Source organism: Agromyces ramosus (assembly GCF_030817175.1).
GTDB lineage: Bacteria > Actinomycetota > Actinomycetes > Actinomycetales > Microbacteriaceae > Agromyces > Agromyces ramosus_A.
The window spans coordinates 1,356,409-1,412,209 of sequence record NZ_JAUSYY010000001.1; the positions used below are offsets into that span (position 1 = coordinate 1,356,409).

Consider the following 55,801-nt stretch of genomic DNA (forward strand, 5'->3'; position numbering starts at 1 on the left):
AACCTAACAGCCGGCGCGGGCGGCGCTCAACGGGGGCATGACGCACGTCCGCCGGGGCGGCCAACACAGGAGAATCGCGGTCATGACCCGCATATGGGCCTCTGACCGCGATTCTCCTGCAAAGCGCGAGTCGGGGTGCTGCGCCGCGATTCAGCCGGCGAGCAGCTCCCGCATCTGCGCGATCTCGGCGGTCTGCGACGCGATGATCGCCTCCGACATCGCGAGCGCACCCTCGTGGGCGCCGTCGTCGAGGTGTTCCTCGGCCATCGCGATCGCACCCTCGTGATGTCCGATCATCTGCTCGAGGAACAGGGTCGACGCGGATGCCGCATCCGCGGCCTCGAGCTCGGCGATCTCGTCTTCGCTCAGGATGCCCTCCATCCCATGCGCCTCGCCGGGCGCCTCGCGCGGGGCATCCCATTCCTCGAGCCAGGCTTCGAGCTGCTGGATCTCGGGGCCCTGGGCCGCCTCGATCTGCTCGGCGAGCGCGGCCACCTCGGGGTCGAGCCCCGCTTTCGCGAGCACGATGCCGCTCATCTCGAGCGCCTGCTCGTGGTGTGGGAGCATCATCTGCGCGAACATGACGTCGGCCTCATTCGCCCCAGCGGTGCTCGCCGCCGAATCGCTCTCGGCCGAGCTCGTGTCGTGCGCGTCGTGCGAACCGCCGGGCGGGTTCGCGGCGCAGCCGGCGAGCGCGAGCACGCCGACGACGAGGCCGAGGCCGACACCCGCGAGCGCGCCGCGACGGCCGCGCCGCGGGCGACGGTCATGCCGCGGATTCATCGCACCACCACCCGGTATCCGGCCTCCGCGACGGCGTCGGCGATCGTCTCGTCGGCGAGCGGGGCCGCACTGCGCACCGTCACGGTAGAGACGCCGCCCGCGACGAGCGCGACGTCGACGGCGTCGACACCCGCGAGGGTCGAGAGCTCTTCGGACACGTGCCGTACGCAGTTGCCACAGGTCATGCCCGCGACGCCAAAGCTGGCCACGGCGGCTTCGGAGGTGTCGACGGCGAGCGCGGAGGCATCCGTCGCCGTACTCGAGGTGTCGACCGCGCAGCACGCGCAGCCGTCGTTCGCGACCGCGAGCTCGAAGCGTCCGTCGGGCGTGAGAGTCATGTCGGAGTCCTTTCGTCGATGCTTCTTCACTATACCCCCCTAGGGTATCCCTCAGGCAAATCGCGACCGCATGGCAGCATGGAGAAAGAAATTCCGCGACCGATGTCGATCCGGCCGACGCCCGTTCGACGCCAGAGTGAGGCGGGCACTTCGGCCCCCTCCCCGCAAAGGAGAGAACGACCATGAAGTACATGCTGATCATGCGGTCCAACGACGCGGCCGTCGAGGCATACGAGGAGCTCGACTTCAACGAGGTCATCGCGGCGATGGGCGCCTACAACGAGTCGCTCGTGAAGGCCGGCGTGCTGCTCGGCGGCGAGGGCCTCACCGACGCGGAGGAGGGCTTCGTCGTCGACTTCGACTCGACCCCGCCGGTCGTCACCGACGGCCCCTACGGCGAGACCAAGGAACTCTTCAACGGCTTCTGGATCATCCAGGCCTCAAGTGCCGAAGAGGCCGCCGAATGGGCCAAGCGCTGCCCCCTCGGTCCGGGCTCGAAGCTCGAGGTGCGCCGGATCAACGAGCTCGAGGACTTCCCGCAGGCCAACGAGTGGATCCAGAAGGAGGCCGGCTGGCGCGAAGAGGCCGCGGGTCGCCTCGCCAGCCCGGCCGAGTGACCGCGACATGACCGAGACGGATGCCCCGGGCACGGTGCGGCCGGCGACGGACGCCGCCGACCGTGCCCGGCGTGCCGTCGCCGCCGTCTGGCGCATCGAATCGGCGCGCATCGTCGCGACGCTCACGCGCTTCGTCGGCGACGTCGGGCAGGCCGAAGACCTCGCGCAGGAGGCGCTCGTCGAGGCGCTGCGGCAGTGGCCGGACGAGGGCGTGCCCGACAACCCGGGCGCGTGGCTGACCGCGGTCGCCAAGCGCCGCGCCATCGACGGCTGGCGTCGGCGCGAGCGGCTCGACGAGCGGTACGCCGCAATGGCCCACGATCTCGAGCGCGACGGGGCCGCGGCATCCGACACCTTCTACGACCCCGACACGATCGACGACGACATCCTGCGGCTGATCTTCGTCTCGTGCCACCCCGTGCTCTCGCGCGAGGCGCAGATCGCGCTGACGCTCCGTATCGTCGGCGGCCTCTCGAGCGACGAGATCGCCCGGGCGTTCCTCGTGCCGACCGCGACGATCCAGCAGCGCATCGTGCGCGCCAAGAAGACGCTCTCGGCGGCGAAGGTGCCGTTCGAGGTTCCCGAGCCGAACGAGTACGCCGAGCGGCTCGGTTCGGTGCTGAGCGTGCTCTACCTGATCTTCAACGAGGGCTACCTTCCCGCGACCGGCGAAGCCTGGGTGCGACCGGATGTCTCGGCCGAGGCCCTCCGCCTCGCCCGCATGGTCGCGGGGCTGATGCCGCGCGAGCCCGAGGCGCAGTCGCTCGTCGCGCTCATGGAGTTCACCGCCTCTCGCTTCGCCGCGCGCACGACGCGCGACGGCACCCCGATCCCCCTCGATGAGCAGGACCGCTCCCGCTGGGACCGCTCGGCGATCGCCCGCGGCCGCGAGGCCCTCGCTCGCGGCGACCAGGTCGGTCGCGGACGTGCCGCGTACGGCCTGCAGGCGGCGATCGCCGAGTGCCATGCGGTCGCGGCATCCGTCGACGACACCGACTGGGCGCGCATCGTGCTGCTCTACGAGGCGCTCGGGCGGCTCGCGCCTTCGCCGGTCGTCGAGCTGAACCGGGCCGTGGCCGTCGCAATGTCGACCGGGCCGGCGTCGGCCCTGCGCATCGTCGACGACCTCGTGGCGGGCGGGCGGCTCGCCGGATATGCGCCGCTCCCCGCCGTGCGGGGCGAGCTCTTGCGGCGGCTTGGCCGCAACGGCGAGGCGCGCGGCGAGCTCGAGACCGCCGCCCGGCTCACGGGCAACGAGCGCGAGCGCGCCGCGCTGCGCGCGAAGATCGCGGCACTTCCGCGCTAGTCGCGCCTCGCTCCCGCGCTCACGGCGACGTGCGCCGACGGGTCGCGATGCCTGCGCCCTGTCGATCCGGCGCTGGTGGCCCTTCGCGAACGAGTCGAGGGCCATCCGCGCCGGTTCGGTGCCGCGCTGCCCCGCTTGACCCCATCCCGGTCGCGAGTGGGCGATGTTGGCGGCAAACATCGGTGGGGTCAGCCGAATTCGCCCACTCGCGCAAGATGGGCACCGGGAGTCGAATGTGCGGCGGCGGCGGCGCTCAACTCGCGGGCTCGGTGCGTCCGCGCTCGGCGGCCTCGGGCTCGGTATCTGCACCAGCCGCCGCCCTCGCCGCACGCTTGGCCGCACGCCGCTCGCGCCCGCCCTCGACGAGGTCGTACAGCACGGGCAGCACCACGAGCGTGAGCGCCGTCGACGAGACGAGCCCGCCGATCACGACGAGTGCGAGCGGCTGCGAGATGAAGCCGCCGTGCCCGGTGAGGCCGATGGCCATGGGGAGCAGCGCGAAGATCGTCGCGAGCGCGGTCATCAGGATCGGGCGGAGTCGTCGCGAGGCACCGTGCACGAGGGCCTCGCGCACGGTCATGCCGCGGTTGCGGTACTGGTTCACGAGGTCGACGAGCACGATCGCGTTCGTGACCACGATGCCCACGAGCATCAGCACGCCGACGAGCGAGGCGACGCCGAGCGGGATGCCGGTGATCACCTGCAGCGCGATGGCGCCGGTCGCGGCGAACGGCACCGACACGAGCAGCAGCAACGGCTGCAGGAGCGAGCGGAACGTCGCCACCATCACGATGTACACGATGAGGATCGCCGCGAGCAGCGCGAGGCCCAGCTGCGAGAACGACTCGCTCTGGTCGGCCGTGACACCGCCGAGGGAGGCCGTCGTGCCCGCGGGAAGCTCCACCGAGTCGACCGCGCCCTGCACCGCGGCGCTCGCCGTGCCGAGGTCGTCGCTCGCGGGCGTCGCCGACACCGTCGCGCTGCGCAGGCCCTGGACGGTGGTCACGGATGCCGGTCCGTCGACGTTCTCGACGGTGGCGAGCGTGTCGAGGCGCACGAGCCCGCCCGGCGTCGGCACCTGCAGCGCCGAGAGCTCCTCGACCGTGGTGGGCGGGTTCTCGGTCGCGAGGTAGATCGTGAGGGTCTTCTCGTCGATCACAACCGAGCCGGCGCTCTGCGGCTGCATCGCGGCCGAGACGTACCCGCCGAGGGCGACCTCGGAGTAGCCGGCGGCCGCGGCATCCGTTCGCGCGACCTCGACGGCGACGTACGGGCGCGACTCAGAGAGGTTCGACGAGACCTGTGCGAGCGAGTCGATGCCGTCGAGCTCCTCGATGACGGCGTCGGTGGCAGCCTGCAGGTCTTCGGCGTTCGACGCCGTGATGTCGACCTCGATGTCGCTCGAGGCGCCGAATCCGCTCGACGCCGTGAGGGTGACCTCGCCGACGTCGTCGAGCTCGGCGATCGACTCCCGCGCCGACGCCTGGAGCGCATCCTGGTCGGCGTCCTCGTCGGTCGTGACCGAGTAGGTGATCGACGAGGCGCCGCCGCCGAACGCCGCGGACAGGCCGCGCCCTCCGCCGATCGAGGTCTGCACGGTCTCCACGCCGTCGGTGCCGCGGATGGCCTGCTCGACCGACTGCGACGCCTCGTCGAGCGCCTCGAGGCTCGTGCCGACCGGCAGCACCTGCGTCACCTGGAAGGTGTTCTGGCCCGACGATCCGAGGAAGTTCGTCTTCATGAACGGAACGAGCGCCACCGTGCCGGCGAGCACGAGCACCGCGAGCAGAATAGTGACCACGCCGTGCTTCAGAGTCCACCCGATGATGGGCAGGTAGCCCCGCTGCAGGCGTGAGGGGTGCTCGAGCTCGTCGACGGATGCCGCGGCCTTCGTCACCGGCGTCGTAACCGTCGCGACCGGTGCGGCGGTCGTCGTGGCCGGTGCGGCGGCCGACACGGCGGGCGCAGGTCGCACCCGCGGCGTGAGCCCCGTGTTGCCGTCGGCATCGCGCAGCTCGGGCGCGAGCCACACGTCGTCGACGAACGCCGCGGCGGCGATCTCCGACTCGTCCTCGTGCTTGTGCAGCTTCGCGGGCTTGAGGAACCAGTAGGCGAGCACCGGCACGATCGTGAGCGAGACGAGCAGCGACGCGAGGAGCGCGATCGTCACGGTCAGCGAGAACGGCCGGAACAGCTCACCTGTGACGCCCTCGACGAGTGCGAGCGGCAGGAACACCGCAACCGTCGTGACCGTCGACGCGGTGATGGCGCCGGCGACCTCGCGCACGGCGTGCACGATCGTCGTGGCCTTGTCGACGCCCTCGACGAGGTGCCGCTTGATGTTCTCGATCACGACGATGGAATCGTCGACGACCCGCCCGATCGCGATCGTGAGCGCGCCGAGCGTGAGGATGTTCAGCGTGTAGTCGGCCGCCTGCAGGCCGATGAAGGTGATCAGCACCGACGTCGGGATCGAGATCGCCGTGACGATGGTCGCCCGCACCGAGAGCAGGAACACGAGGATCACGATCACCGCGAAGAGCAGCCCGAGCAGGCCCTCGGTCGCGAGCGACTCGATCGACTGCTCGATGTAGGGCGCCTGGTCGAACACCACCGTGAACGTCGCACCGGGGTTGGTGGTGTCGAGCGAGGACTCGAGGTCGGGCAGCAGCGCCGTGACCGCGTTCGACACGTCGACGGTGTTCGCGGCCGGCAGTTTCGTGACCGACATCGTGAGCGCGGGTTCGCCGTTCACGCGCGAGATGCTCGACGCGGGGTTGTCGGTGAGCTCAACGGATGCCACGTCGGCGATCGTCACCGCGACGGGCACCGCCGGTGCGGCCGCCGCCGGCAGCTCGAGTGCCTGGTCGGCATCGCCGCCGGGCGTGGTGCCGGGCAGCTCGGTCTCCGCGTCGGGATCACCGGTCGGGGCATCCGTCACCGGCTGCTGCTCGGTGCCGCCGAGCATGGGAAGCCCGGCCACGTCGTCGACGCTGCCGAGGCGAGCGCCCGTCTGCACGGCGAAGGTGCTGTCGCCCTCGGTGATGGTGCCTGCGGGCACGAGGAGGCCGTTCTGCGCCAGCGCGTCCCGGATCGCCTGCTGGGTGAGGCCGAACGCGGCGAGCTTCGCGGGGTCCGGGGTGATGGTGACGCGCTGGCCGACCTCGCCGATGAGCGTCGCCTCACGCACGCCGTCGACGTCGGAGATCTCGCTGAGCGTCGTGCGCTCGATCTCGTCGGAGAGGGCGCTGATGTCGTCGACGCCCGTGACGGCGACCTGCAGCACCGGGAAGTCGTCGAGGCTCAGCGCGAGCACCTGCGGGTCGACGTCGTCGGGCAGCTGGCCCGAGATGCGGTTCACGGCCGAGAGCAGCTTCTGCTCGGCGAACGCGAGATCCGTGCCGTACGTGAAGCTCGCCGCGACCCGCGACAGGCCCGTCGAGCTCGTCGTCGACGTGGTCTCGAGGCCGGTGATGCCCTGGATCGCCGTCTCGATGGGGGTCGAGACATCCGTGTTCACGATGTCGGGCGAAGCCCCCGGATAGCTCGTCACGATCGAGAGCTGCGGGAACTCGATCGACGGAGCGAGCTCCTGCTTCAGGCTCGTGAGCGAGATCCCACCGAAGATCGCGACGACCACGGTGATGAGGGCGATGAGCGCGCGGTTCTTCATGCTGAGCGCGGCAAGCGTGTGCATTGCTCGATTCTCGCAGGGGCATGGGCCGCGAATATGCCGTCCTGCTGGGAATGCATCGGCGGAATACTGGACTCCGGAGGCCGTCGAGAGTACCGTCAGTGCATACCCGGGGGTTTTGCCATGAGGTCTGCGACGGAAGCGCGACAGGTGCCGTGGCTCCGTTATGCCCTCATCGCCACCGCCCTCTCGGTCATGTGGCTTGCGATCTCGCTCTTCTCGAGCGCCCCGAGCGCCTCGGCCGAAGAAGGTGATTCCGGCGGCCTCCTCGGCAGCGCCGGCTCACTGCTCGGCGGCGTGACCGAGGTCACGGTCACCGTCGGCGACACCGTCGACACCGTCGTCGACGCCGTGGTCGCCCCGGTCGACCAGGTCGTCGAACCCGCCGTCGAGGTGGCCCCCGAGCCCGTCGCGGCGGTGGTTCCCGAGGTCACCGACACGGTCACGGAAGCCGCGAACACGGCCATCTCCGGCACGAGCACCGCGGTCGACACCGTCGTCGACACGGTCTCGGGCACCGTCTCCGGCACCGTCTCCGGCATCGCCGGCGGCGACAGCGTCGGAGCGGTCACCGCACCGGTCGCCGGCCTGGTCGATGGCGACAGCGTCGGAGCGGTCACCGCACCGGTCGCCGGCCTGGTCGACGGCGTCGTCGGGTCGCTTCCGATCGTCGGCGACGTGCTCGGATCCGACACCGTCGGCGGCGTGCTCACCCCGGTTGCCGGAGTCGTCGACACGACGCTCGGCACGGTCGTCGGCTCGGCCGGCGAACTGCCGACCGACGGCACGGGCGTCATCCCTCAACTTCCCGGAATCCCGGGCGCCGTGCTGTCCGCTGATCCCGGTGATGCTCCACCCGCCGCTGCCGCTGCCGTCCTCGTTGAGAGCTCGTTCGCCGAGAGCTCCGCCGGCGCGAGCCTCGCGGGCTCTGCCACCGCGGCGGCGCTCTCCGGCACCGTCGCGCCCGCGGGCACCGTCGCGCCCGCCGACGGCGGAGCTCCGCCCGGCGACAGCGCACCCGCGCTCGGCGTGCCGGCCGGCGGAACCGCCGGCTCAGGCGCGGGCGCATCCGGCGGCGCTGGGGCATCCGGCGCCTCTGAAGCGGCCTACGCCGCCCTCGAACTCGACGCACTCGCGTCACTCGTGCTGAACTCGGTCGACGATGAGCTGCCGTCGTCACCGGTCTACGCCACTGATTCAACCCCTGACTGACTGGGGCCGTTCCGCCTGCGATTACGCGGAGAACGGTTGCTCCCTCCATGGGAGCGGAAACACCGACCAGTCAGGAGAAGGATCATGAAGAGATTGGCAATGAGGGCGCTGTACGCGACCCTCTTCGCCGGGGGGCTCACGCTCCTCGGAGCCGGTGTCGCACACGCCTCGGACACGAGCGGCGACGACGGCATTCTGTCGGGAACCCAAGCAGGCATCTCGATCGAACTCCCGGTGACACCCAGCGGCAACGCGGTCTCCGTCATCGGGGATTCGTCATCGTCGGATGCCACCACCGAAGTCTCGAGCGGCGACGACGCCGAGCCGGTCGCCGTCACCTCGGGTGACGACGGCGTCGGCTCCGGCACGCAGGCACTCGTCGACGTGGCGGTTCCGGTGACGGTCAGCGGCAACGCCGTCTCCGTCATCGGCGACTCGTCGAGCGAAGACGCCACCACGGTCGTCGCCCCGGCTGACAGCTCAGCCGACGCGGGCACTGCCGAGACCAGCGGGGACGACTCGCTCCTCGGCGGCACCCAGGGGCTCGTCAACGTGACCGCCCCGGTCACGCTGGGCGGAAACGCGATCTCGGTCATCGGCGACTCGTCGAGCGAGAACGCGACGACCGTCGTCAAGTCGGGCGACTCGGGCGGCGCTGACAGCGCGTCGACCTCGGGCGACGACAGCATCCTGGGCGGCACGCAGCTGCTCGGGAACGTCAACGCGCCGATCACGCTCGGCGGCAACGCGATCTCGATCATCGGCGACAGCGTCAGCAGCGACGCCACCACCGTGGTCGAGTCGGGCAACGGATCGGGCGGGGGTTCCTCGGCCGAGACGAGCGGCGAGCACTCCATCCTCGGCGGCACGCAAGCGGTCATCGTCGGGAACCTCCCGGTCACGGTGGGCGGCAACGCCGTCTCCGGGATCGGTGACTCGTCGACCGACGGCGCCATGACCGGAGTGGTCACAGGCGGCTCGGGTGGCAGTGAAGCGACCACCTCCGGCGAGGACTCGATCCTCGGCGGCACGCAAGTGCTGCCGTCGCTCGGCCTTCCGCTGACGGTCGGGGGCAATGCGATCTCGGGCATCGGTGACAGCACGTCGACCGATGCAGTGAGGGTCGTTCGACCAGGAACCCGGGGGCGGTTCGGCGACGACGGGCGGTGACAGCTCGCTGCTTGGAGGAACACAGCTGGTGCCGGTACTGTCGCTGCCCATCACGATCGGCGGCAACGCCATCTCGATGATCGGAGACAGCAAGACCCACGGGCCGACGACGATCGTCAATCCGCTGGGCGGCCCGAAGGATCCCGACGACCCGAAGGATCCCGACGACCCGAAGGATCCCGACGACCCGACGAACCCCGACGACCCGACGAACCCGACGAATCCGACGAATCCGACGAACCCGACGAACCCGACGACCCCGACGACGCCCACCACTCCGAGTGGCGGCGGATCATCGGCCGGTTCGGGCGAGGACACCACCACCGCGGAGTCGTCCACGCTCGCGGCCACCGGTGTCGACACCTCCGGCCTCGCCCTCGCAGTGCTCGCACTGCTGGCTGGCCTGATGCTCGTCGGCTTCCGCCGGTTCGCGATGCGCCGGTAAGCAACCGGGGCGCACCCGACGCCGCCCTTCCGGCGTCGGGTCGCACGTCCCGCGGCGGGGTTCGCCCTGTCCAGGCAGAGCGACTCTGCCCCACAAGCTCCGTGTCGCAGACCCATGCGGCACGGCAGGCCGGGGTCCCCACAGCCCGGCCGGTAGGGGCGGCGGATGAGCGCAGTCATCCGCCGCCCCGTTTCCCGATGCCCCGGCGCCGCGTGCGCCGGGGTTCACCCGTCTGCGCGAGGCCTCGACACCCGAACGAGGCGGTTCAGACGAACGGGTCGCCCGGATCTGCGCAGATCCGGGCGACCCGACGATTCGCGCGTCAGACGACGGCGGCGAGCAGGCCCTGGTCGGCCACGGGGGCACCGGAGAGCGACCGCCACGCACGCGCGAGCGCCTGCACCGCGGCATCCGTCGTCTCGGCGGGGTAGCAGATCGGCAGGCGCAGGAACCGCTCGAACGCCCCGTCGATGCCGAAGCGCGGGCCCGCGGCGATGATGAGCCCGTGCGATCGGGCCGCGAGCGCGAGCTGGGAGCTCACGGGGGCGCCGAGCCCGATCCACGTGACGATGCCGCCGTCGACGTGCGGCACGTGCCAGCCGGGGAACGCCTCGGCGAGGAGGATCTCGAGCCGGTCGCGACCGGCGCGCAGCTGTTCGCGACGGAGGTCGAGGATGTCGTCCATGCGCTCGAGCAGCCGGGTGACGAGCAGTTGCTCGATGATCGGCGTGCCCAGGTCGCCCGGTGATCTCACCGCCAGCAGGCGACGGATCAGCGGCCGATCGGCCCGGATCCACCCGACGCGCACGCCGCCCCAGACGGTCTTGCCGACCGAGCCGACCATGATCGCCGGTCCATAGGCGGCCATCGGGAGCAGCGATGCCCCACGGTCGATGTCGAGCTCACCGGTCGTCTCGTCGGCGATCACGACGGTGCCCTGGCGCGCGGCCGCATCGAGCATCCGCTCCCGCGCGTCGACCGTGAGGGAGCGCCCCGTGGGGTTCTGGAAGTCGGGCATGAGGTAGGCGGCGACCGGGTTGGAGTGCTGGATGGCGCGGGTCATCGCCGCCGTCTCGTCGCCGTCGCCGGGGAGGCCGGCGTCACGATCGGGGCCGCTGCCGTCGTGCGGCACGACCGCGACCGGCACGAGCCGCGCGCCGGCCGTGCGGAGCGCCTCATACGCGTGCGGGTAGGTGGGTGCCTCGATGATCGCCCGGTCGCCGCGACCGACGAGCGCCCGGGAGAGCAGGGCGATCGCGTGCTGCGCCCCGATCGTCACCATGATCTGCTCGGCCGAGGTGGGCAGGCCCCGGACGGTGTAGCGGTCGGCGATCGCGGCGCGCAGGGCGGGGGTGCCGATCGGGTCGAATCCCGGGTCGCCGAGCTGGGCGGGCAGGTCGTCGATCGCCTGGCGCGCGACCTCGGGAAGCCACGGCAGGGCAGGAGGCGCGGCCTTGGAGAAGTCGATGTGATCGGTTCCGGGCGGCGCGGGCAGCGTCGAGGGAGCGCCGGGCAGTCGCGTCACGCTGCCGGAGCCGCGCAGGCTCTGCACGAGGCCGTGCTCGCGGAGGTGCCCGTAGGCGGCCGTCACCGTGGTGCGGCTGAGGCGCAGCCGTTCGGCGAGGTCGCGTTCGGCGGGCAGCCGGGTGTCGACCGGGATGCGCCCGTCGAGGATGAGGAGCCGCACGCGCTCGGCCAGCGCCTGGTAGGCGCTTCCCTTGCCGCGCCACTCGCCGAGTAACGTCTCGAGTGCACGGGCGCTCAGGGTCGACTCTGCCATGCGAGCCACTTTAGGTGAATTGGCTCTTTGCTGGAAGGCCAATCGTGGCATTGGATTGCAGCATGCGCCGCTCCACCCTGTTCCGATCCGCCGATCCCGCCCCCGTGCTCGTCCGTCGATTCGTGCAACTGTTCGTCGGCCTGTTCCTCTACGGCATCGGCATCGCGCTCATCGTGCGCGGCGAACTGGGCGTCGGCCCGTGGGACGTGCTGACGCAGGGCATCGCGAAGCACACCGGCCTCGGCTTCGGCCTCATCACCGTGATCATGAGCGGCGTGGTGCTGCTCCTCTGGATCCCGATCCGCCAGCGACTCGGCTTTGGCACCGTCATGAACGCGCTGCTCGTCGGCCCCTCCGCCGACGTCGGCCTCTGGCTCATCCCCTCGGGGCTCGATCTCTGGGTGCGCATCATCCTGCTCGCCTCGGGCATCGTGGTGCTCGCCGCCGCCACCGGCCTGTACATCGGCGCCCACTTCGGACCCGGCCCGCGCGACGGGCTCATGACGGGGCTGCACCGGGTCACCGGCTGGAAGATCTGGATCGTGCGCACCGGCATCGAGCTCGTGGTGCTCGCCGCAGGCTGGCTGCTCGGCGGCGACGTCGGCATCGGAACCGTCGCGTTCGCGCTCCTGATCGGCCCGCTGTGCGGGTACACGATCCCGCTCTTCGCGATCAAGCGCGGGCGAGGCCAAGGCGACGGGCGAGGGCGAGCGGATGCCGCGACGACCGCATCCGCCGACGAGTCCGGCGTCGCGGCATCCGTCGGCGCCCCCTGATCACCGAGACGGCAGTCGCCCCCGAGACTGGGACACCTCGGGGGCGACTGCACCCCGTGCGCGACTGAGGCGCTACAGGTTGCGCTCGGCGTACACGGTCATCGCGTCTCGCACGAACTCGGCGCCGGCCTGGCCGCCGTAGTTCGCGCCGAAGCGCTCATCGGCCACGTACATCTCGGCGAGGCCGAGGAAGTACTGCTTCGTCGGGCCGCTCGCGCCGCCGCCCGGCGTGCCCGGGATGCCGCGGAGCCAGTCGAAGTGCCGCTGTGCGAGCGCCTGCGCCTCGTCGCCCGCGGGGTCGATGCCCCGTTCGAACGCCGCGATCCAGTCGCTGCCGAGCTGCGCGACGCGCTGCTGCCACGCCGACTTCTCGTCGGCGCTCATCGAGCGCCACCACGCGTCGCTCTTCGCGTACGCGTCCTTGCCCCAACGCTCCTCGACCTCCTCCTTGTACTGGGTGTGGTCGAAGCCGTCGAACATCTGCTCTGCCATGAGTCGTTCACCTCCTTCCAATGCTCCGATGGTGCGTTCGACCGACGCGATCTGCCGCGTCAGCCGGTCCTGCTCCTGCCGCAGCCACTCGAGATGGCTGCGCAGCGCGTGTGGGGCGCTCTCCTCGCGGTCGAGGACCTCGCCGATCGCGGGGAGCCCGAGGCCGAGGTCGCGCAGCAGCATGATGCGCTGCAGTCGCACGAGTGCGGCGTCGTCGTAGTAGCGATAGCCGTTCGACCCGATGCGCGCCGGGGCGAGCAGCCCGATGTCGTCATAGTGACGCAGCGTGCGGCTCGTGGTGCCGGCGAGCTTCGCGATCTCTTGAATCGACCAGTCGACGGTGTGCTCCTCTCTCGTGTCTCGGCGGGAGCGTTGCGCGCCCACTTCTGCCACGGTAGAGGTTGACGCAACGTCAATGTCAAGCGCGACCGTCGTCTGGGCGCGAGTGTCCTGGACTTGCGTCGACGACACACGCGATATATCGTGTCCCTATCACCACACGCGATATATCGCGATACAGGCTTTCAGGGCGACGGATGCCGCGGCATCCGCCCCACGCAACAGGAGGAGCACCGCATGTCCATCGAGAAGTGGGTCATCAACCCCGGCGAGAGCCGCACCATCGACCTCGAGCTCGTACGCAAGCTCAAGGTCAGCCTCATCGGCGGCAAGGTCGACGTGATCGCGCACGATGAGCCGGGCGCACGCATCGAGATCTCGAACGTCACCGGCAAGGACCTGAGGGTCGAGATCGACGGCGACTCCGTCGAGATCGACCACCCGCAGCTTCGTTGGGACAACTTCGTCGACGTCTTCAAGGGCTTCATGGGACACGCCAAGGCCGATGTCTCCATCCTGGCGCCGCGCCATGTCGCGCTGAAGCTCGGCGTCGTCTCGGGCGACGCGCTCGTCGCGGGGTTCACGACCGACGCGAAGCTCAGCACCGTCTCGGGCGACCTCGTGCTCGACGACCACGAGGGCGACGTCGAGCTCTCGACCGTCTCGGGCGAGGTCTCGGCCGGCAACCACACCGGCCGCATCACCGCCCATTCCGTCTCGGGCGACGTCGTCGCCACGGGCGACGTGCGCTCGTTCAACGCCGACACGGTCTCGGGCAACATGATCCTCGACTCGTACACGACGCCCGACCGCATCGACACCAACACCGTCGCGGGCAACCTCACGGTGCGCTTCGAGCCGGGCTCGGGCGCCCGCTACCGCATCAACACGGTCGGCGGCAGCGTGCTGATCGACGACACGAGCATCAAGGGCATGCTCGGCAAGGGCTTCGAGCGCGTGACCGGCGAGCTCTCCGGCAAGTGGCTCGACCTCGGCGCGAACAGCGTCTCGGGATCGATCTCGGTCATGCGCCGCCAGGCCTCCGAGAACGCCGGCGCCACGAACGCCCCCGGCCGGACCGACGCGTCGGGCACCGCCACGACGACCGACGGCGAGGCATCCGCATGACTCCGCCTGTCTTCGCCCATGGCAGCCTGCGGCTCTACCTGCTGGCGCTGCTCGACGAGCAGCCACGCCACGGCTACGAGCTCATCCAGGCACTCTCCGAGCGCTTCGGCGGCACCTACAGCCCGAGCGCCGGCACCATATACCCGCGCCTCTCCAAGCTCGAGGAGGAGGGCCTCGTCACGAAGTCGACCGACGGCCGCAAGACCGTCTACGAGATCACGGATGCCGGTCGGTCCGAGCTCGAGGCGCGCCGCCACGAGCTCGACGCCATCGAAGACGAGGTCACCGACTCCGTGCGGCGCCTCGCCGACGGCGTTCGCGCCGAGGTGAACGACGCGATGCGGTCGCTGCGCGCCGAGCTCGCAAGCGCCGCCCGCGAGGCGAAGCGTGCGGCGAGCACGACCTCGGCCAGCGCGGCGGCGGCCGGCGGCACCGGCAGCACGCCGGGCGCGGAGTCGAACCGCGCCGTGCACGAGGCCGACATGGTGCTGAACGAGTTCCGCCAGCAGCTGCGCACCGACCTGCGCACGCACGCGCACCGCGGAGTCGTCGGCCCCGAGTCGATCACGCTCCTGAAAGCGCGGCTCGCGCAGGTGCGCGCCGACGTGCTCGCGACGCTCAGCGAGGGGTGACCGCGGGCTGACCGCGGGTGGTCGTGCGCTCTCCCCCCGGGCGGGCGACCACCCGCTTCCCTGCGCGCTCCACCCATCAAGAGTGCGGTTGCCGTTGGAATTCGCGCCGCGAAGCGACCGCAACCGCACTCTCGATGCCCGCGTCAAGCCCGACGCGCATGTCGGCGGGGGATGGTTCGATGAACGCATGACCGACGTCGAGCTCCACCCGTGGGCCGAAGACGACCTCGACCTGCTCCGCCGTGCGAACACGCACGAGCTCATGGACCAGCTCGGCGGCCCCGAGAACGACGAGCAGGTGCAGGCTCGCCACGAGCGCTACCTGCGCATGTGGCGAGAGGGCACGGGCTGGCAGTTCCGGGTGACGATCCCCGGCCATCCCGAGGGAGTCGGCATCGTCGGCTACTGGCCGCACGACTGGCACGGCGAGCCGGCGCTCGAGAGCGGCTGGTCGATCGAATCCGAGTACCGCGGCCGTGGCATCGCGCCCGCCGCGGTCATCGCGATGCTCGACGCGGCCCGCGCCGTCGGCGCGACGCTGCCCGTGCACGCGTACCCGCGCGTCGACAACCCCGCGTCGAACGCCGTGTGCCGCAAGGCCGGCTTCCGACTCCTCGGCGAAGAGGAGTTCGAGGTGAAGCCGGGGGTCGTGCTGCACACGAACGACTGGGTCGTCGACCTCGTCGAGCCCGCGGTCGAGCCGGTCGAGCGGGTCGAGTTCCCCCGGGCGTAGCCTCGAGGGGTGCGCGTCCTCCTCGCCGTCGCTGTCGGCGGCCTCATCGGCACCGGGCTCCGCCTGGCCTGCGACCTCTGGTTCCCCCATGCCGGCGGCGAACTGCCCGTCGAGACGCTCATCGTGAACCTCGTCGGCGCCTTCGCGCTCGGCTGGCTCGTCGGCGGACTCTGGACCCGGCCGGCTGTCCCGCCTTGGCTGAAGGCCGGGCTCGGTCCGGGCCTGATCGGCTCGTTCACGACCCTCTCGGCGGTGATGGCCTCGCTCATCGTGCTCACTCGCGAGGGCGAGACGTGGCTCGCCGCGATCTACCTCGTCGTCTCGGTCGCGGGCGGGTTGCTGCTCGCCGCGGCGGGCCTGAAGCTCGGGTCGCGGCTCGCGCACCGGCCGATGCCGCACGAGGTCAGCGACGCCGGGGCGACGCTATGAGCGGCGAGCTCAGCCCACTCGTCATCGCGGCGGTGCTCGGGTCGGGCGCGCTCGGCGCCCTGCTGCGTTACGGCCTGTCGCGCGCCTATCCGGTGCGCCCTGGGCACCTGCCGGGCGGGATCCTCATCGTCAACGTGCTCGGCTCCGGCCTCGCAGGTGCACTCATCGCCCTCGCCGAGCGCGCAGAGCTCAGCGGCGACCTGCGGCTCGTGCTCGTCACGGGGTTCTGCGGGGGCCTCACGACGTTCAGCACGTGGAGCGTCGAGACGATCGAGCTGCTGCTCGGCGGGCGGTGGCGCGCCGCGATCCTCAACGTCGTCGTCACGCTCGCACTCGGCATCGCCGCGGCCGCCGGCATGTACGTCGCCGTGCGCTGAGTCGCGAACGCTGGGGCGGGCAGACGCGACAGAGCGGATGCCCCGCCACGGGGCATCCGCTCTGCATGCGGTTCTCTCGGCGACTACTCGGCGCCCGGCGCCTTGCGCCTGGCCCGCACGATGACACCGACGATCGTCGCGATGAGGGCGAGCAGCAGCACGACCGCCCCCGCGATCACCCAGCCGTCGGCCGCGCCGGTGTCGGTGGATGCGTCCGTAGCCTCGTCGGCCTCGTCGGCCTCATCGGCCTCGTCAGCCTCGTCGGTGTGCGGCGGTTGCTCCTCCCAGGCCCCGGTCGCTTCGGCACCCACACCGAAGTCGATCGTGCCCTCGATCGGGTGCCCATCGGAGGAGACGGCACGCCAGCGCACTTGGTAGTCGCCCTCGAGATCGGCGGGGAGCGACGCGGTCACCGTCGGACCGGTGACGACCGGCTCGCCGACGGCGATCTCCTCGCCGTGGTGGTCGACGACGATGACGGCCGTGCCCGCCTCGATGATGTCGTTCGAGAAGTCGAGCACGACGTCGGCGGGCGACGTGGCGAGCACCTGCCCGCCCTCGGGGCTCGAGGAGATGAGCTCATCGTGCGCGAAGGCGGGCGACGTGGCCGCGAGGCTGAGCAGCGCGCCGGCGAGCGTCCCGACGGCGAGCGAGCGGGTGCGACGGCGACGGCGCGCGCGGGGGTTCGGTTCGGCGGTATCCGTGGTGATGGTCATCGTTCTGCAGTCCTTACTGGTGGCCGGCCGGTGCGTCGTGCGAACACGTACAGCGAACGGCCTTGCTCTGGATTCCGCCGGTCGCCGGGCGGAGCGGGTCAGGTGGCGCAGGCCGGCGAGGGCGGGCCACGATCGCGGAGCGAGCTGAGGAGCAGGCGCGCGTACAGCGGGCGGTGCGTGACGGCCGCGGCGAGCCGGAGCTCCGACCCGAGCGGGTGCGGCGCCGGCAGTGACGCGCCCGTCAGCCGCAGCACGAAGCGGCGTGCGGCGCTGCCGGCCGCCTGCCACGCCGCCCGCTCGACGGCGAGGAGGTAGATCACGGTGAGCGCAGCGGCGACGGCGTGGCCGACGAGCATCGCGGTCAGGCTGTGATCGGCATGTGCGACGGCGGTGCCCGCACCGTCGGCGAGGGAAACGACGCCGGCGTGCCCAACCTGTGCGTCATGCACGGCGCGCCCCGCGTGCCCCACGTGCCCGGCGCCGGTCGTCGCCGGGGTCGGCGACGCACCCACCCCGATGCCGAACAGCAAGTGGAAGGCGCCCTGGCTCACGACCACCGCCAGCGTCGTGCGCACCGGTGTTGAACGCCGGCCGACGAAGGCGACGGATGCCGCGAGCGCGACCATCGCGGCGAGCACGAGCCCGACTCCGCCCGGTGCCTCGCGGCCGGCGATGCCGTGCGAGAAGCCGGCGAGCGCCACCGCGACCGACGCCGTGGACGCGCCACGCACGAGCTGCGCCGCACGAGTCACCAGGCCCCCGGGAAGTATGAGATCGGAAATCGCCTCAACCCTAGCAAGGCCTTCCCGAGCGGAACTTGACATGCGTATCCGGAGGAGTAGTGTCGTCCGCCGTGACGAATGAGGCGGAAACCCCGCCAGCCGAACTGAAGTCCCCGAAGAACTGGATCATCGGCGACCCGCTGCCGACCGAGAAGCTCGAGGGGCAGCTGCTCCCGAAGCACCTCGCACTGCCGATCTTCGCGAGCGACCCGCTCTCCTCCGTGGCGTACGCGCCGCAGGAGCTGCTGATGATCCTCATGGTGGGCGGCCTCGCCTTCCTGAGCTTCGCGCCGTGGGTCGCCGTGGCGGTGGTCGTGCTGCTCATCACGGTGGTCGCGAGCTACCGGCAGCTCATCCGGGCCTACCCGTCGGGCGGCGGCGACTACGAGGTGGCGCACCGCAACCTCGGTGAGAAGGCCGGCCTCGTCGTGGCATCCGCTCTGCTCGTCGACTACGTCATGACGGTCGTCGTGTCGGTCGCATCGGGCGTCGACAACATCATCTCGGCGATCCCCGAGCTGAACCCGTTCCGGGTCGAGATCGCCGTGCTCTTCGTGATCATCCTCGCCGCGGTGAACCTCCGGGGCGTGAGCGAGTCGTCGAAGGCGTTCGCGGTGCCGACCTACCTCTTCATCGGCAGCGTCTTCGTCATGATCGTCGTCGGGCTCACCCGCACGTTCCTCGGCGACGCTCCCGTCGCCGAATCGGCGGGCTTCGAGGTGCAGGCCGAATCGCTCACTCAGGCAGGCATCATCCTCCTGCTCCTGCGTTCCTTCGCGAGCGGATGCTCCGCGCTCACGGGCGTCGAGGCGATCTCGAACGGCGTGCCCGCGTTCCGCCTGCCGAAGGTGCGCAACGCCCAGATGACGCTCGTGCTCATGGGCGGCATCGCGATCGTGCTGTTCGCCGGCCTCACGGCGCTCGCCCTCATCGCGAACGTGCACTACGCCGAAGATCCGTGCCACCTCATCGGCTGGGCCGACTGCGCGAGCGAGCCGCAGCGGAGCCTCATCGCCCAGGTCGCGGCGGCGACGTTCGGCGACAGCACCGTGTTCTTCTACGTGATCCAGGCCGCGACCGCACTCGTGCTGCTGCTCGCTGCGAACACCGCGTTCAACGGATTCCCGCTGCTCGGCTCGGTGCTCGCCAAGGACGGCTACGCCCCGAAGTCGATGTCGACGCGCGGCGACCGCCTGATCTACTCGAACGGCGTCGTGATCCTGGCGCTCGCGGCATCCGTGATCCTCGTCGTGTTCCAGGCGAACCTGACGGTGCTCATCCAGCTCTACATCATCGGTGTCTTCGTCTCGTTCACTCTCGGCCAGACGGGCATGGTCCGCCACTGGTTGCGCGCCCTCCGGAGGCCGCAGCATGCGGCCTCGCCGAAGCGACGCGCGACGGTCGACGACACGCCGCCGCTCACGCGCGGCGCGGTCTGGCGCGCGCTCGTCATCAACGCGATCGGCGCGGCCATGACCGCGGTGGTGCTGATCGTCGTGACGGTCACCAAGTTCACCCACGGCGCGTGGATCGTGTTCGTGATGATGCCGATCCTGTTCCTGCTGATGATGGGCGTGAACCGGTACTACCGCGACGTGGAGAAGGAGATCGCGGTCGACCCCACGACGACGTTCGGCTCGACGGGCGACCACGCCATCGTGCTCGTCGGACGCATGCAGAAGCCGACGCTGAAGGCGCTCGACTACGCGATCGCCGCCCGTCACGACTCCCTCGAGGCGGTGCACGTCTCGCTCTACGACGACGAGACGAAGCGCCTGAAGAAGGATTGGGTGAAGCAGAACATCCACGTGAAGCTGCGCATCCTGAACTCGCCGTACCGCGACCTCAGCTACCCGCTGATCCAGTACATCAAGTCGCGTCGTGAGGAGCACGGCTCCGAGGTCGTCACCGTGTACATGCCGCAGTACATCGTCGGCCACTGGTGGGAGAACATGCTGCACAACCACAAGGCCCGGCGCATCCGTCAGAAGCTGCTGCTCGTGCACGGCGTGACCGTCGCCCTCGTGCCCTGGCTCCTCGATTCCTCCGACCTCATCTACGGCCGTCGCTCCCGCCCGCTGCCGGGGCAGGACCGGCGCGGCGAGCCCGTGCGCCCCGTGCCGCGCCGTCCGCTCGCCGAGAGCGGCCGGAAGCCGAAGGGGTAGCACGCGTGACCACGCAGGGGCGTGGCGCTAGATCATCGCCATGATCTGCCGGGCGATCATGCGCCCGGCGCGGCTGGCACCGATGGTGGAGGCCTGGGGTCCGTAGCCCGCGAGGAAGATGCGCGGGTCGCTCCACGCCGCGCCCTGCCCGACGGTGATGCCGCCGGCCTTCTCGCGCAGCTTCAGCGGAGAGAGGTGTCGCAGGTCGGGGCGGAAGCCCGTGGCCCAGATGATCACGTCGGCGCGAGCCATGCCGCCGTCTTCGCCGTCCCAGACGACACGGTCGGGCTCGATGCGATCGAACATCGGTCGCGCGACGAGGAGCCCGCGTTCGATGCCGGCGGCGATGCGGCGGCTCTTCGGCACACCGGTGCCGCTCACGATCGACGGCAGCGCACGGCCGGATCGCGCGGCCTCGTCTTGCACGGCCACGGCGGCGGATGCCCCCTCGAGATCGAGCTCCTGCCGATCGAGCCAGTCGATCGGGCGCCGGGACACCCACGTGAGCCCGGCCGCGACCTCCTCGAGCTCGAGCATGAAGCCGATCGCGGAGGTGCCACCGCCGACGACGACCACGTGCTTGTCGCGGAAGTCCTCCGCCTCGGTGTAGTCGGAGGTGTGCACGTGCCGGCCGGCGAACTCGGCCATGCCCGGATAGTAGGGAACGAATGGCGACCCCCACGTGCCGGTGGCGTTGACGAGGAACTGGGTCTGCAACTGGTGACGCGGCTGCGGTTGCGGCGGCGCCTCCTCGAAGGTCTTGCGGCGACGGCCGAACAGCCCCTTCGCCTTCTGCTCTTCGAGGGGCTGCGGCGTGAGGTCTTCGTAGTCGACGAGCAGGTCGACGCCGTCGTTCGAGACGCGGCGCACGTTCATGGGCCGGCGCACCCGCAGGTCGAAGTGCTCCTCGAAGCGGCCGTAGTAGGCGGCGACGACCTCCTTCGCCGGCAGCGCGCGGTCGGCGGTGTCGAAGCTGAGTCCCAGCTCGGCCATGCCGGGCAGGTCGTTGACGCGGTGCGCGGTGCCGAGCCGCAGCGACGACCACCGGTGCTGCCATGCGCCGCCGGGCCCGGGCGCCCGGTCGAGCATCACGAAATCCTGGTCGGCGACGAGCTCGAACCGGCGCAGGTAGAAGGCCACCGATAGGCCGGCCTGCCCGGCGCCGATCACCACGACCTTCACGCGCTCGGGGCTCATCATCACCTGTCAATCTCAACATGGGTTGCTGGGTGCACGCACCACGCGCTCCAGTCTCCCGCAGTGGGCCGTGAGACGGCGTCGGCGCGCCTGTGGACGGTACCGATTCAGGGTGGTAGGCGGTGCTAAACTGGCAGCCGGACGAATTCATTTATCAGAACAGCGCCGGGTGTAGATTTTTCCACCCGGCCAGATGTCGTAAGGGGGTCACGCATGGGGCGCGGCCGTCAGAAAGCCAAGCACACCAAGGTCGCTCGGGAGCTGAAGTACTTCAGCCCGAATACCGATTACAACGCGCTTGAGCGCGAACTCACGAGTTCGCAGCATGACGAATACAGCGACGAGGCGGCGAAGTGGTCGGACATCGACGACGACGACGACACCTTCGTCACTGACGACGAACAGCACGAGCAACGCGCCTAGAGCGATCTGCGCTGCGTCGTCACCCCGATACCGCTCCCTTCGCGTTCTCTCCGCGACGAGCGTTCACGTAACGCTGAGGCTACGCCGTGCCCGCACGCCACGCCGCAGCGTCCTCGACGAAGCGCTCGAGTTCGGCGAGTGAGCCGCTCGGGGTGATCGCGCGCAGCACGATCTCGTCGGCGACGTCGAACTCCGCGAGGCGATGGCCGGCGCTGAGCGTGGCGTCGATCGCGCGAATGCCGAGGCGATCGAAGTTCGCCGCGTACGAGGGCACCGACTCGTAGCGCTCGGCCTCGCGCTCCAAGTCGGGCCGCGCCGCGGGGTCGGTGATCGTGCGCACGTAGAGCACCGCGCGCACCGATCGATCGGCCGCCGCAGCGCGGAGCTCGGTCACGGCCTCGGCGGCGGCATCCGGGCTCAGCCAGTTGAAGAGCACTCCATCGGCCTGCTCTGCGGCGAGACGGCGCATCAGCGGGCCGAGCGCGCCCACGACGATCGAGGCTCGCGTCGCGCGGCGCAGCGTGGCGATGCCGTCGGCCACGAGCGCGAGCGGCCGTGGGGCGCCCCCGGACCCGATGCCGATCGTCGTGCGTTCGGTAGGTAGCCCATCGAGGTCGAGCGTGTCGGCCGGCCGCCGGTCGAGCGGGATCACGCCCGTCGCCAGGCGCAAGGTCTCGGTCGCGGTCGCGACCGCACGGAGGCCCGCGAGCGAGTCGCCGTTGGGCAGGTCGTTCAGCCAGAGCGCCGAGAAGCCGAATCGCTCGATGCGCGGCGCGAGCGCCAGCAGGTGTTCGACCGGCGTGGGTCCGGGGAGCCCGATCGAGACGTCGGCGCGCATCGGCTCAGGCCGCGTAGCCGCCGACGAGGCGCACGGCGCCGCCGTCGACCCCCTTGGCGCCCTGCTCGAAGCCCGAGAGATCGCGGTCGCCGATCGCGATCGTGCCGAGCTGCCACGCGGGGAGCCCGAGCGCGTCGAGTGCCTCGACGACCGATGCCGCGGCACCGGCAGCGACGACCGCGAAGAAGCCGATGCCGAGGTTCCACGTGCCCTCGGTCGACTCGAGCGTGGTGCCCGCGAGCTCGTTGAGCACGCGGAAGACCGGAGCCGGCGACCACGTGGCGCGGTCGAGCTCGACCCACGAGCCGCGGGGCAGCACTCGTGCGAGGTTCGCGGCGATGCCGCCGCCCGTGACGTGCGAGAGCGAGTGCACGGCGCCGCCGTGCGGGCCGGCGAGCAGCTCGACGAGCGGGCCTGAGTAGAGCCGCGTGGGCTCGAGCAGCGCCTCACCCCACGACGTGCCGAGCTCGGCGGAGGCATCGGCGTATGCGATGCCGGCACTGCTCAGGATGTGGCGCACGAGCGAGAACCCGTTGGAGTGCAGCCCGCTCGAGGCGATGGCGATGACCGCGTCGCCGTCGGCGACCCGCTCGGCGCCGAGGAGCCGGTCGGCCTCGACGACCCCCACCGCGGCGCCGGCGACGTCGTAGTCGTCGACGCCCATGAGGCCCGGGTGCTCGGCCGTCTCGCCCCCGACGAGCGCCGTGCCCGTCTCGGCGCACGCGCGCGCGATGCCCGTGACGATCGTGGCGATGCGGTCGGGCACGACCTTGCCGCACGCGATGTAGTCGGTCATGAAGAGCGGCTTCGCGCCGACGACCACGATGTCGTCGACGACCATGCCCACGAGGTCTTGACCGATGGTGTCGTGCTTGTCGAGCGCCTGCGCGATGGCGATCTTCGTGCCGACGCCATCGGTAGAGGTCGCGAGCAGGGGCCGCGTGTACTGCTTCGCGAACGCGAGGTCGAAGAGGCCGGCGAAGCCGCCGACGCCGCCGAGCACGTTCGGCCCGTGCGTCTTGGCGACCGCCTCCTTCATGAGCTCGACGGCGAGATCGCCGGCCTGCGTATCGACTCCGGCAGCGGCGTAGGACGAGTTCGAGGTCACCTGTCAAGCGTACCCGCGCACCGCGTGCCGATCCGCGCCGCTGGCAGCAGCGGAGACTAAAATGCAGTCATGCAGCCGGGGGGTACGCCGTCGTGGGTGATCCGTGAGAATGCGAGTCGCCCGGTTCTGCTCGCCCTCTACCTTCGCGAGGTGCTGAGCATCGCCTCCCCCGTCGAGCTGCCGCGCCTGCGCGATGTCGGCCCGGTGGGCGTGCGGCTCGAGATCGACCAGCACGACCTGCTCGAGCGGCAGTGGCGGGCGTGGTGGGCGATGACCGTCGAGCCCGAGGTGCACCCGTCGCCGGTTCCACTCGAACTCGTCGAGGCGTACGGCACCGACGTGGCCCTGCCCGTCGGCGAGGCCGATGTGCTCGCCGCGGCGATCGTGCCGCACGCCGAAGCCGCACGGGCATGGGCCGATTGGGCGCATGAGGGCTACCGCACGGCGTCGGCCGCACGCCGCGGCGACTCCTACCGCGCCTACGCGGGCACGATCGCCGAGCACGAGCGCGAGGTTGGACGGCGCGCCCACTCCTTCGAGTTGAACGTCGAGGTCGTGCCGTTCACGAGTCCCGGCGTCTGGTGGATCGGGGCGATGACCGTCGCCGTCACCGACGTGCTGCGTTCGGATGCCTCGGCGTTCGACGACGCCATCCACCCGATCATCGCCGAGCTCGCGTAGCCGGCTCCCCGTCGCGCACGTGCCAGACTCGGAGGCATGAGCATCTGGTTCGGCGAGCCCTCACTGGAGTGGGCGAACTCACGTGACGACACGATGATCCGTGCGATCGGCATCGAGATGACCGAGGTCACCGACGGTTCGCTGAAGGGCCGCATGCCCGTCGACCACCGCACCCGCCAGCCCGGCGGGGTGCTGCACGGCGGGGCATCCGTCGCCTTCGCCGAGACGCTCGCGAGCTGGGGCGCGAGCTTCACGGTCGATCCCGCCACGAACTACTGCGTCGGCATGGAGATCAACGCGAACCACGTGCGGCCGGTGGCCGACGGGTGGGTCTACGGCGAGGCGAAGCCGCTCACGCGCGGGCGCACCACGCAGGTGTGGGAGATCATGATCACGGATGCCGCGGGCAAGCTCGTGTGCGTCTCGCGGTGCACGATGGCCGTGCTCGCGAAGCCGTCGGAGTACTGAGGCCGGCGGCATCCGTCGCTCGCAGGCGAGCGCTCAGTCGGTGAACACCCCCGCGAAGTCGTCCCACGCCTCGGCTCGCACGTAGACCGGCGCACGGTCGATCGGCACCTCGCGCCGCACTACCGCAGGCCCTTCGATCGCCTCGCCGGTCCAGGCGTCGCGCCAGGCGCCGGGCGGCAGGGCGACCTCATGTGCGGCCTCCCCCTCGGCGAGCACGGGTGAGACGAAGAGGTCGCGTCCGAGCATCCACTGCAGCGGGTGCGTCCATGCCGTCGCGAGCGACGGGTGATCGAAGTACACCGGTCGCATGAGGGGCGACGAGGTGCGGATGCTCTCGGCGGCCTCGGCGGCGAGGTAGGGCACGAGCCGCTCCCGCAGCTGCGCGAAGCGGCGGAACACCTCGAGCACCCGCTCATCGCCGGTCTGCTCGGCGATGTTCCACGGCGTGCGGTCGCGCGAGGGCGTGCGGTGGTGGTTGAACTCCGAGTGGTACTGCATGATCGGCACGAACGTCGAAGCGGCGGTCGCACGGAGGTAGAGCTCGGCGTCGGGCAGGGCGCCGGAGAATCCCGCGAGGTCCCAGCCCCAGTAGAGGATGCCGCTCGCCGCCGCCGAGAGCCCTGCGAACATCGACCAGCGGAATGCGTCCCACGTCGAGTTCTCGTCGCCGGCCCAGAACGCGCCGTGCGCCTGCGAACCGGTGAACCCGGCCCGGCTGAACGTGACGGGCGCCTTGCCCGAGGAGCGGAGCAGGTCGCCGTACGCCTTCGCGTAGGCGACCGGGAAGCGGTTGTTCGCCTCGTCGCCGCGCGTGCCGTCGAGGTACTCGAGCTCGCGGCCCCACGCGTGCTCGCCGCCGTCGGTCTTGAAGCCGTCGATGCCGACCTCGTCGACGAGGTACCGCCGCTTCTCGGTCCACCACGTCGCGGCGCGCTCGTCGGTCAGGTCGGGCATGAACGAGAGCGGGAACCACCAGCCGCGGTTGCGGTACGGGCGCAGCGCGCCGCGGGCGTCGGGCTCCCGGATGAGGACGCCCTCGCGAACGGCGGCGCGGGCGTCGGCCTGCGCCTGGCCCTCGGGATGCGGGCGCAGCTTCATGAGCGGGATCTGCCAGAGGTGCACCCGGATGTCTCGGGCGTGCAGTTCGTCGACCATGCCCTTCGGGTCGGGCCACGCGCCGTCTTCGGGGAACTCGAAGTCGGCGAGCCGATGCGGCGACCCGTCTTCGGACACGGCGTAGCGGGCATCGCGGAACGCGGTGAAGGTGCTCTCGTCGCTCCACGCCTCGATCACGACCGAGCCGACCGGCACGTCGTGCTCGCGGTGCAGGTCCATCTGGCGCATGACCTCGGCCTGCGTGTTCCACTCGTTGCCGCTCGCCCAGAGCCGGAACACCCAGTCGGGCAGCTGCTCGGGGCGGCCGGCCCGGCCGAGGAACGCGTCGAGCACCTCGGTGGGCGTTCCGTCGTAGAACGCGGTCGTGACGGCGGGCTCGCCGGCCGCGGCATCCGTCTCGACCTCGACGAGCATCGTGTCGGGGTCGCTCGCGCCGAGGTCGAACCAGGCCCGACGCGAGGTGCGCACGTGGAAGCCCCAGCCGCCGCCGCCGACGACGTGCGCGAACGGCATCGGCAGGTAGGTCTTGCGCTCGGCGCCCTGGCTCTTGTACTGCTCGAACACGACCGAGTCGAGCTCGCTGCCGCGGTGGTCGAGGGCGTCGAACCGCTCGCCGAATCCGGTGACGTGCTCGTCCGGCGCGAGTGGGAGCGCGAACCGCACGCGGCGCACGCGCTCGTCGTCGGTGAGCACGGTGACGCTGCCGGGCACGATGCGGCGGGTGCCGGTCGACGCGACCGTCTCGTCAGGCGCGGGCTGCCAGCCGAAAGCACTCGTCTCGAACCAGCGGGTGCGCTGCGTTGCACCCTCGGCCGTGCGCCCGGCGAGCCGGTAGCGGAGGCGGCTGCCCGCTGCAGGGGCGTCGATCGTGAGCGCCCAGCCGCCTGCGACGCGTGCGAGCCGCGCCTGAGCCGACGCGAGATGTCCGCCGTCGATAGCCTGGCCGCGTGAGGTGCGGGCGACGCGGGCGAGGGGCATCCGCCGGGTCTCGCGCTCACCGCTCGGCGCGACGACGACGAGCTCGGCCTCGACGTCGACGAGGTCGGGTGTGGCGCGGGCGCCGATCGTCAGTGACTCGCCGGCGACCGGGTCGACCGGCTCGCGCTGCTCGGTGTCGACCGAATACGGGTGACCCGAGCCGAACGGCCGATGGCGGATCACGCGTGGGCCTCCGAGTCGACGGATGCCGCGCCACCGAGTTCGACCGCGAGGCGCATGACCATCGCGTGGCTCCAGAGCAGCGGCTGCGCCACCGGCCCCCAGCGCTCGACCCACTCGTCGACGCGGTCGGGCGCGAGGAGGTGCCCGCCGACCTGCTCGGGCAGCGCGCCGTCGTCGCTCGCGGTGGCCACCGCCCAGTCGAGCAGTTCACGCGCGCGGTCGACGTCGCCCGCGCGGAGCTGCGCAAGCCCGAGCATGCAGGAGAGGAGCGGCCACCGGCCACCGCCGTAGAAGGTGTCCTCGCGGTAGCGGTGCACGCCCCCGTCGACCGTGAGCTCGTGCTCGATCGCCGCGATCGTCGCGAGACCGAGGTCGGACCCGGCAGGGACGACATCGAGCAGGCCGACGACCGATGCGAGGCTCGCATCGACGGCGGACGAGCCGATCCACTTCGAGAGGTGTCGGTCGACGACGCCGTCGGCGTGCAGCATCCTGCTGATCTCCGCCTCCGCCTCGGCGGCGGCCGCTGCGCGCCCGGCATCGAGCACGCCGAGCGCGACGGCCTCGCGGAGTCCGGCGGCGATGCATCCGAGCGTGGAGACGTGCACGTGCGTCGCATGCTCCTCCCACCAGTCGAAGCACGGACGCCGCCACGAGGCGCACAGGTAGTCGACGCTGAGGGCGATCGCGTTCGCCCAGCGCGAAGCATCCGTGCCGTGCCGGCGCACGTGCTGGCCCGCGGCCCAGAGCCAGGTGCCGTAGCCGTCGAGCTGGAAGTCCCACCACTCGTCGTCGCCGGCGCGGCCGTCGAACGTGAAGCGGGTGGGCAGCATGGCGGCATCGGCGACGGGCTCGCCCGCGCGAGCCGCCTCGACGATCGCCGTCACCTCGGCGGCGCGCGCGTCGAGCACGGCGGCGCACCAGTCGAAGAATCGCTCCGCCGAGTCGATCCGGCCGTAGCTCGACATGCCGTCGGCGATGAAGGCGCCGTCGCGGAACCAGCTGTAGCCGGCATAGGCAGAGAAGGTGGGACTCGCCGGGTAGGCGCCGCCCGCGTCCTGGAGCGAGGCGATGAGGTCGGCGCTCCATTCGGCGATCGCGGCGGTCGCGGCACTCGGTCGCGCTCGGTCGGTCTTCGGCAGGGTCATCCGTGTGCTGCTTTCGTGCTCGTGCGTGGTGTGGTCGAGGTGCCGGGGGCCGGGCGCGGTCGGCGCCCGGCCCCCGGGTGGCTCAGCCGCCGATGGCGGCGTTGATGCGCTCCTCGGCGGACGCGAGGGCGTCCTCGACGGACTTGCGTCCCGACTGCGCCTCGACGAGCTCCTCGGTCATGATGTCCTGCATCTCCTGCTGGCCTTCGGCCACGACGGGCGGCAGCGCCACGTGCTCGAGCGAGTCGAACACCGCCTGGCGGTTGGCCGGGTCGCCTTGGTCGAGGTAGCCCGAGAGCTCGGCCTCGTCGGAGGTCGCCGGGAGCTCCCATCCGGAATCGAGCCGGGCCTGCACCATGACGTCACTCGAGGTGAGGAACTCGGCGAACTTCGTGGCGGCCTCGACGTGGTCGGACTCGGCAGAGACGCCGACGGCGTTCGAGAAGAGCGCGCTGGCCTGCTCCGTGTTGCCCGGCTCGACCGCGATGTCCCAGCCGAAGGGCAGCTCGGCGAAGGCGCCGAACATCCAGATGCCGGTGTGCAGCATGCCGAGCTTGCCGTCGGTGAAGAGCTTCGTGTCGAAGTCGGGCGTGCCCTGCCCCTCCTCGATCGTCGGCATCACGGTGCCGCTCTTGCCGACGAGCCACTCGGCGGCCTCGACGCCCTCGGGGGAGTTGAACGCCGTCTTCGTGCCCGACTCGTCGAGGAACTCGCCGCCGTTCTGTGCGAGCACCTTGTAGTACTCGTAGAAGCTCACCGGCTGGTGGTCGCCCCAGACGCCCGCGGCCTGATCGGTGAGCGTCTCGGCCGCGGCCTGCTCGTCGGCCCAGGTCCAGTCGGTGGTCGGGTACTCGAGACCCGCCGCGTCGAAGAGGTCGCTGTTGTAGAACAGCACGACGGTCGAGAACGAGCTCGGCAGCGCGTACTGCGCGCCGTCGGTCTGGTACGCGTCGAGCACGCTCTGGCGATAGGCGTCGGGATCTTCAACGGGCAACTCGGCGAGCACGCCGTTCGCCTGGTACTGGGCGTAGTTCGCGTATTCGATGTCGAACACGTCGGAGACGGTGCCGGCGGCCAGATCGGTCTGCAGCGCGGTGCTGTAGTCGGCATACGGCAACGTCGTGACGTCGACCGTGATGTCGGGGTTCTCCTCCTCGAACGCGTCGACGATCTTCTGGAGGTTCTCCTCGTTGCCGTCGTTCGAGATGAAGTTCGTGTACGTGATGGTGACGTCGCCGGATTCGTCGCCGCCGCCCGCGGCGCAGCCGCTCAGGGCGAGTGCGGCCGCGGCCGCGAGGCCGACGGTCGCGAGTGCTGTGGTCCTCATGGTGGGTATCTCCTTCGATATGGGTGAGGTCGTGCGGGTTTGCGGTGCTGGTCGGAACGGATGCCGGGCACCCGGCTGGTCATTTCAGGCCGGCATTGGCGACGCCCTGGATGACGTACTTCTGCGCGAAGAGGTAGATGGCGAGCATCGGCAGGATGCTGATGACTGAGCCCGCCATCACGATGTCCCACTGCGTCGTGAACTGGCCCTGCAGTCCGGCGAGCGCGACCGGCAGGGTCTGCAGCTCCGGTGAGCGCAACACGACGAGCGGCCAGAGGAAGCTGTTCCAGCTCCCCATGAACGCGAACACCGCGAGAGTCGCGAGCGCGGGCCGGATGTTCGGCAGGATCACCGTCCAGAAGATCCGGAAGTGCCCGGCGCCGTCGAGTGCGGCCGCTTCATCGAGCTCGACCGGCACCTGGTTCATCGCCTGCCGCAGCAGGAAGATGCCGAAGGCGGCCGCGAACGTCGGCAGCAGCGCCCCGAGGTAGGTGTCGACGAGCCCGAATGCCTTCAGCTCGGCGAACAACGGCACCACGAGCACCTGCAGCGGAATCATCATCGTCGCGAGGTACACGCCGAACACGACGGTGCGACCCGGGAACGGGAGGCGGCTGAAGGCGTAGGCGGCCGTCGCGCTCGTGAGCAGTTGCACGAGGGTCGTGATGACGGCGAGCAGCATGCTGTTGCCGACGACCCGGGCGAACGGCACCTGCTGGAAGAGCTGCACGTAGGCGTCGAGTGAGGGGTTGGCCGGCACGAGCGATGGGGTCGAGCTGAGCCCGGCCCCCGGACTCAGCGAGGTCACGAGCGTCCAGTAGAACGGGAAGAACATCGCGAGGGCGCCGATCACCATGACGGTGTGCAGCAGCACGCTGCGGCCCATCGCCGCGCGCGCCGCAGCGGTGCGCGCCGCAGCGGTGCGCGCCGGGGCGACGCGCGGCCGGTCGGCTCTGAGCGTCGTCGTCTCAGCCATAGTTGACCCACTTGCGCTGTCCGCGGATCTGCACGACCGTGACCGCGAGGATGACGATGAAGAGCAGCCACGAGAGGGCGGATGCCTCGCCGGCCTTGCCGTACCGGAAGGTGAGGTCGTAGATCTGCTGCACGACCACCTGCGTCGCGCCGCCCGGCCCTCCTCCGGTCATCGCGTAGACCTGGTCGAACACCTGGAATCCGTTGATGAGCGAGATCACGATGACGAAGAACGTGGCGGGCGACAACAGCGGCAGGGTGATGGAGAAGAGCCGGCGCCACCAGCCCGCGCCGTCGACGCGAGCCGCGTCCACCAGTCCGGGGTCGATCGCCTGGAGGCCGGCGAGCAGGATCACCATGACGAAGCCGAGATCCTTCCAGGCCGACGCGAGGATGATCGACGGCATCGCCCAGGCCGGGTCGGACCACCAGCCGGGGCCGGCGATGCCGAAGAACCCGAGCACGGTGTTCACCACGCCGTTGCTGGGGTTGAGGAGCCACCGCCACACGAGGGCGACGACGATCCAGCTCGTGATGACGGGCAGGAAGTAGACACCGCGCAGCAGCGTGCGGCCGCGCAGGGCGGTGTTCAGGGCGATCGCGATCGCGAGCCCGCCGATGTAGACGAGGGGCAAGTAGCCGACGATGTAGTACACCGTGTGCAGGAACACGTGGGCCGTCTCGGGGTCGGTGAGCAACGTGGCGTAGTTGTCGAGCCCCACCCATTTCGCGGGGGAGAGCAGGTTCCACTCGGTGAGGCTGATCCACGCGGCCGCGACCATCGGGCCGAGCACGAAGAGCACGAGCGGGATGGCGCTCGGCAGCATGAAGGCGAGCACGGTCAGCGCATAGCGCCGCTTGGCACGAGCCGAACGGCGGGGGCGCGGATGCTCGGGCGCGACCCCGATGACGCTTCGCGGCAGTTTCCCGCCGACTTCGGCGGCGACGTCGCCGACGAGCGCGGTCATGATCGACCCGCCTGCTCGACGAGCCGGGCGCGGATCAGCCGGCCCTGGTCACCGGATGCCCCGGCCGAATCGAACGGCGTCGCGAGCACGAGCGCGGCGGCACCCTGCGCCCAGCTCTCGTCCTGCCATGTCTCGACCTCGACCGGGAGGCTCCGCCGGTGGCGGAGGAGATGCGCGCGGAAGGCCGGCTCGAACCCGTGCGACCAGTGCCGCCACGACAGCGTGCCCTCGCCGAGCACCACGACGAGGGCGGGATCGATCGTGTGGACCACCCCCGCGAGCGTGCGGCCGAGCAGCCGTCCGGCATCGCGGAAGATGCCGATCGCGCGCTCGTCGCCGGACTCGGCCGCGGCGTGCAGCTCCGTGATGACCCCGCGTGCGGCGATGACCCCGAGTTCGCGTCCCCGGGCGACGAGGGCGGCTTCGCCGATGTGCGCCTCGAGGCATCCGTCATTGCCGCAGCTGCATCGCGGGCCGTCGTCGCTGATCGGGATGTGGCCGATCTCGCCGGCGCCGCCCGAGGCAGCTCGCAGCACGCTGCCGTCGACGACGATGCCGGCGCCCACGCCCGTGCCGATCGTGACGACGAGGAAGTTGTCGTGCGCACGGCCGAGCCCGAACAGCCGCTCGGCGACCGCGAGCGCGTTGACGTTGTTCTCGACGATCACCGGCAGGTCGAGGGCGCGTCGCAGTGCGCGGCCGAGCTCGACGCCCGTCCAGCCGAGCTGCGGGGCGTCGACGATGCCGTCGCCCGGCAGGTCGACGGTGCCGGGCACGCCCACCCCGACGCCCAGGAGGGTCGCGCCCGTGCCGTCGGCGATGAAGTCGCTGATGCGCGCGATGAGCTCGGCGAGGTAGGTGCTCGACGACGCGTCGAAGGGCTCGCTCGCGGAGCGCAGCACGCGTCCGTCGATGCCGACCTCGACGAAGGCGACATGGTCGGCGACGACCTTGACGCCGATGGCGCGGCCCGAGGAGGTCGCGAGTCCGAGCATCCGCGCCGGCCGGCCGCCGCTCGAGGGCGCCTGCTCGAGTTCGATGACGAGCCCGTCGGCGATCAGGTCCTTCACGAGCTGCGTCATCAGTGCCGGGGAGACGGCGAGCACGCGCGCGAGTTCGGCGCGGGAAGCGGGCCCGTTCGCGCCGAGTTGCGCGAGGATCGCCGACCGATTGAGGTCGGTGCGGATGGTGGGGCGGATCGCCATTGATTCCTCGAAGTGGTCGCCGTGCGGGTCTGGAGTTAATTTAGATCTAAATTAACTCCAGAAGCAAGCCATCGCGCAGAATCAGGACGTTCGGTCGGCGACCAGGGAGATCACGGTGGCGACGACCACGCGGTCGGCCTCGGCTTCGGTGAGGCGGCCTCCGCGCAGTTCGCCCGCCGCAGCGTGCAGCACGGCGGTAAAACAGGCGCTCAGCCATTCGGCTCTGAGGTCGCGTCGCATGGCGCCGTCACGCTGACCCCGCGCGATGAGCCCCTGCACGCGGGCCATCGGTTCCGCGTGGTGGGCCAGGATCCGGTCGTTCGAGAGCGACTCCTCTGCGGCGCCGAGCAGGCGGTGGAAGGTTTCGACGATGCGCCACGACCTGCGGACGAGCCGCTCGAGGGCGGCGACCGGATCGCCATCGAGGTCGATTCCGGCGAGGTCGGCCTCCGAGCGGTCGATCGTGCGGATCAGCACGGACTCGAGCAGCAGCTCGCGGGACGAGAAGTGCCCGTAGACCGTGACCCGACCGACCCCGGCCGCCTTCGCGATGTCGGCCATGCTCGCGGTCGGGTCCTCTGAGAGGCACTCGATCGCCGCGTCGAGGATCGCGTCGCGGTTGCGCACCGCATCGCTTCGAGGTGCTCGGGTGACGGTCATGACTTGACGCTATCTCAAACATCGGTGTATGAGTTAATAACTCGTACAGCAGTGTTCAAGATAGGAACCGCACATGACGCATCCGCAGCCACCGCAACTCGCTTCTCGGTCGAGCGCCTCCTCGCGAGGCGACCGGCTCGCGCTCGTCGTGCTGTGCCTCGCGCAGGCGATGCTCGTGCTCGACGTCACCGTCGTCAACGTCGCACTCCCGGTGATGAGCCGCGAACTCGGGCTCCCGGAGGGTCTCGCCGGATGGGCGGTCGCCGCCTACGCCGTGACGTTCGGCGGCCTCCTCCTGCTCGGAGGCCGACTCGCCGACGTGTTCGGCACCAAGCGGATGCTCCCCGCCGGGCTCGCGGTCTTCACGGTCGCCTCGCTGGCCGCCGGTCTCGCATCGAGCGCGGAGTGGTTCCTCGCCGCCCGCGCCGTGCAGGGCGTCGGGGCGGCCCTCCTCTCACCCGCCGCGCTCGCCGTGCTGCTCCATCGGTTCGACGGCGCCGCCCGGCATCGGGCACTCGCGGTCTGGGGTGCCGTGGGCGGCGGAGGCGCGGCAGTGGGCGTGCTCCTCGGCGGACTACTCGCCGGCGGACCCGGCTGGCGCTGGATCTTCTTCATCAACGTGCCGGTCGGCGTTCTCGTCGCCATCGCCATCGTGGTGTTCGGCGTCGCCGTTCCCGTCGCACGGCGCCGCGAGCGCGTCGACGTCGCAGGGGCCCTGCTCGCGACCGCGGGCGTCGGGAGCCTCATCGCCGCGCTCTCGGCGTCGACCTCGGACGAGGGCGCGCTCGCTGCGGGCCTGGCGGCGCTCGGCGCTGCGCTGCTGGCCGCGTTCGTCGCAGCCGAGCGCCGCGTGTCTCAGCCGCTCGTACGCCTCGAGCTCGTGCGCTCGCGACCCGTCGCCACCGGCTCCCTCCTGATGCTCGTCGCGACCGGGCTCCTCGTGGGCGGACTGTTCATGCTCTCCTTCGAGCTGCAGGTGGGGTCGGGGTGGTCGCCGATCGAAACCGGGCTCGCATTCCTCCCCATCTCGGTCGCGATCGTCGCCGGGGCGCACGTCGCCGGCCGCGCCGTCGGCCGCGTCGGCGCCCGGATCGTCGGCTCCCTTGCGCTCCTCGTCGCCGCCATCGGCCTCGGCACCACCGCGGCGGCGACCTCCATCGTCGGCGCCGAGTTCCTCGCCATCGCCGGCATGACGGTGGCCGCACTCGGGCTCGGCGCGGCCTTCGTCTGCGCGAGCACCACGGCCCTCTCGGGCGTCGACGGCACGGAAGCCGGTGCGGCATCCGGTGTCCTGAACTCGTTCCACGAGCTCGGCAGCGCCGTCGGCGTAGCCGCCCTCGGGGCGATCGCCGCGACGAGCATCGGCGTCGGATTCCAGCTGGCCGCCGTGGTCGCCGTGGTGGCGGCAGTCGTCACGGCGCTCGCGGTGGCATCCGGCGTGCCGCGCGCGGGCGCGCACTTCGTGCACTGAGCGGGCGGCGGCGCCTGCCGGGCGGCGGGCGCTGCGGCATCCGTCGTCCGCATGCGTTCGCCCCGGCACCGAACTGGCACCGGGGCGAACAAAGCCGATCAGGACGCGGCAGCCGTGGCGTACGCCGTCTGCGCGACCGAGCCGTAGTACGGCCCGAACATCGTGTTCGCGATGTTGTTGTACCCGAAGCTGTTGAGCGAGTTCTGCGCCCCCGAGCCGAGGAACCACGGGCCGCCCGAGGAACCGCCGGTCATGTCGCACGGAATGCCCTGCGACTGCGTCTGGCCGTAGGGGTCGGGGGTGGCGGTGCCGGCGCATGACTTGAGCGTCTGCCCGTCGAAGGGGGCGGCCGCCGGATAGCCGAACGCCTCGTAGGCGAGCCCGCGCGCCTGGTTGAACGCGATCGCCGTGGCGCCGACCGTCTGCGCGAGGGTGCGGCCGTTCAACGGCGCCACCTTCACGAACGCGGTGTCGTAAGAGATGTCACCGCCCTTCGTCCACTGGGTAGGTGCCGAGAACGAGGTGGCCGCCCACTGCCCGTAGGGCGCCGCACCGTTCTGGTACGCGGGAACGAAGATCCAGCGGCTCGCGAACTTGCCACGACCCTCGTGCACGCAGTGGCCCGCCGTCGAGACCACGCTGCCGTTCGCGGCGCTCACGGAGTTGGCCGAGCACACGTAGTTGCGGCCGCTGAGAGTGAAGAACACCTTGCCGATGTTCGGGACCGGCGTCTCGTCGGTCGCGTACAGCTCGATGTCGGGAACCGGCGCGGGCTTGCCGTACGTGACCGGGTCCCCCTTCGCGACCTTGCTCGCCGGCGTCGATGCCACCCGGTCGGCGACCAGCACGTCGGCCGGGATCGCGGCACGCATGCGCTCCGCGGTCCAGTACTCGGCGGCGGTCGCCGTCTCGGATGCCGCGATGCCGACGTGATCGACCCCCGGCGATCCGGATGGCGGCGCGGCGACGGCCGCCGTCGGCGCGGCGAGCAGTGCGCACGCGACGAGCGCGGCACCGACGAGCCCGGAGCGAAGTGACGTGAATCTCATGGATGTGTCCTCCCTGGCGGCGGCTCGGTCCCCCCGGTCGGCGCACCGGAGCCGCGGTGAACTGAACTGCGGGAGAGCGTGTCACACGTCCCCCGTTCGCGGGAGTGCCGACGGGCAGGTTCGTGAGGATCCACCAACATCGGCGCGGAACCGAAGAATGCCTGCCGCGCCCATGCCGGGACGGCTAGGCTCGGCGTTTGGCCACGCAGCGTGCACCCGTGTGCTCAGCTGAGCAGCAGCAGCCGCTCAGGCGGTTCACACGCGCACGTGTGGGAGGATTGACGAGTCCTGCTCGGACGCTTCCCCCACCTTCGAGGAGCCATCGCTTCGCATGTGCGGCATCGTCGGCATCGTGTCAACCGAACCCGTCAACCAGCAGATCTACAACAGCCTCCTCCTGTTGCAGCATCGCGGTCAGGACTCCACGGGCATCGCCACGGCCGACGGGCCGATCTTCCACATGGCGAAGGCCCGCGGGCAGGTGCGCGAGGCGTTCCGCACCCGCGACATGCGCTCCCTCATCGGCAACATGGGCCTCGGCCACGTGCGCTACACGACCAAGGGCGCGGCCGAGCGTGAGGAAGAGGCGCAGCCGTTCTACGTGAACGCGCCGTACGGCATCATCCTCGTGCACAACGGCAACCTCACGAACACCCGTGAGCTCTCGAGCGACCTGTTCTCGATCGACCGCCGGCACGTGAACTCCACGAGCGACACCGAGATGCTGCTCAACGTCCTCGCGACCGAGCTGCAGGGGCAGATCAAGGGGCTCGACCTCGATCCCGACCAGGTGTTCCAGGCCGTCGAGCAGGTGCACGAGCGCGTCGAGGGCTCCTACGCGGTCATCGCGCTCATCGCGGGCTACGGCCTGCTCGCGTTCCGCGACCCGTTCGGCATCCGCCCGCTCATCCTCGGCAAGCGCCTGACCGAGGCGGGCAAGTCCGAGTGGATCGTCGCGTCCGAGTCGCTCGTGCTCGAGAACGGCGATTACGAGATCGTGCGCGACGTCGAGCCCGGCGAGGCGATCTTCATCGGCCTCGACGGCGAGATGACCTCCCGCCAATGCGCGAAGAACCCTCGCCTCGTGCCGTGCTCGTTCGAGTACGTGTACCTCGCGCGACCCGACTCGGTCATGAACGGCATCTCGGTCTACGAGGCGCGCCTGCGCATGGGCAACCGCCTCGCCACCACGATCGAGACGCACATGGACAAGGGCGACATCGACGTCGTCATGCCGATCCCCGACTCCTCCCGGCCGGCCGCCATGCAGGTGGCGCAGAAGCTCGGCATCGAGTACCGCGAGGGCTTCTACAAGAACCGCTACGTCGGCCGCACCTTCATCATGCCCGGGCAGGCCGAGCGCAAGCGCTCGGTGCGGCAGAAGCTCAACGCCATGGGCACCGAGTTCAAGGGCAAGAACATCCTCATCGTCGACGACTCGATCGTGCGCGGCACGACCTCGAAGGAGATCGTCGAGATGGCCCGGGCCGCCGGCGCCAACAAGGTCACCTTCACCTCGGCGGCTCCCCCGGTGCGCTTCCCGCACGTCTACGGCATCAACATGCCGTCGCGGCGCGAACTCGTGGCGTTCGGCCGCAAGATCCCCGAGATCGCGTCCGAGCTCGGCGCCGACCACATGATCTACCAGGAGGTCGCCGACCTGCAGGCCGCGATCACCGAGGGCACCTCGATCGAGCAGCTCGACATGTCGTGCTTCACGGGCGACTACGTCACGGGCACCGTCACCGAGGAGTACCTCGAGTGGGTCGAGAAGACGCAGCTCTCCTGAGCTCGCCGCGACATCCCGTCCTGTCGGGGGTCTCCTCCAGACTGGCGTGATGGGATTCACACGCAGCGGCGTCGCCCGCACGTCCGTGCTCGAGAGATCGCCTATGAAGAGGCCGGGCCCGCTGACGGGCCGGTCGCGGTGCTCTCGCACGGGTTCCCGTACGACGTTCGGGCGTTCGACGAGGTCGCCGACCTGCTCGCGGCATCCGGAGTCCGCGTCATCGCACCGTACCTGCGCGGCTACGGCCCGACCAGGTTCACGGATGCCTCGACGTTGCGCTCGGGCGAACAGGCCGCGCTCGCCCAAGACCTCGTCGACCTGCTCGACGCCCTCGGCATCGAACGCGCCGTGGTCGGCGGCTTCGACTGGGGCGGCCGCGCGGCGTGCATCGTCGCGGCGCTGCACCCCTCGCGCGTCGCCGGGCTCGTCACCGTCGGCGGCTACAACATCTTCAACCCGGCGCTCGCCGAAGAGCCCACGCGCCCCGAGTGGGAGGCCACGTACTGGTACAAGTACTACTTCCACTCCGAAGCGGGCCGTCGCGGGCTCGAGCGCTACCGCGATGAGCTCTGCGAGCTGCTGTGGACGACGTGGTCGCCCGAGTGGGCCGACGCGGCGAGGGCCTTCCGCGCGAGCGCGCCGAGTCTCGCGAACCTCGATTTCGTCGACGTGGTGATCCACTCCTACCGCCACCGCTCGGGGCTCGTCGACGGCGACCCGCGGTATGCCTCGATCGAGGCGGCGCTCGCCGCAGAGCCCCCGATCACCGTGCCGACGGTCGTCCTCGAGTCGGGCGCCGACGGCATCGGCGGGCCGAACGGCGCTGAAGACCGCGAGTTCTTCACCGGCCCGTTTGCCTTCCGTGAGCTGCCCGGCATCGGGCACGACCTGCCGCAAGAGGCGCCGCGAGAGTTCGCCGAGGCGGTGCTGAGCCTCATCTGAGGCCGCACGGGGCACGAGACCGCGTGGCACACGGCCAGCGGCGCACGTTGGTCGCGGCGGAGCACCGTCTTCGATGCGCCGACGCGACGACCATGCGCCGAGCGAGAAGTGCGAGAAGACGCGCGAACTCGCCGGGGGCGGCCCCGACAACTCGCCCGGCCGCCGGTAGCATGACCGCATCGGCGCGACGTTGGGGAACGGAGGGCGGCGTGAATGTCCTGCTCGGTGGGGTCATCGTCGTCATGGTCACGGCGATCACCGTCACCCTCATGCTCCTCGTGCGCCGGCGTGCACCCGAAGGGAGCTACTTCACCGACGGTGACCGTGCCTCGGGGGTGTTCGGCGTTCTCGCCACCGGCTTCTCGGTGCTGCTCGGATTCATCATCGTCATCGCGTTCCAGTCCTACGACGAATCGGTCACGGGGGCCGAGGCCGAGGCGACGATCGTGGCACAGCAGGTCGAGACCGCCCAGTTCATGCCGGCCGACGCCGCCGAAGCGCTCACCGGGCAACTGGTCTGCTACGCCCGCTCGGTCGTGGGGCCCGAGTGGGAGTCGGTCGAGCAGGGCACGCTGGGTGACGCGATCAATCCGTGGAACGCGGAGATGTACCGCACCCTCAAGGCCACCGACCCCCAGACCGCCGCCGAGCAGTCGGCGTACGACCGGTGGATGGACCAGACGAGCGAACGCGAGCAGGCGCGCCTCGACCGCGTGCACGGTGCAGAGGGGCTCATCCCGCCACCCCTCTGGATCATCCTGTTCGTGATCTTCGGTGTGCTGCTCGTCTACATGCTGTTCTTCGCCGATCCGGCTGAGGGTGCAGTGACGCAGGGGATGCTGATGGGCAGCGTGACGGCGATCATGACGATGCTCCTGCTGCTGCTGGTCTACTTCAACGACCCCCACGGAGGCGGGGTGGGACAGTTGCAGCCGAACGCCATGGAGCGCACCCTCCGCCTGATCGACGCCGAGCTCGACGTCGCCGGGCTCGACCTGACCCTGCCGTGTGACGGCGATGGCCGAGCGCGCTGACGAGGGATCGCGTGCGAGCGATCCCCTCGAACTCCTCGTCACGGTGCTCCTCGTCGTGGCCGCCGTCGCGACGTCGTGGAGCAGCTACCAGGCGACACGGTGGCACGGCGAGCAGGCCCAGGCGACGAGTCGCACCAACGCCGTGCGCATCGAGGCCGCCCGCGCGTCGAGCCTTGCCGAGGCCGAGACCGAGGTCGACGTAGCCACGTTCATCGCGTGGGCCGACGCGGACCAGAACGGAGAGCAGGAGCTCGCCGCGTTCTATCTCGACCGCTTCCGCCCGGAGTTCGGTGTCGCGTTCGACGCGTGGATCGCGACGAACCCCTTCACCGACCCGGGCGCCCCCGAGACGCCCTTCGCCATGCCCGAGTACCAGGTCGCGTCCAAGCTCGATGCCGACCGACTCGACGCGGAGGCCGAAGCCTCGGCCGACGAGGTGCGCCAGGATATCCAGCGCGCCAGCAATTACGTGTTGAGCGTCGTGCTGTACGCCGTGGTGCTCTTCTTCGCGGGCATCAGCACCAAGCTCGCGAGCCGCCGCCTGCGGATCGTCATGCTCGCATCGGGCGCCGCCGTGCTCCTCGCCGCCATCGTGTGGGTGGCGACGTTCCCGATCAGCATCGGGCTCTGAGTCGAAGCCGAGGCTCGAGCGACCGACGCGGGCCTACTCGTCGACGTGATGTGTCGACGAGTGCTCGACGGTCACCGAGCGGGCGCGGTGGGCGGTCGTGCGGTCGATGACGAGGGCCACGACCGCGCCGAGGGCGGCGCCGATGGTGGCGCATCCGAGCAGCAGGAACCCGAACACCTGGCCCTTGTCGAACTCGATCAGCTCACCCTCGACGGCCGGCTCACCCGAGAACGCGAAGGTGAGGATCAGCGCGGCGACCGCACCGAGCACGGCGCCGAGCGCGATGAACGTGCCGTAGCGGGGCGCCCGGCGCACCGTGACGGTGTCGCTCGTGACGTCGGTCTCGAGCGGCTCGGGCGCGACGGGGACTCCGCCGACGCTCACCACGGGGTAGTGCTCGGGCTTCTCAGGGGAGTTCTGCGTGTCGCTCACCCCTCTATTGTCGCTCAGCCGAGCGCCACGATCACCGAGAGCACGGTGAGCAGTGCGACGACGGGCGTCATCGTGTACCGCTCGGACTTGCTGCGCGAGATCGCATTCATCGGGATGCCGATGGCGAAGTACGCCGCGATGACCCATGCGCCCACGTCGACCACGAGCTCGGGCAACACCATGGGCACGAGTTCGGCCTTCATGAGGAACACCCAGGCGAACACGGCGTAGAGCACGATCGAGATGACGCTGCCGATGCGCTTCGCCCGAGGCAGGACGCGGTCGGCACCGCCCCACGCGAACCGGCCGAGCGGCGCTCCGAAGACGAGCGCGAGCTGGAAGACGGCGAGCGCGCCGAGGACGACGCAGAGCAGGATGGCGGCGATCGCGGCAGGAGTCACGGGGTGATCGTATCGGCCCCGCCAGACGTTCCCGGCGTGGAGCTGCCGAGCACGGGCAGCACCGCCGCGAGGTCGGCGCGCTGGCCCGACGCGTGCACCCGGCCGGCCACGCGGGCGTCAGCCCAGCTGAGCGTGCCGATCGCGAGGGCGAGCCAGGTCGAGGCATCCGTCTCGACGACGTTCGGGGGCGTGCCGCGCGTATGCTTCGGGCCCTCGATGCACTGCACGGCGCCATACGGTGGCACGCGCACCTCGACGGTGCCGCCCGGGGCGTGCTCGGCGAGCAGTTGCAGCGAGTACCGCACGGCGAGGGCGAGGGTCGTGCGATCGACGGATGCCGCGGCATCCGCACCCCCGGGCGTCACCCGCTGCACGACCTCGAGGGCCGCCCGACCCAGCTCGTCGTCGATCCTCGCGCGCGCCATGTCTCCATCTTCGCGCACCCGTGGGTGTCAGGAGTCGGCGGGAACCCGTCCGGAGGGGGCGATCCCGCGCACCGTCAGGATGAGGATCATCACCGCACCGGCGACGATCGCGATGTCGGCGACGTTGCCGATGAAGAGGTCGCCGTAGCCGATGAAGTCCACGACGTGGCCGCGCCCGAAGCCCGGCTCGCGGAACAGGCGGTCGCCGAGGTGCGTGAGTGCACCCCCCAGCAGGAGCCCGATGGCGATGGCCCAGCCGACCGATCGCACCCGCCATGCGAACACCGCGGCGACGACGGCCGCCCCGGCGGCGACGATCGCGAGCACCCAGGTGAGCTCGGTGCCGATGGAGAAGGCCGCGCCGGGGTTGTGGACGAGCACGAACCGGATGAGGTCGCCGATCACCGGAACGGTACGGCCGTCGTCGAGCCAGGTCACCGCCCACCATTTCGTGCCCTGGTCGACGAGCACCACGACGGCGGCGATGCCGAGCACCCACCAGAACAGTCGGGGCCCGCGTGCCGGTGCGGCGACCTCGTCGTCGCCGGAGGGGTCTGGTGCGCGGTTCGCGCCGGTGCTGTCTGGGCTCACCCGCCCCATTATCGCGGGCCGACGAGGCACCGCCGACCCGTGCCGCGGCGCGCAACACGGACCCCGGCTCCCGCACGACGCGGTAGCCTGAACCGGTGAGAATCCTGGTCCTCGGCTCGGGCGCGCGCGAGCACGCCATCATCCTCGCGCTCCTCGACGAAGACGCCCGGCACGAGATCATCGCGGCCCCCGGCAACGCCGGCATCGCGGCATCCCACACCTCGTCGTCGCGTGGCAGCGTCACGACCATCGCGCTCGACCCGACCGATCCCGTGATCGTCGCCGACTACGCGATCGACAACGACATCGAGCTCGTCGTCATCGGCCCCGAGGCCCCGCTCGTCGCCGGCGTCGCCGACGCCCTGCGCACACGCGGCATCGCGGTGTTCGGTCCGGGCAAGGCCGCCGCCGCCCTCGAGGGGTCGAAGACCTTCGCGAAGCGAATCATGGAGTCCGCGGGCGTGCCGACCGGCCGTGCGGCGCTCGCCGACACGCTCGACGATGTCGAGCAGACCCTCGACGAGTTCGGCGCTCCCTTCGTCGTGAAGGCCGATGGCCTCGCGGCCGGCAAGGGCGTGCTCGTCACCGAAGACCGCGATGCCGCGCTCGCCCACGCCGCCCACTACCTGCAGCAGGGGCCGGTGCTCGTCGAGGAGTTCCTCGACGGACAGGAGGTCTCGCTCTTCCTGCTCTCCGACGGCACGAACGTGCTGCCGCTCTCACCCGCGCAGGACTACAAGCGCCTCCGCGACGGCGACGCCGGCCCGAACACGGGCGGCATGGGCGCATACTCGCCGCTGCCGTGGCTCGACGACCAGTTCGGCAGCGAGCAGCAGTTCGTCGACGAGGTCATCGAGAAGATCGCGCTGCCCACCGTGCGCCGGCTCGCCACCGAGCAGACGCCGTTCATCGGCCTGCTCTACGCGGGCCTCATCCTCACGCCGCGCGGCATCCGCGTGATCGAGTTCAATGCGCGCTTCGGCGACCCAGAGACCCAGGTCGTGCTCCCCCGCCTCGAGACACAGCTCTCGGGCCTCCTCTTCGCCGCGGCGACGGGGGGGCTCGGCGGGCTGCCGCGCCCGGTGTTCCGGCCGGATGCCGCGGTCACGGTCGTGCTCGCGAGCGAGGGGTATCCAGAGGCCCCCGAGACGGGGCGCACCATCGAGGGGCTCGAGGCCGCGGCATCCGTGCCCGGCGTGCACCTCGCGCATGCCGCGACGGCGATCGGCACCGCGAGCTCACCCGACGACATGCCGCCGCTCATCGCCACGGGCGGACGGGTGCTCAACGTCGTCGCCGTCGGAAGGGACTTCGGCGAGGCGCGGCGCCGCGCCTATGAGGCGCTCGCGCATGTGCGCCTCGACGGCGGCCAGTACCGCACCGACATCGCGGCGCGCGTCACAGAGTAGGAGTCACGATGACGAACACCGGTGAACTGCCCGGCTGGACGCACATCTATTCGGGCAAGGTGCGCGACCTCTACGCGCCCACCAGGCTGCTCGACGACGACGACAGCTGGACGGGCGATCCGTTGCACCTCTCGCCGGTCGTGCTGGTCGTCGCGAGCGACCGGGTGAGCGCCTTCGACGCCGTGCTGACGCCCGCCATCCCGGGCAAGGGCGAGATGCTCACCGCCCTCACCCGATGGTGGTTCGACCAGCTCCCCGAGGTGCCCAACCACCTCGCCCATCCGCTCGACGACCGGCTCCAGGCGCTCGAGCTGCCCGAGGTCCCCGCCGAGGTCGCGGCTCGCGCCACGCTCTGCCGCACGCTCGACATGTTTCCGATCGAGTGCGTCGTGCGGGGGTTCATCACCGGCGGCGGCTGGAAGGAGTACCATGCCACGGGCGCCATCGGCGGCATCCCGCTACCAGAGGGGCTGCAGAACGGCGACCGCCTGCCCGAGCCGATCTACACGCCCGCGTGGAAGGCTCCGCTCGGCGAGCACGACGAGAACATCACCTACGAGCGCACCGTCGAGCTCGTGGGCGACGTCGTCGCCGCGCAGCTGCGCGAGCTGTCGCTCGAGATCTTCGCGCGCGCGTCGGCCATCGCCGAGGCGCGCGGCGTGATCCTCGCCGATACGAAGTTCGAGTTCGGCGCCGACCGCGACACGGGCATCGTGACCCTCGCCGACGAGGTGCTCACCTCCGACTCGAGCCGCTTCTGGGACGCCGAGGTGTACGCCACCGCTGCGACGCCCGAGCTGCGCATGGCGAGCTTCGACAAGCAGATCGTGCGCGACTGGCTCGCCGCGAACTGGGATCAGGATGCCTCCGAGGAGCCGCCGACGCTCCCGCACGAGATCGTCGAGCAGACCGCCGCGCGCTACCGCGAGCTGATCGAGCGGCTGACGTCGGGCGCCTGACTCCTACGACGTGCCGCCGCCCAGGTCGCCGTTGAGGAGCGTGACCCGGGCATTGAACACGGTCTCGGTGTCGGGCTCTCCGGCCCGGATCATCGGGCCGGCTGCGGCGGCATCCTGGTCGGAGACGCGAACGGGCTGAGCCCCGGTCGCCTGGAGCCGCTCTCGCGCCTCGTGTTCGACGAGCACGGGCACGAAATCACGGATCGGGTTGCCATCGAGCTCGTGATGCGCCTCGTGCACGACGGTCGCGATGCGCTCCCGCTGGAGCTGCGGGAAGCGACCGGCGAGACGGTCGATGACGGCATTCACGGCGTGCGCTTCATCGGGAGTTCCCATGCGGCCAGTCTGAGGTCCGGGCACGCCCGCGATCAAGAGCCGTTCATGAGGCTCCCAGCTAGTGGGCGTCTCATCCGGAATAGGGGCGCCGGAGCATGCGTTACCATTAGTTGTGACTACAACCAATGGCACCCGGGGTCCGGGACTGCTCGCCGCCGACACGGGCATGGGCGCGGTGACCCTGCGCGTCGGCGACCTCGACGGCATGATCCGGTACTACCGCGACGGCGTGACCCTCGAGCTGCTCAGCCACGACGGTGCGATCGCCGTGCTAGGGCGGGGTTCGACGCCCATCGTCATCCTCGAGCACGCGCCCGAGCTGCAGCACGCCGGGCCGCGCAGTGCCGGGCTCTTCCACACCGCGATCCTCTTCGACACCCGCGAGGCGCTCGCGACGGCGATCTACTCCGTCGCCTCGAAGCACCCCGGCACCTTCACCGGGAGCGCCGATCACCTCGTGAGCGAGGCGTTCTACTTCACCGATCCTGAGGGCAACGGCGTCGAGCTCTACTTCGACCGCGACCGCTCGCAGTGGAGCTGGACGCACGGCACGATCGAGATGGCGACGATGTACCTCGACCCGAACGCGTACCTGCGCGAGCACCTGAGCGAAGGAGCAGCGGATGCCGCGGCATCCGGTACCGGCCTCGGTGACGCGATCGTCGGGCACGTGCACCTCTCGGTCGGCGACATCGCGAGCGCCCGGGAGTTCTACGTCGACCGGCTCGGCTTCGAGACCACCGCGAGCCTCGGCACGTCGGCGCTCTTCGTCTCGGCGGGCGGCTATCACCACCACATGGCGATGAACACGTGGAACAGCGCCGGGGCGGGCAAGCGCCGGCTCGCGCTCGGGCTCGGCAGGGTCGAGATCGTCGTGCCGACCTCCGACGATCTCGGCGAACTGGGCGAGCGGATGTCCCACTACGGCGTCGCGACCCGCGACGACGGCCGTGTGCTCGCATTCGAGGACCCGTGGTCGAACCTCGTGGCGGCGCGCGCGGGCGCCTGACCGCCGGCCGCCGGCTGCGGGCCTCTCCGCACGCGGTCACCGCGCGGGCTTCGGCCCCTTCTTGTGCGACATGTCGTGGAACTCGGCGAAGCGCTGCCCGGGCACGGGCATCGGCGTGAGGTCGGGCCGCGCCCTCAGCCCGTCGAGCACGATCGTCAGCTGCCGGCGCCAGAACGGCAGGTACTCGCGCCCGTACTGCCCGAGCGAGCCCAGCATGTCGACGAGGATGCTCAGGTCGACGGCGGTGACATCGGGGCGGAGCGACCCCTCCACCTGCGCACGGCCGACGAGTCCGTCGATCGCCTCCTCGAAGGCGGCGCCCGGGCGATGCGACGGATCGAGTTCGGCGACCCGCTGCATGACCGCGGGCAGGTAGGGCTGGTCGGCGACCCAGGCGCCGAGGCGCTCGAGGTAGAGCTCGACCGACCGCCAGCCGGTCTCGGCACCGAGGATGTCGGACGCGAGATCGTGCAGTTCGGCGACGCCGGAGTCGTAGAGCTCGCGCACGAGCGCGTCGCGGTTCGGGAAGTGACGGTACACCGTGCCCGCGCCGACGCCGGCCCGGATCGCGAGCTCGTCGAGCGGGGCATCGACGCCGCGCTCGGCGAACAGGCGCCGCGCCTCGCGGAGCAGGCGCTCGTGGTTTCGTCGCGCATCGCGACGCGGCGAAGCAGCCGGGGTCACGCGACTCACTGTACGCCGCTCGTGGACTAGTATTCGGAGGGTCGCCTCCGTTTCCTCGATTCGGCGGCGGCCACCCCTTGGGGGAGGGGTGCGGCGCGGCGGGCATCAGGCCGGCTGGTCCGGGACGGGGGCGCCCGTCGCGCCCATCCGCGCCGGTTCGGCGACCGAGAGCGCGTGGCTAGGCTGGACCCGTGACTGAGCACGAGGGCGTGGCCGACGGCGTCGAAGCGAACACGCGCACCATCGAGGCATCCGTCGTCACCGATTTCAGCGATCGCATGAGCTACGGCGGCTACCTCGACCTGCCCACCCTGCTCAGCGCGCAGCGGCCGATCAGCAGGCCCGAGCACCACGACGAACTGCTGTTCATCATCCAGCACCAGACCACCGAGCTCTGGCTCAAGCTCGTGCTGCACGAGCTCGAGACCGCTCGCGACCTGCTGCGCGCCGACGAGCTCGGCAAGGCGCTCAAGGCGGTCGCCCGCGTGAAGCACATCCAGAAGACCCTGACCGAGCAGTGGTCGGTGCTCGCGACCCTGACGCCCGCCGAGTACGCGCAGTTCCGCGGGGTGCTCGGCAATGCGAGCGGATTCCAGTCGTACCAGTACCGCGCGGTCGAGTTCGTGCTCGGCAACAAGAATGCACGCATGCTGCAGGTCTTCGAGACGGATCCCGCGGCGAGCGCGATGCTCCGAGCCGCACTCGAGACGCCGAGCCTCTACGACGAGTTCCTGCGGCTCCTCGCGCGTGCCGGCTACCCGATCCCGGCGGCGATCCTCGAGCGCGACGTCACCCAGGCGTGGACGTTCCAGCCCGAGCTCGTGCCCGTCTTCACCGAGATCTACCAGCACACCGATGAGCACTGGGCCGCCTACGAGACGTGTGAAGAGCTCGTCGACCTGGAAGACAACTTCCAGCTCTGGCGGTTCCGCCACCTGAAGACCGTCGAGCGCATCATCGGCTCGAAGACCGGCACCGGCGGGTCGAGCGGCGCCACGTTCCTGAAGCGTGCGCTCGAGCTCACGTTCTTCCCCGAGCTGTACGCCGTGCGCACCGAGATCCCCGGCTGACGGATGACCCGGCACGACGAACCCGAATCGCCCGCGCACCCCCATGGCGCCGTGCTCGACCTCGGCCCGCTCGCGCAGCCGGTGCGGCGTTCGCTGAGCGGCGACCACCCTGGTGAGGCCGGCACGATGCTGCCGCCGCTCATCGATCACCACGTGCACCTCATGATCGTGGGCCGCGAGGCGATGCACGACACCGCGCTTGCGGGGGTCGTCGACCTCGGCGGGCCGCTCGACGCGATCGCGGCGCACGCAGGGCACGACGGACTGCCCGCGGTCGCGTTCGCCGGCAGCTTCCTCACCGCGCGAGGCGGCTACCCCGTCGGCCGGCCGTGGGCGGCCGAGGGCAGCGCCCGCGAGATCGACGCCGACACGGGCGACGGGCGCGGGGCGCTGCCGAGCGCCGCCGAGACGGCCGTTGCCGAGCAGCATGCGTTCGGGGCATCCGTCATCAAGGTGGCACTGAATTCCGTGGCCGGACCGGTCTTCGACCGCGCGACCCTCGACACGATCGTCGCAGCAGCCCACGAGCGGGGGCTGCCGGTCGTCGCCCACGTCGAGGGCGAGGGGATGTCGCGGTTCGCGATCGACGCCGGCATCGATGCGCTCGCGCACACGCCGTTCACCGAGCGCCTCGACACGGCCCTCATCGCCAGGGCGGTCGCCGCCGGGCAGCGTTGGATCTCGACGCTCTTCGTCGCGGGCCACGGCGAGCCGACACCCCAGCAGGAGGTCGCGCTCGACAACCTCACCCGATTCCACGCTGCGGGCGGGCGCGTGCTCTACGGCACGGACCTCGGCAACGGCGACCAGCCGCTCGGCGTGAACCCCGCCGAACTCGAGCTGCTGGCGCGGGCGGGGCTCGGGGCATCCGACCTCGTCTCCTCGATCACCGAGGCGTGGCCCACTGCCGTGGGCACCCGACACGACGGCATCGCGACGTTCGTGCCCGGCCCGCGACCCGTCGCACTCGACGAGCTGCCCGCCTGGCTCGCCACCGCCCGCATCGTGCCCGTCGAAGACCTGGAGCAATGGTGACCCTCGACCCCCATCACGCCTTCGCCCGCCGCATGGACCGCGCCGACGGGCTCGCGCACTACCGCAAGCGCTTCGTCGGAGCCGAGACCGACGTCGTCTACTTCGACGGCAACTCGCTCGGGCGTCCGCCGATGTCGGCCGTCGAACGCGTCGAGCGGTTCCTCCGCGAGCAGTGGGGCGGGCGGCTCATCCGCGGCTGGGATGAGGCCTGGCTGCAGCTGCCGACCGAGATCGGCGACCGCATCGGCCGCGCGGTGATCGAGGCGAAGGCCGGGCAGACGATCATCGGCGACTCGACGACCGTCCTGCTCTACAAGCTCGCGCGAGCCGCCGTCGACGCGCAACTCGCACGCGACCCCATGCGGCGCGAGATCGTGGTCGACACCGACAACTTCCCGACCGACCGCTACGTGCTCGAGGGCATCGCCCGCGAGCGGGGCCTGGAGTTGCGCTGGATCAGGGTCGACACGACCTCGGGCGTCACACCGCGCCAGCTCGCCGCCGCCGTCGGCCCCGAGACGGCCCTCGTGGTCGTCTCGCACGTCGCCTACCGTTCGGCCTACCTCGCGGATGCCCCCGAGCTCACGCGAATCGCCCACGATGCCGGCGCGCTCATCCTCTGGGACCTCTGCCACTCGGCGGGCTCCGTGCCGGTGCGAGCCGACCACTGGGGTTTCGACCTCGCCGTCGGATGCACCTACAAGTACCTGAACGGCGGCCCGGGCTCCCCCGCGTTCGCCTACGTTCGCGACGACCTCCAGGCCGTGCTCACCCAGCCGATCCAGGGCTGGTGGGGCACGACCGACATGTTCGCGATGGGCCCGGAGTACGAGCCGGTCCCAGACATCCGCCGATTCCTCTCGGGCACCGCGCCGATCGTCGGCATGCTCGCGATGGAGGAGACGCTCGCGATGATCGAGGAGGCCGGGATGCCGGCACTCCGCGCGAAATCGGTCGCGCTCACGGAGTTCGCCATCACGGTCGCGGGCGACTGGCTCGCACCGCTCGGCGTGACGCTCGCGTCACCGGCCGACCCCGCCGACCGCGGCGGCCACATCACCCTGCACCACGACGCCATGCGGGAGGTCACCGCGCGGCTCTGGCAGCAGGACGTGATTCCCGACTACCGCGATCCGGGCGGCCTGCGCATCGGCCTCTCGCCGCTCTCGACGAGCTTCGAGGAGGTGCATCGCGGGCTCGCCGCGACGCGCGACACCTTGAAGGAAGTGCTCATGGAACGGGCGGGGCTCAGCTGAGCCGAGCACTACGCGAACCGGCCGAGACTGTCAATGCTCTCGACCCGGTGCGATCGAGTGATCATGCTGGGCGAACGGGCGACTGCCGAGCACGTCGGCGGCCGGAAGGGAGCGACATGCAACGAATCATCCGCATCGCCATGCTCGTCGTGAGCGTCGTCGGGGTCGTCACGACCATCGTCAAGCGCTTCGGCCCGCGACTGCAGGAGTATGCGACGGCGACCGAGGCGTTCTGGTCGAACCCGAAGGTGGTCAAGGCTCGCGAAAAGGCATGGGAACAGGCACGACGCGCGCGCGCCGCCCAAACGGCCGCGAAGGCGCGCCAGGCATGAGCGGCACGACGGACGATGCGGCGGTGCCGCCCGAATCGGGCGCGGCGCGCGATCCGCACACCGCTGCCACTGGCGACCCGATGGACGCGACCGATTCCAGGGATCCGGATGCCCACGGCGGACCGAGCCTCAGCGAGCTCGCCGCCGACGCCGCCGGGGCCGTCGGCACGGCCGAAGCGGCCGAACGCACGGGTTCTCACGACGATGAGAACGGCGACGCCGCACCACCCGAGCCCGCGCGATAGCAGCCTCGAGGGGCCACTGGCAAGCCCGGAGGCCGATCGGGCTCCGGCGGGACAGCGAGCGTACGATAGCCACGATCACTGGCGAAGGGAGCACTGATGACCGACACCGACCGGAACATCAACGACGCCACGAAGGCCGCGCGGGAGTCCGCCGACCGCGTGTCCGACACCGCGCGCGAAGCGGCGGCAGAGGCGGCCGACATCACACGCGACACCGCGAACGACACTGCGGACGCCATCCGCACGGGCGCTGACCGGCTCGCCGACACCGCGGCCGGTGCGACGAACGAGACCTCGGATGCCGCGGGCGACCTGCTGGGCGAAGTCCGCGGCGCGGCGACCGACGCGGTCGACGCGATCTCGGCGCAGGCCTCGGCCGCCGTCGCGAACGCGAGGGAGATGGCCGACGAGGGCGTCACCTACGTGAAGGCCCGCTACCGCGAGAACCCCGGCCTCGTCATCGCCGTCGGTGCCGCGGCACTCATCGGGATCGGCATGGTGATCAAGGCGATCTCGCGCCGTTGACTCGCAGGTGAAGTTCAGTGCGGCGGTGCACCCGGTGCACCGCCGCACTCATGTGTGCGCGCATCGCGCCCGCCGTCGGGCGGCCCGAACGACGCTGCCACGCCCGATAGAATCGACGCATCCACACTTTCGACACCGGACGGAGAACCGCGGTGCCCACCATCGTCGTCGACGTGATGCCCAAAGCCGAACTGCTCGATCCCCAGGGCAAGGCCCTGGCCGGTGCCCTCGCCCGCACCGGCCGCGCCGGGTTCAGCGGCGTGCGCATCGGCAAGCGATTCGAACTGACCGTCGACGGCCCCGTCGACGACACCCTCAAGGCCAGCGTCAAGGAGATCGCCGAGGAGATCCTCTCCAACTCGGTCATCGAAGATGTCGTGGGCATCCACTACGAGGTCACGAACGCGGAGCTCGCCGAAGAGGCATCCGATGCGGCGACCGTGACCGACGACGGCTTCGGCGCACCGGCCGGCGAGACGCACTGAGGGTCGGGAGCGAACACATGCGCATCGGCGTCATCACCTTTCCCGGCTCGCTCGACGACCGCGACGCCCAGCGGGCCGTGCGCATCGCCGGCGGCGAACCGGTCGCACTCTGGCACGGCTCGCACGACCTCGAGGGCGTCGACGCGCTGATCCTGCCTGGCGGCTTCAGCTACGGCGACTACCTGCGCTGCGGCGCCATCGCGTCGCTCAGCCCCATCATGAGCGAGGTCGCGGATGCCGCGAACCGGGGCATGCCCGTGCTCGGCATCTGCAACGGCTTCCAGATGCTCACCGAGGCGGGCCTGCTCGAGGGCGGACTCATCCGCAACGATCACGGATCGTTCATCTGCCGCGACCAGGTGCTTCGCGTCGAGAACACGTCGACCGATTGGACGGGCGAGTTCTCCGCGGGCGACGAGATCACCATCCCGCTCAAGAACGGCGAGGGCGGTTTCATCGCCTCCGACGAGACGCTCGACCGGCTCGAGGGCGAGGGTCGCGTGGTGTTCCGCTACGTCGACGTGAACCCCAACGGGTCGCTCCGCGACATCGCGGGCATCTCGAACGCGCGCGGCAACGTGGTCGGCCTCATGCCGCACCCCGAGCACGCGGTCGAGCCGGGCTTCGGCCCCGACACGGCGGTCGCCATGCGCTCGGGCGTCGACGGGCTCGGCTTCTTCACGTCGGTCATTCGCCGGGCGCTCGTCGAGGCGTAGCCGCACCCTGCCGTCTTCGAAGCAGGAACGAGCGACCGAAACCGGTCGCTCGTTCCTGTTGTCGGTGCGGGTGACGGGCCGCTGTCGCTACCCGAGCGCGAAGGCCTGGACCTCGGCGAGCTGCAGTCGGTAGAACCCGATGCGGCCCTCCTCCGCCGTCGGCCGGCCGAGCTCGGCGACCTGCACGCGCAGGTACCGCGCCGGCGTCGTGTCGAACGTGTAGGTCTGCGGGCGAGGTCCCGGGTCGGGCTGACCGGTCACCTGGCGCACCGTCGTCCACGTCGTGCCGTCGTCACTCACCTGCACGGCGAACGCCTTCGGGAAGTGGGCGCCGTCGGTGCCGTCGCCGGCCGTGTCGTCGGCGGTCGCGGTCCTCGGATAGATCACGACCGTGTTCAGCGGCTTCGAGGCGCCGAGATCGAACGCGACCCACTGGTCGGCGCCGGTCTGCGATCGGTCGGGCGGGTTCGACGTGTAGCCCTTCGCTCCTCCGGCGAGGCTCTCGCGCTTGCCGTCGACCAGGTTGGCGGTGCCCCAGCCGGGCGCGGCCTGCAGGCTCGTCCGCGCCGTCGCGGCCGACCCGGCGAGCAGGTTCTGCGCCGCGTCGAGTCCCGTCGCGACGGGGAGGATCCACACGTCGGCGATCGACGGGTCGTACCCGCCGTCGACGTCCTGGAATCGGAGTCGCACCGTGCCGTCGGCCGTGATCGCCGCGTCGTCGACCAGGAACTGGTACGTCATCGTGCCGGTGCCGCCTGCCGTGCGCGTGTAGCGCTGCTCGAGCACCGTGACGCCGTCGGCCGAGACGTCGTAGGTCTTCGCCCGCGCCCCGTCGAACGTCTCGACCGCGCGCACCACGAACGGCTCGCCGGAGGGAACGGCGACGTCGAACTCGAACCAGCCGCCCGGGAAGGACGTGTGGGTGTACCGCCGGGTGAGCCCGGCCTCGGCCGAGGTGCCCGAGTGCTCGGATGCCGTCAGCCGGTGCGACCGCTCCGAGGCGGCGAGCCCCAGGTCGACGTGATCGACGACGACCGCCGGAGCACTCGAGAGGCCGACCGAGAGCGAGGCTTCGCCGCGTTCCTCGTCGGCGGAGCCGACCGCGGCCGTGAGGCTGACGTCGCCGGCGGTGACGGTGTAGGGAACCGTGACCTCGACGGTCGGCCGACCGGATGCCCCGGCGGCGAGCGTGAACGGAACCTCCGCCTGCTCCCATCCGTCGGGCCCGGTCACCTGCACCGCGCCCGAACGCTCGTCGTCAGTGCGGTTGACGAGGTCGACCGCGAGCACGACGACATCGCCGGGGTGCGCCGCGGCCGGCTCGATCGACACGGACTGCACCGCCACAGGCGCGGACACCGCGAGCTCGGCACTCAGCGGAAGGGTGACCTCCGTGCCGCCGTAGCGGTAGGTGAGCGACCCGGTGAGATCGTATCGGCCGGGCTCCGCGTCCGCGGGGACTGCGACATCGAAGGCGAACTCGGTCGTCGAGCCGGGCGTGAACGCCGCCTTCCCCTGCCGCGGAAGGGCGGTGACCGTCCACCCGTCGCTGGAGCTCACCTCGGCCTCGACCTTGCTCAGCTTCTTCTCGCCGCTGACCACGAGGACGACGGCCACGCGGGCCACGTCGCCCGGGAAGACGGCATCGGTCGGTGTCGCGAGCGACGCCGCGGCGCCGACGAGCGTCGCCGACACCACCGAGAGATTCGCAGCGGCGGGCTCGAGGATCGCGCGAAGCACGTCGGCGGTCGCTCCCGCGAGCACCCCGCGCTCGACCTCACGGTCCAGCCAGGCGGTGATCGACTGGATCGTGCTCAGGGCCTGGTGTGCGGCACCCGCCGTTCGCAGGTCGCGGTCGCGACCGCCCTTGTCGTCGGTGAACGCGTCCCACGTCTTGCCGGCCCGATCGGCGAACTTGCCGGCGAACTCGGTGAGCGCCTCGGACTGCTCGGCGGAGAGGGCTCCGCCGTCCGTCAGTGCGGCCACCTGGTCGCCGAACGCGGATGCCGCATCGCGTGCGTCTCCGATGCGTCCGAGCGTCTGGTCCTGTGCGAATGCGTACTCGCCCGAGCCCACCGTGAACACGGCCACGCCATCGGCGAAGCTCGAGAACTCGATGCCCGGCACGGACTCCGCGGGGATGCCGCCCTCGGTGATCCCCCAACGACTCGACGTCGGAATGCGCACCTCGGCGGTCGTGTTCGGCGGCACCGTCACGTCGAGTCGCATCGCGCCCGAGGCATCCGCTCGCCAGGACGAGGCGACCGTTCCGTAGGGCGTGTCGAGCGAGAAGTCGACCCAGTCGATGCCCGCGCCGGCCTGCGGTGCGATGAGCGCCTTGCGGTAGCCCGGCTCGAGTGCGGAGACGCCGGCCATGGTGCGGTACATCCACTCGCCCACTGCGCCGTAGGCGTAGTGGTTGAAGGAGTTCATCTCGACCGGACCGAAGGTGCCGTCGGGCATGATCGAGTTCCAGCGCTCCCAGATGGTGGTCGCCCCCTTGCCGATCTCGTATCCCCACGACGGGTAGTCGGTGTTCTGCAGCAGGATGTACGCGATATCGGTCCGTCCGATCGCGGTCAATGCCGGAAGCAGGCCGTCGACGCCGAGGAAGCCCGTCGACAGGTGGTTGCCGCGACGCTCGAGCGTCTCGACGAATTGCGCCGCGACCTGGTCCTCGAGACCGGCGGGGATGAGGTCGTTCATGATCGTGAGGATGTACGCCGTCTGGGAGTCGCCGCGCACCGTGCCGTCGGCGCCGACGAATGCCGCGCCGAACGCCGCCTTGATCGCCTCGTACCGCTCGAAGTACACCTGAGCGTCGTCGTCGCGACCGAGCGCCTGCGCCATCTCCGCGAACTCCCGCGTGCCCTTGGCGAGGAACGCCGTGTCGATCACCGTCGCCGGGGTGTCGTCATCGAGGTTCAACCAGTCGTTGTAGCCGCCGACGTTGCGGATGTGGCCGGGGGCCGTGGCGTCGAGGTAGTCGACGTACCGCTTCATCGAGTCGTAGCTGTCGAGCAGCACCTGGGTGTCGCCGTAGGCCTGCCAGATCGAGTACGGCACGTGCACGCCCGCGTCGGCCCATCCGGCGCGACCGTACCCGCCGTCGAACCTGCCGGGGATGATGGGTGCGACACCAGGGAACGAGCCGTCGGCACCCTGCGTGTCGCGCAGGTCCTGCAGCCACTTCGTCAGGAACAACTGCGAGTCCATGTTGACGTTCGCCGTATTGGAGAAGACGTTGATGTCGCCCGTCCAGCCCATGCGCTCGTCACGCGCGGGCGTGTCGGTCGGGATGGAGAGGAAGTTGCCGCGCTGGCCCCAGACGATGTTGCTCTGGAGCTGGTTCACGAGTGCCGATGACGTCTCGAGCGAGGCGGTCGGCGTGTTGTCGGTGCCGACGACGACACCCGTGATCGCTTCGGCCGGCGGGGCCTCGTCGACCCCGGTGATCTCGACGTAGCGGAAGCCGTGGAAGGTGAACTTCGGCTCCCACGTCGCCGTGCCGTCGGCGCCGAAGGTGTAGTAATCGGTCGCCTTCGCGCTGCGGAAGTTCGCCGTGTACAGCGTGCCGTCGGGGTTCAGCACCTCCGCGACGCGGATGCGCACGGTGTCGCCGGTCTCCCCGGTGAGCGTGACCCGGGCGTGGCCGACCATGTTCTGTCCGAGGTCGTAGACGTGTACTCCCGCGGCCGGGCTCGGCAGCACCGTCGCGTCGAGCTCCTCGGTGACGCGCACCGGCGGGTCGATCTGCGGTTGGAGTTTCGCGGTGGCGGTGGGACG

The 55,801-nt window shown here is 70.7% G+C and carries 55 protein-coding genes and 1 pseudogene (1 of these 56 cut by a window edge); 31 read left to right on the forward strand and 25 right to left on the reverse strand.

Translation table 11 applies throughout. The annotated features are described in order from the left end of the window. Positions 1 to 150: 150 nt before the first annotated feature. Entirely contained in the window at positions 151 to 783 is a 633-nt protein-coding gene (locus tag QFZ26_RS06330; RefSeq protein ID WP_307040316.1) for a DUF305 domain-containing protein, read from the reverse strand. Further along, entirely contained in the window at positions 780 to 1,121 is a 342-nt protein-coding gene (locus QFZ26_RS06335; protein ID WP_307040318.1) for a heavy-metal-associated domain-containing protein, read from the reverse strand. The genes QFZ26_RS06330 and QFZ26_RS06335 overlap by 4 nt, the downstream gene beginning before the upstream one ends. Before the next feature lie 182 nt (positions 1,122 to 1,303). On the opposite strand from QFZ26_RS06335, the gene QFZ26_RS06340 reads away from it, so the two are divergent. Both QFZ26_RS06340 and QFZ26_RS06345 read left to right on the forward strand, forming a co-directional pair. Then, positions 1,304 to 1,738 carry a YciI family protein gene (locus QFZ26_RS06340; protein WP_307040320.1) on the forward strand — a complete coding sequence of 145 codons (435 nt, stop codon included), beginning with the start codon at positions 1,304 to 1,306 and terminating at the stop codon, positions 1,736 to 1,738. A 7-nt stretch (positions 1,739 to 1,745) separates the two neighbouring features. After that, positions 1,746 to 3,044, forward strand: coding sequence for an RNA polymerase sigma factor (locus tag QFZ26_RS06345; protein WP_307040322.1), 1,299 nt, complete (start codon positions 1,746 to 1,748; stop codon positions 3,042 to 3,044). 253 nt (positions 3,045 to 3,297) lie between these two features. On the opposite strand, the gene QFZ26_RS06350 is transcribed toward QFZ26_RS06345, so the two are convergent. Continuing rightward, the gene (locus tag QFZ26_RS06350; protein WP_307040324.1) at positions 3,298 to 6,741 is read right to left on the reverse strand and encodes an efflux RND transporter permease subunit; all 3,444 of its coding nucleotides are present in this window, start codon (positions 6,739 to 6,741) and stop codon (positions 3,298 to 3,300) included. Between the two features lie 120 nt (positions 6,742 to 6,861). Here QFZ26_RS06350 and QFZ26_RS06355 point away from each other — a divergent pair, with 120 nt between their 5' ends. The 3 genes from QFZ26_RS06355 to QFZ26_RS06365 all read left to right on the forward strand — a co-directional run bounded on the left by QFZ26_RS06355 (position 6,862) and on the right by QFZ26_RS06365 (position 9,565). After that, the gene (locus QFZ26_RS06355) at positions 6,862 to 7,950 is read left to right on the forward strand and encodes a hypothetical protein (RefSeq protein ID WP_307040326.1); all 1,089 of its coding nucleotides are present in this window, start codon (positions 6,862 to 6,864) and stop codon (positions 7,948 to 7,950) included. A gap of 84 nt (positions 7,951 to 8,034) precedes the next feature. After that, positions 8,035 to 9,120: a chaplin family protein gene (locus QFZ26_RS06360; protein ID WP_307040328.1), complete on the forward strand. Its 1,086-nt coding sequence runs from the start codon at positions 8,035 to 8,037 to the stop codon at positions 9,118 to 9,120. A 28-nt stretch (positions 9,121 to 9,148) separates the two neighbouring features. After that, positions 9,149 to 9,565 carry a hypothetical protein gene (locus QFZ26_RS06365; protein WP_307040330.1) on the forward strand — a complete coding sequence of 139 codons (417 nt, stop codon included), beginning with the start codon at positions 9,149 to 9,151 and terminating at the stop codon, positions 9,563 to 9,565. 322 nt (positions 9,566 to 9,887) lie between these two features. On the opposite strand, the gene yczR is transcribed toward QFZ26_RS06365, so the two are convergent. After that, the gene (yczR, locus tag QFZ26_RS06370) at positions 9,888 to 11,345 is read right to left on the reverse strand and encodes a MocR-like transcription factor YczR (RefSeq protein ID WP_307040332.1); all 1,458 of its coding nucleotides are present in this window, start codon (positions 11,343 to 11,345) and stop codon (positions 9,888 to 9,890) included. Between the two features lie 62 nt (positions 11,346 to 11,407). Between yczR and yczE the strand changes: the two genes are divergently transcribed. Then, positions 11,408 to 12,121: a membrane protein YczE gene (yczE, locus tag QFZ26_RS06375; protein WP_307040334.1), complete on the forward strand. Its 714-nt coding sequence runs from the start codon at positions 11,408 to 11,410 to the stop codon at positions 12,119 to 12,121. Between the two features lie 72 nt (positions 12,122 to 12,193). Here yczE and QFZ26_RS06380 read toward each other — a convergent pair whose 3' ends face one another. Beyond that, entirely contained in the window at positions 12,194 to 12,997 is an 804-nt protein-coding gene (locus QFZ26_RS06380; protein ID WP_307040335.1) for a MerR family transcriptional regulator, read from the reverse strand. A 192-nt stretch (positions 12,998 to 13,189) separates the two neighbouring features. Between QFZ26_RS06380 and QFZ26_RS06385 the strand changes: the two genes are divergently transcribed. The 5 genes from QFZ26_RS06385 (at position 13,190) to crcB (ending at position 16,251) form a co-directional block, all read left to right on the forward strand. Next, positions 13,190 to 14,080 carry a hypothetical protein gene (locus QFZ26_RS06385; RefSeq protein WP_307040337.1) on the forward strand — a complete coding sequence of 297 codons (891 nt, stop codon included), beginning with the start codon at positions 13,190 to 13,192 and terminating at the stop codon, positions 14,078 to 14,080. Then, on the forward strand, positions 14,077 to 14,712 hold the full coding sequence (locus QFZ26_RS06390) for a PadR family transcriptional regulator (protein ID WP_307040339.1): 636 nt from the start codon (positions 14,077 to 14,079) through the stop codon (positions 14,710 to 14,712). Before QFZ26_RS06385 ends, QFZ26_RS06390 begins: the two co-directional genes overlap by 4 nt. Before the next feature lie 187 nt (positions 14,713 to 14,899). After that, positions 14,900 to 15,445: a GNAT family N-acetyltransferase gene (locus QFZ26_RS06395; protein WP_307040341.1), complete on the forward strand. Its 546-nt coding sequence runs from the start codon at positions 14,900 to 14,902 to the stop codon at positions 15,443 to 15,445. 9 nt (positions 15,446 to 15,454) lie between these two features. Continuing rightward, positions 15,455 to 15,874, forward strand: a complete 420-nt coding sequence (locus QFZ26_RS06400) for a fluoride efflux transporter FluC (protein WP_307040343.1) — start codon at positions 15,455 to 15,457, stop codon at positions 15,872 to 15,874. After that, on the forward strand, positions 15,871 to 16,251 hold the full coding sequence (gene crcB / locus QFZ26_RS06405; RefSeq protein WP_307040346.1) for a fluoride efflux transporter CrcB: 381 nt from the start codon (positions 15,871 to 15,873) through the stop codon (positions 16,249 to 16,251). The genes QFZ26_RS06400 and crcB overlap by 4 nt, the downstream gene beginning before the upstream one ends. An 83-nt stretch (positions 16,252 to 16,334) precedes the next feature. Here crcB and QFZ26_RS06410 read toward each other — a convergent pair whose 3' ends face one another. Both QFZ26_RS06410 and QFZ26_RS06415 read right to left on the reverse strand, forming a co-directional pair. After that, positions 16,335 to 16,967: a copper resistance CopC family protein gene (locus QFZ26_RS06410; protein WP_307040348.1), complete on the reverse strand. Its 633-nt coding sequence runs from the start codon at positions 16,965 to 16,967 to the stop codon at positions 16,335 to 16,337. Positions 16,968 to 17,065: 98 nt separating this feature from the next. After that, complete coding sequence (locus tag QFZ26_RS06415) at positions 17,066 to 17,719, reverse strand: hypothetical protein (RefSeq protein ID WP_307040350.1); 654 nt, start codon at positions 17,717 to 17,719, stop codon at positions 17,066 to 17,068. Positions 17,720 to 17,820: 101 nt separating this feature from the next. On the opposite strand from QFZ26_RS06415, the gene QFZ26_RS06420 reads away from it, so the two are divergent. Then, complete coding sequence (locus QFZ26_RS06420) at positions 17,821 to 19,914, forward strand: APC family permease (protein ID WP_307040352.1); 2,094 nt, start codon at positions 17,821 to 17,823, stop codon at positions 19,912 to 19,914. 27 nt (positions 19,915 to 19,941) lie between these two features. Here the strand turns inward: QFZ26_RS06420 and QFZ26_RS06425 are convergent, their stop codons facing one another. Next, positions 19,942 to 21,114: an FAD-dependent oxidoreductase gene (locus tag QFZ26_RS06425; RefSeq protein WP_307040354.1), complete on the reverse strand. Its 1,173-nt coding sequence runs from the start codon at positions 21,112 to 21,114 to the stop codon at positions 19,942 to 19,944. A 210-nt stretch (positions 21,115 to 21,324) separates the two neighbouring features. Between QFZ26_RS06425 and QFZ26_RS06430 the strand changes: the two genes are divergently transcribed. Further along, a complete protein-coding gene (locus QFZ26_RS06430; RefSeq protein WP_307040356.1) occupies positions 21,325 to 21,534 on the forward strand; it encodes a DUF3073 domain-containing protein in 210 nt (69 codons plus the stop codon). A gap of 79 nt (positions 21,535 to 21,613) precedes the next feature. Here QFZ26_RS06430 and QFZ26_RS06435 read toward each other — a convergent pair whose 3' ends face one another. Both QFZ26_RS06435 and purM read right to left on the reverse strand, forming a co-directional pair. After that, positions 21,614 to 22,372, reverse strand: a complete 759-nt coding sequence (locus QFZ26_RS06435; protein WP_307040358.1) for an LLM class flavin-dependent oxidoreductase — start codon at positions 22,370 to 22,372, stop codon at positions 21,614 to 21,616. Positions 22,373 to 22,376: 4 nt separating this feature from the next. After that, on the reverse strand, positions 22,377 to 23,480 hold the full coding sequence (purM, locus tag QFZ26_RS06440; RefSeq protein WP_307040360.1) for a phosphoribosylformylglycinamidine cyclo-ligase: 1,104 nt from the start codon (positions 23,478 to 23,480) through the stop codon (positions 22,377 to 22,379). Positions 23,481 to 23,549: 69 nt separating this feature from the next. Here purM and QFZ26_RS06445 point away from each other — a divergent pair, with 69 nt between their 5' ends. After that, positions 23,550 to 24,161: a zinc-binding alcohol dehydrogenase gene (locus QFZ26_RS06445; RefSeq protein WP_307040362.1), complete on the forward strand. Its 612-nt coding sequence runs from the start codon at positions 23,550 to 23,552 to the stop codon at positions 24,159 to 24,161. Between the two features lie 36 nt (positions 24,162 to 24,197). Then, complete coding sequence (locus QFZ26_RS06450) at positions 24,198 to 24,629, forward strand: hotdog fold thioesterase (RefSeq protein ID WP_307040364.1); 432 nt, start codon at positions 24,198 to 24,200, stop codon at positions 24,627 to 24,629. A 33-nt stretch (positions 24,630 to 24,662) separates the two neighbouring features. On the opposite strand, the gene QFZ26_RS06455 is transcribed toward QFZ26_RS06450, so the two are convergent. The 7 genes from QFZ26_RS06455 to QFZ26_RS06485 form a co-directional block, all read right to left on the reverse strand. Beyond that, entirely contained in the window at positions 24,663 to 26,906 is a 2,244-nt protein-coding gene (locus QFZ26_RS06455) for a glycoside hydrolase family 31 protein (protein ID WP_307040366.1), read from the reverse strand. Next, positions 26,903 to 28,054 (reverse strand): glycoside hydrolase family 15 protein, encoded by a 1,152-nt coding sequence (locus tag QFZ26_RS06460; RefSeq protein WP_307040368.1) that lies wholly within the window; start codon positions 28,052 to 28,054, stop codon positions 26,903 to 26,905. The genes QFZ26_RS06455 and QFZ26_RS06460 overlap by 4 nt, the downstream gene beginning before the upstream one ends. Positions 28,055 to 28,136: 82 nt before the next feature. After that, on the reverse strand, positions 28,137 to 29,381 hold the full coding sequence (locus QFZ26_RS06465) for an ABC transporter substrate-binding protein (protein WP_307040369.1): 1,245 nt from the start codon (positions 29,379 to 29,381) through the stop codon (positions 28,137 to 28,139). Between the two features lie 79 nt (positions 29,382 to 29,460). After that, positions 29,461 to 30,357: a carbohydrate ABC transporter permease gene (locus QFZ26_RS06470; RefSeq protein WP_307040371.1), complete on the reverse strand. Its 897-nt coding sequence runs from the start codon at positions 30,355 to 30,357 to the stop codon at positions 29,461 to 29,463. After that, positions 30,350 to 31,324, reverse strand: a complete 975-nt coding sequence (locus QFZ26_RS06475) for a carbohydrate ABC transporter permease (protein ID WP_307040374.1) — start codon at positions 31,322 to 31,324, stop codon at positions 30,350 to 30,352. The genes QFZ26_RS06470 and QFZ26_RS06475 overlap by 8 nt, the downstream gene beginning before the upstream one ends. After that, positions 31,321 to 32,529 carry an ROK family transcriptional regulator gene (locus tag QFZ26_RS06480; RefSeq protein ID WP_307040376.1) on the reverse strand — a complete coding sequence of 403 codons (1,209 nt, stop codon included), beginning with the start codon at positions 32,527 to 32,529 and terminating at the stop codon, positions 31,321 to 31,323. The genes QFZ26_RS06475 and QFZ26_RS06480 overlap by 4 nt, the downstream gene beginning before the upstream one ends. 81 nt (positions 32,530 to 32,610) lie before the next feature. Beyond that, entirely contained in the window at positions 32,611 to 33,189 is a 579-nt protein-coding gene (locus QFZ26_RS06485; protein ID WP_307040379.1) for a TetR/AcrR family transcriptional regulator, read from the reverse strand. A gap of 73 nt (positions 33,190 to 33,262) precedes the next feature. Between QFZ26_RS06485 and QFZ26_RS06490 the strand changes: the two genes are divergently transcribed. Beyond that, the gene (locus tag QFZ26_RS06490) at positions 33,263 to 34,660 is read left to right on the forward strand and encodes an MFS transporter (RefSeq protein ID WP_307040381.1); all 1,398 of its coding nucleotides are present in this window, start codon (positions 33,263 to 33,265) and stop codon (positions 34,658 to 34,660) included. 98 nt (positions 34,661 to 34,758) lie between these two features. Here QFZ26_RS06490 and QFZ26_RS06495 read toward each other — a convergent pair whose 3' ends face one another. Next, complete coding sequence (locus QFZ26_RS06495) at positions 34,759 to 35,709, reverse strand: trypsin-like serine peptidase (protein WP_307040383.1); 951 nt, start codon at positions 35,707 to 35,709, stop codon at positions 34,759 to 34,761. A gap of 331 nt (positions 35,710 to 36,040) precedes the next feature. On the opposite strand from QFZ26_RS06495, the gene purF reads away from it, so the two are divergent. From purF to QFZ26_RS06515, 4 genes are all read left to right on the forward strand, one after another. Then, entirely contained in the window at positions 36,041 to 37,498 is a 1,458-nt protein-coding gene (gene purF, locus QFZ26_RS06500) for an amidophosphoribosyltransferase (RefSeq protein WP_307040385.1), read from the forward strand. 138 nt (positions 37,499 to 37,636) lie between these two features. Then, complete coding sequence (locus tag QFZ26_RS06505; RefSeq protein WP_307040387.1) at positions 37,637 to 38,440, forward strand: alpha/beta fold hydrolase; 804 nt, start codon at positions 37,637 to 37,639, stop codon at positions 38,438 to 38,440. Positions 38,441 to 38,649: 209 nt separating this feature from the next. After that, on the forward strand, positions 38,650 to 39,474 hold the full coding sequence (locus QFZ26_RS06510; RefSeq protein ID WP_307040389.1) for a bestrophin-like domain: 825 nt from the start codon (positions 38,650 to 38,652) through the stop codon (positions 39,472 to 39,474). Next, the gene (locus tag QFZ26_RS06515) at positions 39,458 to 40,105 is read left to right on the forward strand and encodes a hypothetical protein (RefSeq protein ID WP_307040391.1); all 648 of its coding nucleotides are present in this window, start codon (positions 39,458 to 39,460) and stop codon (positions 40,103 to 40,105) included. Before QFZ26_RS06510 ends, QFZ26_RS06515 begins: the two co-directional genes overlap by 17 nt. A gap of 33 nt (positions 40,106 to 40,138) precedes the next feature. On the opposite strand, the gene QFZ26_RS06520 is transcribed toward QFZ26_RS06515, so the two are convergent. From QFZ26_RS06520 to QFZ26_RS06535, 4 genes are read right to left on the reverse strand one after another with little or no spacing between them, the layout of a single operon-like run. Beyond that, on the reverse strand, positions 40,139 to 40,537 hold the full coding sequence (locus tag QFZ26_RS06520) for a potassium transporter Trk (protein WP_307040393.1): 399 nt from the start codon (positions 40,535 to 40,537) through the stop codon (positions 40,139 to 40,141). A gap of 14 nt (positions 40,538 to 40,551) precedes the next feature. After that, on the reverse strand, positions 40,552 to 40,938 hold the full coding sequence (locus QFZ26_RS06525) for a hypothetical protein (RefSeq protein ID WP_307040395.1): 387 nt from the start codon (positions 40,936 to 40,938) through the stop codon (positions 40,552 to 40,554). Beyond that, entirely contained in the window at positions 40,935 to 41,363 is a 429-nt protein-coding gene (locus tag QFZ26_RS06530; protein ID WP_307040397.1) for a sterol carrier family protein, read from the reverse strand. The genes QFZ26_RS06525 and QFZ26_RS06530 overlap by 4 nt, the downstream gene beginning before the upstream one ends. 27 nt (positions 41,364 to 41,390) lie before the next feature. Further along, entirely contained in the window at positions 41,391 to 41,963 is a 573-nt protein-coding gene (locus tag QFZ26_RS06535) for a signal peptidase II (protein WP_373460751.1), read from the reverse strand. Between the two features lie 86 nt (positions 41,964 to 42,049). On the opposite strand from QFZ26_RS06535, the gene purD reads away from it, so the two are divergent. Together purD and QFZ26_RS06545 are read left to right on the forward strand one after the other, a co-directional pair. Next, positions 42,050 to 43,363 (forward strand): phosphoribosylamine--glycine ligase, encoded by a 1,314-nt coding sequence (gene purD, locus QFZ26_RS06540; protein ID WP_307040401.1) that lies wholly within the window; start codon positions 42,050 to 42,052, stop codon positions 43,361 to 43,363. Between the two features lie 8 nt (positions 43,364 to 43,371). After that, the gene (locus tag QFZ26_RS06545; RefSeq protein WP_307040403.1) at positions 43,372 to 44,322 is read left to right on the forward strand and encodes a phosphoribosylaminoimidazolesuccinocarboxamide synthase; all 951 of its coding nucleotides are present in this window, start codon (positions 43,372 to 43,374) and stop codon (positions 44,320 to 44,322) included. A 3-nt stretch (positions 44,323 to 44,325) separates the two neighbouring features. On the opposite strand, the gene QFZ26_RS06550 is transcribed toward QFZ26_RS06545, so the two are convergent. After that, complete coding sequence (locus QFZ26_RS06550; RefSeq protein ID WP_307040405.1) at positions 44,326 to 44,658, reverse strand: three-helix bundle dimerization domain-containing protein; 333 nt, start codon at positions 44,656 to 44,658, stop codon at positions 44,326 to 44,328. Positions 44,659 to 44,824: 166 nt separating this feature from the next. Between QFZ26_RS06550 and QFZ26_RS06555 the strand changes: the two genes are divergently transcribed. Then, positions 44,825 to 45,667, forward strand: coding sequence for a VOC family protein (locus QFZ26_RS06555; protein ID WP_307044957.1), 843 nt, complete (start codon positions 44,825 to 44,827; stop codon positions 45,665 to 45,667). Between the two features lie 36 nt (positions 45,668 to 45,703). On the opposite strand, the gene QFZ26_RS06560 is transcribed toward QFZ26_RS06555, so the two are convergent. Then, complete coding sequence (locus tag QFZ26_RS06560; protein ID WP_307040407.1) at positions 45,704 to 46,351, reverse strand: TetR/AcrR family transcriptional regulator; 648 nt, start codon at positions 46,349 to 46,351, stop codon at positions 45,704 to 45,706. A gap of 209 nt (positions 46,352 to 46,560) precedes the next feature. Here QFZ26_RS06560 and kynA point away from each other — a divergent pair, with 209 nt between their 5' ends. The 8 genes and pseudogenes from kynA to purQ all read left to right on the forward strand — a co-directional run bounded on the left by kynA (position 46,561) and on the right by purQ (position 52,015). Then, a complete protein-coding gene (gene kynA, locus QFZ26_RS06565) occupies positions 46,561 to 47,421 on the forward strand; it encodes a tryptophan 2,3-dioxygenase (protein WP_307044959.1) in 861 nt (286 codons plus the stop codon). 3 nt (positions 47,422 to 47,424) lie between these two features. Further along, complete coding sequence (locus QFZ26_RS06570) at positions 47,425 to 48,456, forward strand: amidohydrolase family protein (RefSeq protein WP_307040409.1); 1,032 nt, start codon at positions 47,425 to 47,427, stop codon at positions 48,454 to 48,456. Next, positions 48,450 to 49,712 carry a kynureninase gene (locus QFZ26_RS06575; RefSeq protein WP_307040410.1) on the forward strand — a complete coding sequence of 421 codons (1,263 nt, stop codon included), beginning with the start codon at positions 48,450 to 48,452 and terminating at the stop codon, positions 49,710 to 49,712. The genes QFZ26_RS06570 and QFZ26_RS06575 overlap by 7 nt, the downstream gene beginning before the upstream one ends. A 116-nt stretch (positions 49,713 to 49,828) precedes the next feature. Further along, positions 49,829 to 50,044, forward strand: a complete 216-nt coding sequence (locus QFZ26_RS06580; RefSeq protein ID WP_307040411.1) for a hypothetical protein — start codon at positions 49,829 to 49,831, stop codon at positions 50,042 to 50,044. Continuing rightward, a complete protein-coding gene (locus QFZ26_RS06585) occupies positions 50,041 to 50,289 on the forward strand; it encodes a hypothetical protein (RefSeq protein ID WP_307040413.1) in 249 nt (82 codons plus the stop codon). The genes QFZ26_RS06580 and QFZ26_RS06585 overlap by 4 nt, the downstream gene beginning before the upstream one ends. Before the next feature lie 96 nt (positions 50,290 to 50,385). Continuing rightward, a complete protein-coding gene (locus tag QFZ26_RS06590) occupies positions 50,386 to 50,814 on the forward strand; it encodes a hypothetical protein (RefSeq protein WP_307040415.1) in 429 nt (142 codons plus the stop codon). Between the two features lie 152 nt (positions 50,815 to 50,966). Beyond that, positions 50,967 to 51,200: pseudogene (gene purS / locus QFZ26_RS06595) on the forward strand (phosphoribosylformylglycinamidine synthase subunit PurS); the annotation flags it as partial. Positions 51,201 to 51,316: 116 nt separating this feature from the next. Beyond that, positions 51,317 to 52,015 carry a phosphoribosylformylglycinamidine synthase subunit PurQ gene (gene purQ, locus QFZ26_RS06600; protein WP_307040419.1) on the forward strand — a complete coding sequence of 233 codons (699 nt, stop codon included), beginning with the start codon at positions 51,317 to 51,319 and terminating at the stop codon, positions 52,013 to 52,015. A gap of 87 nt (positions 52,016 to 52,102) precedes the next feature. On the opposite strand, the gene QFZ26_RS06605 is transcribed toward purQ, so the two are convergent. Next, positions 52,103 to 55,801 carry the 3' portion of a family 78 glycoside hydrolase catalytic domain gene (locus QFZ26_RS06605; protein WP_307040421.1) on the reverse strand. The gene runs 1,491 nt beyond the window's last position, so the window shows 3,699 of its 5,190 coding nt (coding positions 1,492-5,190); its start codon lies beyond the right edge, outside the window — the gene reads right to left on this strand; the stop codon is at positions 52,103 to 52,105.

Coding starts and splice junctions, on each gene's coding strand:
- QFZ26_RS06330 (WP_307040316.1), bottom strand. CDS start 783: ATGAATCCGCGGCATGACCGTCGCCCGCGGCGCGGCCGTCGCGGCGCG.
- QFZ26_RS06335 (WP_307040318.1), bottom strand. CDS start 1,121: ATGACTCTCACGCCCGACGGACGCTTCGAGCTCGCGGTCGCGAACGAC.
- QFZ26_RS06340 (WP_307040320.1), top strand. CDS start 1,304: ATGAAGTACATGCTGATCATGCGGTCCAACGACGCGGCCGTCGAGGCA.
- QFZ26_RS06345 (WP_307040322.1), top strand. CDS start 1,746: ATGACCGAGACGGATGCCCCGGGCACGGTGCGGCCGGCGACGGACGCC.
- QFZ26_RS06350 (WP_307040324.1), bottom strand. CDS start 6,741: ATGCACACGCTTGCCGCGCTCAGCATGAAGAACCGCGCGCTCATCGCC.
- QFZ26_RS06355 (WP_307040326.1), top strand. CDS start 6,862: ATGAGGTCTGCGACGGAAGCGCGACAGGTGCCGTGGCTCCGTTATGCC.
- QFZ26_RS06360 (WP_307040328.1), top strand. CDS start 8,035: ATGAAGAGATTGGCAATGAGGGCGCTGTACGCGACCCTCTTCGCCGGG.
- yczR (WP_307040332.1), bottom strand. CDS start 11,345: ATGGCAGAGTCGACCCTGAGCGCCCGTGCACTCGAGACGTTACTCGGC.
- yczE (WP_307040334.1), top strand. CDS start 11,408: ATGCGCCGCTCCACCCTGTTCCGATCCGCCGATCCCGCCCCCGTGCTC.
- QFZ26_RS06385 (WP_307040337.1), top strand. CDS start 13,190: ATGTCCATCGAGAAGTGGGTCATCAACCCCGGCGAGAGCCGCACCATC.
- QFZ26_RS06390 (WP_307040339.1), top strand. CDS start 14,077: ATGACTCCGCCTGTCTTCGCCCATGGCAGCCTGCGGCTCTACCTGCTG.
- QFZ26_RS06395 (WP_307040341.1), top strand. CDS start 14,900: ATGACCGACGTCGAGCTCCACCCGTGGGCCGAAGACGACCTCGACCTG.
- crcB (WP_307040346.1), top strand. CDS start 15,871: ATGAGCGGCGAGCTCAGCCCACTCGTCATCGCGGCGGTGCTCGGGTCG.
- QFZ26_RS06410 (WP_307040348.1), bottom strand. CDS start 16,967: ATGACCATCACCACGGATACCGCCGAACCGAACCCCCGCGCGCGCCGT.
- QFZ26_RS06425 (WP_307040354.1), bottom strand. CDS start 21,114: ATGATGAGCCCCGAGCGCGTGAAGGTCGTGGTGATCGGCGCCGGGCAG.
- QFZ26_RS06430 (WP_307040356.1), top strand. CDS start 21,325: ATGGGGCGCGGCCGTCAGAAAGCCAAGCACACCAAGGTCGCTCGGGAG.
- QFZ26_RS06435 (WP_307040358.1), bottom strand. CDS start 22,372: ATGCGCGCCGACGTCTCGATCGGGCTCCCCGGACCCACGCCGGTCGAA.
- QFZ26_RS06445 (WP_307040362.1), top strand. CDS start 23,550: ATGCAGCCGGGGGGTACGCCGTCGTGGGTGATCCGTGAGAATGCGAGT.
- QFZ26_RS06450 (WP_307040364.1), top strand. CDS start 24,198: ATGAGCATCTGGTTCGGCGAGCCCTCACTGGAGTGGGCGAACTCACGT.
- QFZ26_RS06460 (WP_307040368.1), bottom strand. CDS start 28,054: ATGACCCTGCCGAAGACCGACCGAGCGCGACCGAGTGCCGCGACCGCC.
- QFZ26_RS06465 (WP_307040369.1), bottom strand. CDS start 29,381: ATGAGGACCACAGCACTCGCGACCGTCGGCCTCGCGGCCGCGGCCGCA.
- QFZ26_RS06470 (WP_307040371.1), bottom strand. CDS start 30,357: ATGGCTGAGACGACGACGCTCAGAGCCGACCGGCCGCGCGTCGCCCCG.
- QFZ26_RS06475 (WP_307040374.1), bottom strand. CDS start 31,324: ATGACCGCGCTCGTCGGCGACGTCGCCGCCGAAGTCGGCGGGAAACTG.
- QFZ26_RS06480 (WP_307040376.1), bottom strand. CDS start 32,529: ATGGCGATCCGCCCCACCATCCGCACCGACCTCAATCGGTCGGCGATC.
- QFZ26_RS06485 (WP_307040379.1), bottom strand. CDS start 33,189: ATGACCGTCACCCGAGCACCTCGAAGCGATGCGGTGCGCAACCGCGAC.
- QFZ26_RS06490 (WP_307040381.1), top strand. CDS start 33,263: ATGACGCATCCGCAGCCACCGCAACTCGCTTCTCGGTCGAGCGCCTCC.
- QFZ26_RS06495 (WP_307040383.1), bottom strand. CDS start 35,709: ATGAGATTCACGTCACTTCGCTCCGGGCTCGTCGGTGCCGCGCTCGTC.
- purF (WP_307040385.1), top strand. CDS start 36,041: ATGTGCGGCATCGTCGGCATCGTGTCAACCGAACCCGTCAACCAGCAG.
- QFZ26_RS06515 (WP_307040391.1), top strand. CDS start 39,458: ATGGCCGAGCGCGCTGACGAGGGATCGCGTGCGAGCGATCCCCTCGAA.
- QFZ26_RS06530 (WP_307040397.1), bottom strand. CDS start 41,363: ATGGCGCGCGCGAGGATCGACGACGAGCTGGGTCGGGCGGCCCTCGAG.
- QFZ26_RS06535 (WP_373460751.1), bottom strand. CDS start 41,963: ATGGGGCGGGTGAGCCCAGACAGCACCGGCGCGAACCGCGCACCAGAC.
- QFZ26_RS06545 (WP_307040403.1), top strand. CDS start 43,372: ATGACGAACACCGGTGAACTGCCCGGCTGGACGCACATCTATTCGGGC.
- QFZ26_RS06550 (WP_307040405.1), bottom strand. CDS start 44,658: ATGGGAACTCCCGATGAAGCGCACGCCGTGAATGCCGTCATCGACCGT.
- QFZ26_RS06555 (WP_307044957.1), top strand. CDS start 44,825: ATGGGCGCGGTGACCCTGCGCGTCGGCGACCTCGACGGCATGATCCGG.
- QFZ26_RS06570 (WP_307040409.1), top strand. CDS start 47,425: ATGACCCGGCACGACGAACCCGAATCGCCCGCGCACCCCCATGGCGCC.
- QFZ26_RS06575 (WP_307040410.1), top strand. CDS start 48,450: ATGGTGACCCTCGACCCCCATCACGCCTTCGCCCGCCGCATGGACCGC.
- QFZ26_RS06580 (WP_307040411.1), top strand. CDS start 49,829: ATGCAACGAATCATCCGCATCGCCATGCTCGTCGTGAGCGTCGTCGGG.
- QFZ26_RS06585 (WP_307040413.1), top strand. CDS start 50,041: ATGAGCGGCACGACGGACGATGCGGCGGTGCCGCCCGAATCGGGCGCG.
- QFZ26_RS06590 (WP_307040415.1), top strand. CDS start 50,386: ATGACCGACACCGACCGGAACATCAACGACGCCACGAAGGCCGCGCGG.
- purQ (WP_307040419.1), top strand. CDS start 51,317: ATGCGCATCGGCGTCATCACCTTTCCCGGCTCGCTCGACGACCGCGAC.